The following is a 56156-nucleotide window of genomic DNA, read 5'->3' on the forward strand; positions in this document are numbered from 1 at the left end:
CAAGACGCAGCCCGGCAAGGGCGTCGCCTGGGCTTGGGATCAGCCGAAACGTCCCTCGGCCCAGCGCGCGGCGAAATAGCCGCCCGTCGCGGACGCGGCGGTCAGGACCGTGCCCCACATCAAGTCGATCAGCGTCAGTTTCGTCTGCCACACCGACAGGGTCGCCTGATTGGTCAGGTCATAGGTGGCGTAGGCCACGAAGCCCAGCACCGCCCCGTTCAGCGCGGCCCGCGTCCAGTTTCCGTCCTTCAGCGCCGGCGCGATGGCCAGAAACACCGTCCCGGCGATGGAGATCAGATAGAAGGTCACGGCCGCCTTCATGTCCGGCTTGTCGGCCATGATCGACCCGATGACCGGCTTGTAGAGCCGGTCGGTCATGGTGGTCAGCCAGACGAAGTCGATGGCGGCGAAAGTCAGGCCGGCCCCCAGATAGGCCGCGACATATTTGATCATGCTCGTGTCCTCAAACAGGTTTCAGTCGGTAATGGCTGACCGCCCAGGTCCGGCCCTCGTCGTTGCCGAACAGGCCCGCCGTCGCCAGATAGAACCGCCGCCAGCGCCGGGTCCAAAGCCGGGCCTCGTCGCCATAGGTCTCTCGCATCAACACCGCGACCCGGTCGGCGTTCCGGTCCATATTGGCCAGCCAGTTCTCGGCCGTCTTCGCATAATGGCCGCCGTTCCACGTCCAGTCCTGCTCGACCGCGAACAGGTCGGGAAACTGCCGGATCAGGCCATGGCTGGGCATGACGCCGCCAGTGAAGAAGTGCCGGGCGATGAAGTCGCCGCTGTCGGTGTGGTCGAACCGATAGGGGGCGTCGCGGTGGGTGAAGACGTGAATGAACATCCGCCCGTCAGGCTTCAGCCAGCCCTTCGCCCTGGTCAGCAGGGCGCGCCAATTGGCCATATGTTCGAACATCTCCACCGAGACGATGCGATCGAACCGCTGCTCGGTGTCGAAGGCGTTCATGTCCTGTGTGACGACCGTCAGGTTCGTCAGCCCCCGCGCCGCCGCCTGGGCCTCGATATGGCCGCGTTGGCCGTGGCTGTTCGACACCGCCGTGATCCGGGCGTTCGGATAGGTCTCGGCCATCCACAGCGACAGCGAACCCCAGCCGCAGCCCATCTCCAGGATCGTCTGCCCGTCCCCCAGATCGGCATTGGCGCAGGTTTCGGCCAGCGCCGCCTCTTCCGCCTGATCCAGCGTCTCGCGCCCGGTGGGATACAGGCAGCAGGAATATTTCAGCCGCCGGCCCAGACACAGCTGAAAGAACTTGGGCGGCAGTTCGTAATGCTGCTGGTTCGCCGCGTCCGTATGTTCGGCGATGGCGCGGCGGGCCATCTCTTGCGCGAACGCCGCCTCGTCGTGCGGCCTGTCGCGATCCAGCCGTTTGCGCGCCTCCGTCACCAGACTGTCGATGGCAGGACGGGTCACGAAATCGGGAAAGGGCGCGTCCTGAAGCTGGCGAATGGCGACATTGGTCAGGTTCATCGGCGCATCCTCGATCGCCTGAAACGGCGGGCTTCACAGCAATACGACCGCCCGCCGCCGACGGATGCCTGCCCCTTGAATCCCGGCCCTGGAATGCCGACATCGGGCGTCTGCGCCGCAGCCTTTTCAGACGAAGTGCACACATTGCACTCTCTTTTTGTCGACCGTGATCGAGAGCATTCAGACGATTCAGACTCTGTTTTTCGCGACGGCCGTCTGAAAATCTCCGCGTCGGATCGCCGCCCCGACTTGCCCCCCGCCCGCCCCCGCGTTAGGCGTGGTCAACAGCCGATATTCACCAGGCAATGAAAAAAGGGAGAGCGATGGGAAAGATCTACGCTGACGTCACGTCCGCGCTTGAGGGGCTGACCTTCGACGGCATGACGGTCATGTCCGGCGGCTTCGGCCTGTGCGGCATTCCCGAGAACCTGATCGCCGCCCTGCGCGACAGCGGCGTCAAGGGACTGACGGTCATCTCCAACAACGCCGGGGTCGACGGCTTCGGCCTGGGCCAACTGCTCGGCACCCGCCAGATCGCCAAGATGATCTCGTCCTATGTCGGCGAGAACAAAGAGTTCGAACGCCAGTATCTGGCAGGCGAGCTGGAGCTTGAGTTCAATCCGCAAGGCACCCTGGCCGAGCGCATCCGCGCGGGCGGCGCGGGCATCCCCGCCTTCTTCACCGCCACCGGCGTCGGCACCCTGGTCGCCGAGGGCAAGGAAGTCCGCAACTTCAACGGCCGCGACTATGTCATGGAGACGGGCCTGGTCGCCGACCTGTCCATCGTCAAGGCGTGGAAGGCCGACGAGCGCGGCAATCTGGTCTTCCGCAAGACCGCCCGTAACTTCAACCCGATGATGGCCACCGCCGGCAAGGTCACGGTCGTCGAGGTCGAGGAGATCGTCCCCGTCGGCTCCATCGACCCCGACCACATCCACACGCCGGGCGTCTATGTCGACCGCCTGGTCCAGACCGTGTCCGAGAAGCGCATCGAACAGCGCACCGTGCGTCAGAGGGAGCCGGGCTCAAGCAGCGAAGCGGTAGCCCAAGGGGGGAATGCATAATGGCTCGTACTCGCGAACAACTGGCCGAACGCGCCGCCAAGGAGCTTCAGGACGGCTTCTACGTCAACCTGGGCATCGGCATCCCGACCCTGGTGGCCAACTACATCCCCGACGGCATGACCGTGACCCTGCAGTCGGAAAACGGCATGCTGGGCATGGGCCCCTTCCCCTATGAGGGCGACGAGGACCCCGACCTGATCAACGCCGGCAAACAGACGATCACCGAGATCCCCGAGTCGTCCTATTTCAGCAGCGCCGACAGCTTCGCCATGATCCGGGGCGGCCACATCAACCTGTCGATCCTGGGCGCGATGGAGGTGGCCCAGAACGGCGACATCGCCAACTGGATGATCCCCGGCAAGCTGGTGAAGGGAATGGGCGGCGCCATGGACCTGGTCGCGGGCGTCAAGCGCGTAGTGGTGGTCATGGAACACGCCAACAAACACGGCCAGTCCAAGGTGCTGAAAACCTGCACCCTTCCCCTGACCGGCACGGGCGTCGTCAGCCGCATCATCACCGACCTCGCCACCTTCGACGTCAAGCCGGACGGCGCCGGCCTTGAACTGATCGAACTCGCCGACGGCGTCACCCTGGACGAGGTCGCCGCCAAGACTGAAGCCGCCTATACGGTGGCGGCGGGCTTGCAGGCCGCCTGACGCTCTACGACCTGCACGACGCGCCCGTCAGTTCTCCACATGAGGCGGGCACGTCGGCACGGCGTCAGTCGACGTCTGCAGGCCAGCGACCACGATCTGGATGACGGGCTCGTTCCAATGCTCGTAGCTCGTCATCCACGAAGGCACGGTGCAGACGGAGGTTTCAGCAGGTCCGCGCGCCTGTCCGCCCACATACGTCACGATGAAGCCGGAATACTTCAGCCCCTCGCCCTGGCTATTCTCGACCTTCAACAGCGATCCGACATCCTGACGCGCGTGCAGTCCGAACCTGATCGTTCCCGGCGCCGCCTCGTTCAGCGGGGCGCGCGAGCCTTCCGCAGGCGGCAGGACATCGCGAACCTCGATGCGGTCCACCTTGATCAGGTCATAGGTTCCATTTGCATTCCGACGCAGGGTCGCCCGTTCGCCGGCGGCGACGTTCAACGTGCCTTGAACAAAGCCGGAGCGTCGGCCCGAAAACTGCTGAGGGGTAGGCGGATACGCCGGCGGCGCGTCCTGCAGAAGAACCCCGGCCATCAATGCGGCTAAAAGCATAACGATCTCCAGTTGCGCGCCAGCTAGCCTTCATCCCCGCCGATCCGTCAAGGGTTGAAGACGCTGTCCTAGGATTAGCCTTGAACGTCCAGCCGGCGATAGGCGGCGCCGGCGAAGGCCATCGTCAGCGGCGCCTGAAGACCCGTCAGCACGACGGCGCAGATCACCCAGCCCGACGTCCCCGACAGCAGCCCCGCGCCCCACAGCAGCACCAGCCCAATCTTGGGCGCCGACGTCACGATCAGGCCGACCAACAGGGGCCCGAAGGCGCCGCGGGCGAGGGTCATGCTTTGCAGCGACACCATCTGACCGCGCCCTATCGTCGCCGGGGCGAACAGGGACAGCCGCACGCTGAAGGCTGCGACGGCGAACAGGGCGAAGGCCGTCACCAGCGCCAGAAGCGCCAGCTTCCAGACCGGCCCGACCGCGCCCCACTGGCGCAGTTCGATGGCCCGGGCGTTCAGCTCGGCCATGCCGAAGACGGCCAGCAGCACCAGGCCGACCACCGACAGGATCATGGCCAGAAAGACCGCGCACAACAGGCCCGCGCCCAGCAGCCGCAGCTCCGGCCGCCCGAACTGAAGCCCCGCCGGCCCCAGGCCCAGCCCGCGCGCCTGCGTCAGGTCGTCGGTGATCGCGATCCGCCCCAGCGCCCCGGCCAACGCCAGCGTCGCGATCAAGGCGAACGCCGCCCAGATCAGGCCGGTCGCGGCCGCCGCCAAGGGCTGCACGCTCCAGACCACGGCCGCCAGCAGGATCGCGCCCCAGGCCCCGCGCCACAGGCGAGGCAGGGCCGAACCCGCCGCCGACAGCGTCTCGCCCAGTCGCAAATTCCGCCGCCCGCTCAACACCCGCCCCCCGATTACCGGCGGCGGATATAGCAGGGGACCATGACACCGCGCCAGCCAATGGCTAGAAGGCCGCGATGACCGCTTCCCCTGTTTCCCCCTCCCCCATCCACGTCATCGGCGGCGGCCTGGCCGGCTCCGAAGCCGCCTGGCAGATCGCCCAGGCCGGCGTGCCCGTGATCCTGCACGAGATGCGCGGCGTCCCCGGCGTCAGGACCGACGCCCACCACACCGACGGTCTGGCCGAGTTGGTCTGCTCCAACTCCTTCCGGTCGGACGACTGGGAATACAATGCGGTGGGTCTGCTGCACGCCGAGATGCGGGCGCTGGATTCGATCATCATGGCCTGCGGCGACGCCCATCAGGTGCCGGCCGGCGGCGCCCTGGCCGTGGATCGCGAAGGCTTCTCCGCCGCCGTCACGGCCAAACTGGCGGCCCATCCGCTGGTCACGATCGTCCGCGAAGAGATCGCCGGCCTGCCGCCCGAGGAGTGGGACAATGTCATCGTCGCCACCGGTCCCCTGACCTCGCCCGCCCTGGCCGAGGCCATACTGAAGGCGACCGGCGAGGAGTCCCTGAGCTTCTTCGACGCCATCGCCCCCATCGTCCACGCGGACTCGATCGACTTCGACATCGCCTGGCGTCAGTCGCGCTATGACAAGGAAGGCCCCGGCGGAGACGCAGCCGCCTACGTCAACTGTCCGATGGACAAGGCCCAGTACGACACCTTCATCGACGCCCTGCTGAACGGGCCGAAAGCAGAGTTCAAGGACTGGGAGAACGTCCCCTATTTCGACGGCTGTCTGCCGATCGAGGTCATGGCCGAGCGGGGCCGCGAGACCCTGCGCCACGGCCCGATGAAGCCCGTCGGCCTGACCAATCCGCGCGATCCGGCGGTCAAGCCCCACGCCATCGTCCAGCTGCGTCAGGACAATGCCCTGGGCACCCTGTTCAACCTGGTCGGCTTCCAGACCAAGCTGAAGCATGGGGCGCAGGCCGAGACCTTCCGCATGATCCCGGGGCTTCAGAACGCTCAGTTCGCGCGTCTGGGGGGCCTGCACCGCAACACCTATCTGAACAGCCCCCAGCTTCTGGACAAGCAGTTGCGCCTCAAGGCCCTGCCGCGCCTGCGTTTCGCCGGTCAGGTGACGGGGGTCGAGGGCTATGTCGAAAGCGCCTCCATGGGCCTGCTGACCGGCCGCCTCGCCGCCGCGCAAGCGCTGGGCCGCGACCTGTCCACCCCGCCGCCCGAGACGGCCATCGGCGCCCTGGTCGAACACATCACCGGCGGCCATCTGGAAGGCGCCAAGTTCCAGCCGATGAACATCAACTACGGCCTGCTGCCACCGTTGGAAGCCCCCAAGGTCGATGAGGACGGCAAGCGCATCCACCCCAAGGAACGCGGCCGCGCCAAGAAGCGGCTGATGAGCATCCGCGCGATGAACAGCCTGAAGGCCTGGCGCGACGCGGGCTGACGATCCGGGCCGGGTCGCTCAGCGCAGCTTGGGCAGGCCCGGCCGGAAGCCCAGCGTCATCACGCCCAGCAGCACCACGCCGACGCCCATCAGAACCCAGGCCTGGGTCAGATCGGCCATGTGGTCGCGCAACAGGCCGGCGGCCAGCGGCGACAGGCTGGCGATGATGTAGCCCCCGCCCTGAACGAAGGCGAGCAGGTCGCCCGAGCGCGCGGGATCGTCGATCTGGTCCATCGCCAGGATCAGGCTGAGCGGGAAGATCGCCCCGATCCCCAGGCCGAGGACCATCACCACCGGAACCGCCAGGCTGACCGGCGCGATCACCAGTCCCGCCAGACCCAGCAGGGCCAGAATCAGGGCCGCCAGGATCGGTCCCCTACGATCCGGGAACCGGCCGATGGTCATCGACACCAGCAGACCGGCCATGACCTCGGCGCCGGTCATGCCGCTGAGTAGATAGCCGGCCATGGCCCTCGGCTCGCCCAGGTCGATGTAGAAGGGCGGCAACCAGGCCAGAACCAGCGTATAGGCCGACGTGCCCAGCCCCATGATCAGGATCAGCCGCCACGCCCGGCCCTGACGCCAGAACGGACGCTCCGGGTCCGTCGCCTCGACCACGGCGGCGCGGTTCGGCTCCTCCGCCGCCGGAGCGCGCGACGCCGCCAGCCAGATCAGGGCGGCGAGGAAGGCCGGAACGCTCCACAGCGCCAGCGTCCCCGCCCAGCCGACCGCATCGGCCAGACCCGCCGCCGTGGCCGCCGCGACGGCGGCGCCGCCCATGATGCCGGTGGTGTAGAGCGCCATGACCGTGCCGAACCGGGCGGGAAAGGCCCGTTTGATGACGACCGGCGCCAGCGCCTGAATCAAGGCGACGCCGACGCCGACCACCACCGCGCTGGCGATCAGCCCGGCCGTATCCGTCAGAAATGCCCGCGCCAGACAGGACCCGCCGATCAGCAGCGCCCCCAGCAGAACCCCGCGCCGCTCGCCCAGCCGCCGACGCAACGGCCGGATCGACAGGGCGCCCAGACCGATCATCAGGACCGGCAAGGTGGTCAGAAGGCTGGCGGCGGTGGAGCCCATGCCCGTCGCGCCCTCGATCAGGTCCAGCAGCGGCCCGACCGCCGCCATGGCCGGCCGCAAGTTCAGCGCCAGGGCGACGATGGCCGCCAGCAACAGCAGCGATGCGCCGCGCGTCGGCGCGACGTCGGATCGGGCGGTCATGGCGAGGACTCCGACTGAAAATCGCGCTAGTCTCTCGACTTCAAGTATCTCGATGTCAAGACAACCATGCCCGACAGAGCCTCTCGCGCCGCCGCCCAATGGGCCGTGCAACGCCCCGATCTGGATATGCTGCCGATGGAGGTTCTGGGCCGGCTGAACGAGGCGTCGCAACTGGTGATCCGCGAGCGTCAGACGCCGCTGTTCGCGCGCCATGGCTTGCAGCATGGCGAGTTCGATGTGCTGGCGACGCTGCGCCGGTCGGCGGCGCGCGAGGGTCTGACGCCGACGGCGCTGTTCGAGGCGACGATGATGTCGTCGGGCGGCATGACGGCGCGGATCGACCGGCTGGAAAAGGCGGGTCTGGTGGAGCGCCGTCCGCACCCCAGCGACCGCCGCGCGACGCTGGTCCGCCTGACGGACAAGGGTTTCGACCTGATCGATTCGATCATGCCCAGCCATCAGGACACCGCGCGCGCGGCGCTCGCCGGCCTGTCGCTTGAGGAGCAGAAGACGCTGAACGCCTTGCTGGCGCGTCTGATCGCCGGCCTGAACGGCTAAGGTCAGATGCGGCCGCGCAGCACGGCCCACAGCAGGCGCAGTCGCTTCAAAGGCTCCGGCCCATTCGGGTCGGTCAGGGCGGCATGGGCCACGGCGGGAAAGCCGACGGGCGGCAGGCGTTTCAGAGCGGCGTTGGCCTCAGCGCGCAGGGCCGCCGCCTCGGACGCCCGGCCGGTCTGCGTCAGCCCCCGGACACGACCCGCATCCGCGACGGCGGCGTCATGCCCCCTGCCCGCCAGCACCCGCGCCGCAACCTGCATCGGCCCGACGTAGAAGGCGTCGAGGTCGTGGGGTTCTTCGCGGACGCGGCCGATGTGCGCCTCGATCAAGGCGTCGAACGGCGCGCGCTCCAGCCCATGCCGGGCCACGAGGTCGGTCAGGGCCTCCAGAACCGGATGGCCCTTGCGGGGAAGGCCGGCGAACACCCCGTCCATCTGTTCCGCCCACCAGGTGTAGCGCATCTCGGCCAGCAGGGGCTGGGTGACGCGCGTCGGAATGGCCATCAGCTCGGCCTCGAAGGCGTAGAGCGCGATCAGATCGGCGCGCGCCTGCGTGTCCGACACAAGCCGGCTGGACAGCCAGCGGTCCAGGTCGGCGTCGCGGACCTGCCGATCCAGGGTCTCGGTTCGGGTCACGGTCAGGCCGCGCGCGACACCGCGAAATCGGCCAGGTCTTCCAGCGCCGCGCGCCAGTCGCCGGCGGGCAGGACCGACAGGGCGGCCTTGGCGGCGTCGGCGTATTCCCCGGCCAGATCAAGGGTCGCCCCGATGGCGCCGGAGCCGATCACCAGTTCGCGCGCGCGGGCGAAATCCTCGGGCGTGCGTTCGCCCTTGGTCACGGTGCGCTCCCAGAAGGCGTCCTCGCGCCCCTTGGTGCGGGTCACGGCCAGCAAGAGCGGCAGGGTGGCCTTGCCCTCGTTGAAGTCGTCGCCCGCATTCTTGCCCAGGGCCTCGGCCGTCGCGCCGTAATCCAGGGCGTCGTCGGCCAGCTGGAAGGCGATGCCCAGGGCCATGCCGTAATCGCGCAACGCCTTGACCGCCGCCGCGGAGGCCGCCGCCCCCACCGCGCCCGCCTCGGCGGCGGCGGCGAACAGTTCGGCGGTCTTGGCCGAGATGATCTGCAGATAGGTGGCCTGATCCAGGTTCAGGTCGTGGGCGCGGGTCAGTTGCAGCACCTCGCCCTCGGAAATGACCCGCGACGCCTCGGCCAGAATGCCCAGCGCCCGCATCGAATCGGTCTCGACCATCAGTTCGAAGGCGCGGGCGAACAGGAAGTCGCCGACCAGAACGCTGGTGGGGGCGCCCCAGATCAGGTGGGCCGCGACCTTGCCGCGACGCAGTTCGGACGCATCGACGATGTCATCGTGCAGCAAGGTGGCGGTGTGGATGAACTCGACCGCCGCAGCCAGCTTCTTGGGCGACGCGATGTCGTCGGCGGCGCCGGTCGCGCGGGCGGCGGCGACGGTCAACAGGGGCCGCAGGCGCTTGCCGCCGGCCGACACAAGATGTTCGGCCAGTTTGGGAATGATCGGCACATCGGACTGCATCCGATCCAGGATCAGGGCGTCCACGGCGGCCATGTCGCGCTCGGCCAGCCGGACAAGGGCGTTGACGTCTCCCTTGGGGCGGGGAGCGGCGGCGAGAGCGACTTCCAAGAGATACTCTTTCACTGGCGCGGCGAACCGCGTCGAAGGATTTGGCGGCCGGTTCGACTTGCCCCGGCGCACTGCGGCGCACAATGATGTTCACCCCCTTGAGGGTCAAGGAGATTGAGGCTTGAACGCGGTCGAAACGACGCCGCCGCAGATCGTGGAGAACGGCCTGTTGAACGGACGGGTGCGGTTGCGCCAGCCCGCGCGCGGCTATCGCGCCGGAATGGACGCCGCCCTGCTGGCCGCCGCCGTTCACGCCGCGCCGGGCCAGACGGTGATCGAGGCCGGGTGCGGCGCGGGGGCGGTCCTGATGCAGATCGCGGCGCGGCGGCTGGGCGTCCGGCTGATCGGGATCGAACGCGATCCGGCCATGGCGGCCCTGGCGGTCGAGAACGCGGCGCTGAACGGGGTGGAGGCGACGACCACGATCCATCGGGGCGACGTGGCGGCGGGCTTTCGGGCGCTGAAGACGGCGCCGGGCGACTGGGCCGTGTCCAATCCGCCCTTCTTCGACGATGCGGGCGCGCTGCGCGTGCCGGCCGAGGGCAAGCGCGGGGCCTGGATGGCCGACGACGGGTTGAAGGCCTGGACCGATTTCCTGCTGAAGGCGGTGAAGGAAGGTGGGCGGATCGTGGTGATTCACCGCGCGGACCGGCTGGCGGACCTGCTGGCCCTGCTGGGCGACAAGGCGGGCTCGTTCGCCATCCGCCCCGTTCAGCCGTTCGCCGACGAGCCGGCCAAGCGGGTGCTGGTTCAGGCGATCAAGACCGGCCGGGCGCCGCTGCGCCTGTTGCCGCCCCTGGTGCTGCACGACCGCGAGGGAGGCAAGCACAGCCCCCAGGCCGAGGCGATCCTGCGCGGCGAGGCGGCCCTGGAATGGTGAGCCGGGTGGTCATTCGCCGCCAGACGCCCTAAATGCCGCCCTTCCCTTCCTTTCCACAGACAGAAAGACCGCCCGCCGTGCCCGCCGACCATTTGCCCGACGACCTCAAGGATGGCCTGATCGCCGTCGGGGAGGCCGCCCGCGAGTTGCAGGCGCCGTGGTGGATTTTCGGCGGGGCGGCCATGGCCCTTTACGGCCTGGACGAGATTCATGTGCCCGACATCGACGTGATGTGCGCCCCGCGCGACGCCCGCGCCTTGCTGGCGGCGCTGGACGGTCATGTGGTGGCCGATCCGGGCGAGGGCCTGTTCCGATCCGCCGTCTTCGGCCGCGCGCCGGACCAGCCGATCCTGGTCGAGGTGATGGCCGGGCTGGAGGTTCGCGACGGGGCGGACTGGACGCCGGCCGCCTTCGCCTCTCGCCGGCAGGTCTTCGTGGAGGATACGCCGCTGTTCGTGCCCGACGTGCGGGAGCATATCGCCCTTTACCGCCTGTTCGGCCGCCCCAAGGATCTGGCGCGCGTCGAGCAGCTTGAACGACTGATCGCCTGAATGCCCTTCCCCTTCCAGATTTCCGCCACCGAGGGCCGCGCCCGCACCGGCGTCCTGAAGACCGCGCGCGGCGACATCCGCACCCCCGCCTTCATGCCCGTCGGCACCGCCGCCACGGTCAAGGCCATGACGGTGGATCAGGTCAAGGCGACGGGCGCCGACATCCTGCTGGGCAACACCTATCACCTGATGCTGCGCCCCGGCCCCGAGCGGATGGAGCGTCTGGGCGGGCTTCACAAGTTCATGGGCTGGGACAAGCCGATCCTGACCGACTCGGGCGGTTTTCAGGTCATGTCCCTGGCCGGGATTTCCAAGGTGAAGGAAGAGGCCGTCACCTTCTCCAGCCATATCGACGGCTCCAAACACGTCCTGACGCCCGAACGCTCCATCGAGATTCAGGCCGACCGCATCGGCGCCGACATCTCCATGCAGTTGGACCAGTGCGTCGCGTTTCCGGCGGAGAAGGACGCGGCCAGGAAGGCGATGGAGCTGTCGATCCGATGGGGCGCGCGGTCCAAGGCGCGCTTCGGCGAGCGCGAACACCAGGCCCTGTTCGGCATCCAGCAGGGCTCGACCTTCGAAGACCTGCGTCGCCAATCGTCGGAACAGCTTCAGGAGATCGGCTTCGACGGCTACGCCATCGGCGGTCTGGCCGTGGGCGAAGGCCATCAGGCCATGTGCGAGGTGCTGGACTATGCGCCCGAGTTTCTGCCCAGGGACCGTCCCCGCTACCTGATGGGCGTGGGCAAGCCGGTCGATCTGGTCGAGGCGGTGTGGCGCGGCGTCGACATGTTCGACTGCGTCCTGCCGACCCGGGCCGGTCGTCACGGCCAGGCCTGGACCTGGGACGGTCCGCTGAACCTGAAGAACGCCCGTTTCGCCGAGGATCAGGACCCGCTGGACCCGGCCATCGCGGGGCCATCGTCCCAATACTCAAAGGCCTATCTGCACCACCTGATCCGCGCCGACGAAATCCTGGGCAAGGTGCTGCTCAGCTGGCACAACATCGCCTTCTATCAGGCCCTGACGGCGGCCATGCGGGCGGCGATTTCGGAAGGTCAGTTCGAGGCGTTCCGCCGCGATTTCCACGCGCGGCATACGTCGAACGGATAGGCTCACCCTGTTAAACCGTCATCCTCTTGACCCGAGGATGACGAAAAAAAACGAAACCTAACGGTGCGGCCTGAACCAGCTGGGGGCCGCCGGCGGGGCGCAGTTCCGCTGCATTCCCATGCCCTTCAGAAAGGCGCGCCGCATCCGGCCGGACTGTATGGTGGACTGAACGTGTTTCGAGTGCTGATCGGCCCCGCTGAGACGACGAATCCAGCTGCGGCCGGGAATGAAGTCCGAGGCGGTGTTGCGAATGGCGTCCAGCGCGGCCCTGGCCGCCGCATCGGCCGCCCGCTCGCTCAGATAGGAGCCGTTCTGGTGCGGTGGCTCGTCGGTATCCGGCCCCAGCGCCTCGTCCAGACGCGCGACCTCGGCGCCGATGGTGGAGCATTGGTTCAGATTACGCAGGTCGTAGGGATTGGCCTCGGCCTGAAGCAGGACCGTCGGGATCATCTGACGGCGCAGATTGAAATCCTCCAGCGGCGCGGTGGCCGCCGCAGCGAACCCCGCCCCCACCTGCTCGGCCCCGCCCATGGCCGACCGCCCGGCGTTGCAGCCCACCAGACCGACGGAGGCCACGCCGCCGACCGCCACTATCGCATACACAACGGTTCTCATCCGGCCTCTTAGATCATGTTTGGCTATCGACGCCAAAGATCGACCGACCGTCACAGCGGCCAGAACAGCAGGATCAGCGGCGGCGCGACCAGCAGCACCAGAAGGCTCAAGGGCGCGCCCAGCCGGGGATAGTCGCCGAACCGATAGCCGCCCGGCCCCATGACCAGGGTGTTGCACTGGTGCCCGATGGGCGTCAGGAAATCGCAGGCCGCGCCCACCGCCACCGCCATCAGGAACGGATCGGCGTTGAATCCCAGTTGCTTGGCCAATGTGGCGCCGATCGGCGCGACGATCAGAACCGTGGCGGCGTTGTTCAGGAACGGCGTCACCGCCATCGAGGCCAGCAGGACCCCCGCAACCGCCACCAGCCCCGGCAGTCCGTTGAACACGTGACGCAGCAGGCCCGCGATCAGGTCCGAGCCGCCCGTCTGCTGGATCGCGTCCGACACCGGGATCAGGGCGGCGATCAGCACCAGCAGGGGTCCGTCCAGCGCGGCATAGGCCTCTCGCATCTTCAGCCCGCCCAAGGCGACGATCACAACCGCCGCGCCGAAGAAGGCCACCGCCACCGGCACGAGGCCTAACCCCACCAGGATCATGGCGACAGCGAGAACGGCGGCGGGCAGGAACCGCTTCTTGGTGCTGCCCAACCGGACCTCGCGCTCGGCCAGGGGCAACAGATCCAGCGCCTGCAGGGCGGTGGGCAGGCTCTGTTCCGCGCCCTGCAACAGGACGATGTCACCGTGCGCCAGTTTCGCAGTTCGCAGATGCTGGGTCAGTTCGTAGCCGCTGCGCGACACGCCCAGCAGATTGATCCCGTGCTTGCCATAGAGGTCGGACTGCCGAACCGACTGGCCTTGCAGCGGCGAGTTGCGGCCGATCACCGCCTCGACCACCGTGATCTCCTCGGCGGCGTTCTCCATGGTGATGGGGCGGTCTTCGCGGATCAGCTTCAGCTTGGAGCGGGCGATGAACTCTTGCAGCGCCTGCTGCTCGCCCTCCACCAGAAGGACGTCGCCGGGGCGCACCACCGCATTGCCGCGCGGGCTGGGTCGGCGCTTGCCCGCCCGGATCAGCGCCATGATCCGCACGTCCCCCTCGCCGCACGCCGCCAGGGCCGACACGGTCATGGCGCCCTGAACCCAATCCTCGGGCGCGATGACCTCGGTGGCGTAGGCGTTGGCGGCCAGGGCGGCGTTCATCTGGGTCGCGCCGCGTCGATCCTTGGGCAGGATGCGATAGCCGATGGCCAGGAAGACCAGCGCCATCGCCGTAATCGCCAGCCCGACGGGGGCGAAGTCATACATGCCGAAGGGCTGGCCCACGATCTGCTGGCGCACCTCGGCGACGATGATATTGGGCGCGGTGCCGACCAGAGTGACCATGCCGCCGGCCATGGCCCCGAACGCCATCGGCATCAGCAGCCGCGACGGCGCCGATCCGGTCCGCCGCGCGACCTGAAGCGCGACCGGCATCATGATCGCGAGAGCCCCAACATTCTTGGTCGCCATCGACAGGACGGTGACGGCGGTGGTCAGCACCGGCACCTGACTGCGCTCGGTCTTCAGCAAGGGCAGCACCCGGCGCATGGCCAGTTCCACCACGCCCGACCGGGCGAAGGCGGCCGAGACGATCAGGGCGCAGGCGATGATGACGGTGACGTCGTTCTTGAACCCGTCGAAGGCCGCCTCGGCCGGAATGACCCCCACCGCCAGACCGGCGACCAGGGCGACCACCGCCACCAGATCGAACCGGAATCGCCCCCAGACGAAAGCCCCGATGGTCAGGGCGATCAGCCCGAACGCCAGTCCCTGTTGTAATGTCACGCGCCGCCAGCCCCTTGATCTCGCAGGCTGAACGCCGTCCACGGACAAACGATGCAAGCGGGGCGGTAAATCGGCCTCACGAGTACGAAATCGCGCGCAACGAAGCTTTTCCGCCCTTATTTTTCAACGTCATGGCGCCATTGCCGATATGGCGCATTCAGGGGGAATGACGCCGTCCATCGCCTTTGTCGGAGCCGGGCCGACCACCCTCTACACCCTGGCCGCGCTGTTGGCCGAGGGGGTGGCGGACGCGCACATCACCGTATTCGAGCGGCGACCGACGGCGGGTATGGGGATGCCCTATAGTCCAGGTTGGAACGATCCCGCGATGCTGGCCAACATCGCCAGCATCGAGATTCCGCCTGTTCAGGAGACGCTGCTGCACTGGTTGGAACGCCAATCGTCCCGTGAACTGGAGGCCATGGGCGTGGCCGCGCATCAGGTGAGCGAACGCGCCTTCCTGCCGCGTCTGGTGCTGGGCCGCTATTTCGCCGATCAGTTTCAGGGTCTGGTGCGCCAAGCGAAAGCCGCGGGCGTCAGCATCGAGATCAGGACAGGCTGCCGTGTCATCGACGCCTGCAATCAGGCCGACGGCATCCGTCTGACGGTCGCGCCGCACCTGGGGTTCGTGACCGACGAAGTCTTCGACCATGTCGTGCTGGCGACCGGCCACCAGTGGCTTTCGGACCCGGAGGTTCGGAAGGGCCATTTCCTGTCGCCCTGGCCGGCATCCAAGCTTTCGCCCCTTCCGCCCTCTCAGGTCGGGATTCTCGGATCGTCCCTGACCGCCATCGACGCGGCCGTGGCCCTGGCGGTCGCGCATGGGGATTTCGTCGAGCAGAAGAACGGCGACGTCGCCTATATCCCCCGACGCGGCGCCGAGGGGTTCGGCGTGACCATGATGTCGAGGAAGGGTCTGTTGCCGGAGGCGGACTTCTACTTCCCCCTGCCGCACGCACCGCTGACCGTCTGCACGGAGGCGGCGGTCACCGACCTGATCGCGCGGGAAAATGACGACCTGCTGGACCAATGCTTCGATCTGTTTCGCCAGGAGTTGACGCTGGCCGATCCCGACTACGCCAAGTCGGTCGATCTGGCCGATGCAACGGTCGAATCGTTCGGTGAAACCTATTTCGCGGTGCGGGCGGCGACCGATCCCTTCGTCTGGGCGCGACGAAATCTGGACGAAGCCCGCCGGAACCACGAAAGCCGCTTCACCATCCCCTGGCGCGACGCCATCCTGCGGATGCACGAAGTGGTCGGCGCCATCGTCTCCTATCTGGACGACCAGCAGTTCGAGCGGTTCGAACGATGGCTGAAGCCCGTATTCGTGGACAACTACGGCGCCGTGCCCCACGCCTCCATCGCCCGCCTTCTGGCGCTGCACGAGGCAGGTCGGCTCCAGGTTCTGGCCTTGGGCGAGGACTATCGCGTGGATGCCCAGCCAGACGAAGGCTGCGGCGGCGCCATCTATCACAAGGGCTTGCGACTGCATTTCCCGGTCTTCATCGAGGCGCTGGGCCAACGCCCACTGTCCGCAGGGGACTTCCCCTTCCCGTCCCTGATCGCGCAGGGAATCATCAGGGATCAGGCGGCGGCCGGCGAGCCGACAGCCGTGCGCGGCGTCGCCCTGGACGACGCCTTCCGTCCGATCACCGACCAACTGCCGCCAGACCGCCTGTTCTGCCCCAGCCTGCCGTTCCTCATGGGCCAGCGCCCCTTCGCCCAGGGTGTCACAAGTTCGCACCAGATGGGCCAGATTGTCGGCGCATCCCTCGCCCGAGCCATAGGCGCCGCACCCGCAGTCGTGACGCCGTTGGCGATAGCCCAGGCCGCCTAGACGCAAATCGCGCTCGACAAATGAGAGGTCACACGCCTGCCGGACAGCAAAAAGCCCGCCGAAGCGGGCTTTAAATGGTACGTCCTCTCGGGCTCGAACCGAGGACCCTCTGATTAAAAGTCAGATGCTCTAACCAACTGAGCTAAGGACGCACCGCGCGACATCCGGGCTGGCCCGAACCGTCGAAGGGCGCCTTCTGTTGCAATCCGGCCTTCCGGTCAAGACCGGGTCTGCTACTCATGTCGAATGCAACCGCTTCATGGCCTCCGCATCATCGAATTCGACGGCCTGGGGCCTGTTACCTTCGCCGGCATGATGCTGGCGGACATGGGCGCGGAGGTCTTTCGGCTGACCCGCAGCGAATCGGCGGCGCCGGCCGTGTTCGATCAGGTGGGCGGATCGGTGCTGCATCGCGGACGCGCGGCCGTGCCCGTGGACCTGAAGAATCCCGCCGACCAGACGCGCATCCTGGCGCTGATCGACGGGGTCGATGCGGTGATCGAGGGATTTCGACCCGGCGTGATGGAACGGCTGGGGTTCGGACCTGAGGCGCTGCAGGCGCGAAACCCCGCCCTGGTGTTCGGGCGTGTCACCGGCTGGGGCCAGACGGGACCGCTGGCCCAGGCGGTGGGGCACGACCTGAACTACATCGGTCTGTCGGGCGTGCTGCACGCCATGGGCGAGGCGGATCGGCCGCCGACGCCGCCGCTGAACCTGATCGGCGACTATGGCGGCGGGGCGATGATGCTGGTGACAGGCGTGCTGGCGGCGCTGATCGAGGCCAAGGCGACGGGCCGGGGCCGCGTGGTGGATGCGGCCATGACCGACGGCTCGGCCCTGCTGGGCGGCCTGTTCCAGGCGTTGCGGGAACAGGGAATGTGGAGCGACCGACGGGGAGCCAATCTGCTGGACGGCGGCGCACCCTTTTATCGTTGCTACGCCTGTCGGGATGGCGGTTTCGTCGCCGTGGCGGCGCTGGAGCCGCGATTCTACGCCGCCCTGCTGGACGGGCTTCGGATTTCGCCGGAGACGGCGCCGCAGTATGACATGGACGGCTGGCCGGCATTGCACGCGCGTTTCGCCGACCTGTTCGCCCAGCGCGACCGTGACGACTGGGCCCGCCTTTTCGACGGGACGGAGGCCTGCGTCACCCCGGTCCTGAGCCTGATGGAGGCGCCGGATCATCCGCACAATCGCGCCAGGGGCGTGTTCGACCAGAGGCTGCCCGGCCCCGCGCCGCGTTTCGACGGCGCACGGAATACGCCGCGTCATAGTTCGGCCGTGGGTCTGGACGAGGCTGTCGCTCTGTGGACGGCGCGATCTTCGGATCAGCCGGGATGACCGGCGCGGCTTTCGGCGCTATGGGAACGGCAGGGCGCGACAAGCGTTGCAAGGGCGAAGACCCGGGGAATTCAATGAAACCTTCCAACCTATTGCTGGCCGCCGCCGCCCTGGCTGCGCTCGCGCTGTCGGCCTGCGACGACCGTCCGTCCCGCTCGGACGAAGAGCGTGAACCCGTCCAGATCGAGCAGGTGCCGCCGCCGGTCGAACAGCCGCCGGCCCCGGCGCCGGAAGTGCGCGATCCTGCGCCGACGCCGCCGCCGACCGACAGACTGCCGCCCGAGGAGCGGTCGTCGGAGCAGTCGGTCCAGCCAGAAAGCGAAACCCTGTTCTATTGAAGAACAGCGGTTCGACACGCCGCGCTTTGACGAAAGATCCAGTTTGACGTTCAGGCCTTCCCTGCTGGTCGCGACGCTCGCGGCCGTTTCGGGCATCGCGCACGCCGCCGCCGCCGATCCACGCGCCCAAGTGCGGGGCGACATGGATGCGGACCTGCGTCGCGCGCTGGAACGCGCCGTGGGCGATGTCGACGGTGCGCCCGAGAGCCGGTTCGAGGCCCGAAGGCGGGCGGAGGGCGCCGTCGCCTCGGCCACCGCCCTGTTGCGGTCGGAAGGCTATTATCAGCCCACGGTCGAGGATGTGGTCGAGGGCGACGACAATCCCGTGGCCATCGTGATGGTCCAGCCCGGCCGGCGCTTCCTGCTGACCGATCCGACGGTGAGCTGGACCCAGCGGGCGCCGGAAGCCGAGGCCCAGACCAAGGGACGCGACGCCATCGGGCTGAAGGCCGGGGAACCGGGTCGTGCGGTCGATGTGATCGCGGGCGAAGGGCGTCTGGTCGCGGCCCTGGTGCGCGACGGCTACGCCGACGCCAAGGCCGATCCGCGCCGGGTCGTGGTGGACCACGCCGCCTATACGGTGGCGCCGGAATACCGCATCAACTCGGGCGACCTGGTGCGCCTGGACGGGGTTCGCGTGATCAGCCAGGGCCGGACCAATCCCAACTGGGTGGCCGGGCTGGCGCCGTGGAAGGAAGGCGACCGCTACGATCCCGACCAGGTGGCCGAGTTGGAACGGCGTCTGCTGGACACCGGCGTCTATGACGGCATCGGCGTGGCGCTGTCGCCGGCGGACCAGACCACGGCCGACGGCCTGAGACCCGTCATCGTCAGCCTGCAGGACCGGCCGCGTCGCGTGCTGGAGGCCGGCGCCACCTGGTCGACCGCCGAAGGCGCAGGCGCGGACGTGATCCAGACCCGCTACAATCGGTTCGGCCGCGCCGACACCCTGAAACTTCAGGCCCGTCTGGCCAACATCAACAGCCGTATCGGCGCCGACCTGTCCCTGCCCCACTGGCGTCGGCCCGGCCGGACGCTGAAGCTGGGCGCCGCCGTGGTGAACGAAGACACCGACGCCTATACGCGGACTGCCGCAGTTCTGTACGCCGACCTTCAGCAGAGGATCGGCAAGACCTCCTATTTCAACTACGGCATCGGGCTGGACGCGGGACGCTACAGCGAGACACGCTACGACTACACCACCCTGCCCCCGCAGCGGGTGACGTTCGACCGCGACCTGGCCATCATCACCGCCCGGACCAGCGCCTATATCGACCATTCCAACGATCCGTTGAATCCGACCAAGGGCTGGCGCGTCAATCTGTCGGTCCAGCCGACGGTGGTGACGGGCAACAGCAACGTCCTGTTCCTGCGCACCGAGACGCAGGGCACCGCCTATGTGCCGGTCGCGGGCGACAAGACCATTCTGGCCGGCCGGGTGCGGATCGGCTCCATCGTCGGCGGCAGCGAGTTGAGCACGCCGTCCGACCGCCTGTTCTATTCCGGCGGCGGCGGGTCGGTGCGCGGCTATTCCTATCAGGGCGTCAATCCGCAGTTGCCGGACGGCACGCCGCGCGGGGGTGTCTCGCTGTTCGAAACCTCGCTGGAGGCGCGCCAGTCGATCGGTCAGAGCTTCCAGGCCGTGGCCTTTGTGGATGCCGGCTCCATCGGCTTCCAGGAGACGCCGAACCTGACCAATATGCGCTACGGCGCGGGGGTCGGCGTGCGTTACATGCTGCCGTTCGGCCCGATCCGCGCCGATGTCGCCATGCCGCTGAACAAGCGTGAAGGCGATTCCAACTTCCAGATCTACATCAGCATCGGGCAGGCGTTTTGACCGACACACCGCCCGAGACCGGCCCTGAAATCCAGCCCGACGCAGGACTGGAAGACGCCGCGCCCGCCAGAACGTCCCCCGCCAGACGAAAGCGCGGACTGGCCAGGCGCATCGCCCTGATCGCGGGCGTCGTGGTCGCAGGGCTTCTGGTGCTGATCGCGGCGACCCTGGTGGCGGGGCGGTACTACATCGCCTCGGACGGCGGGCGGCAGCTGGTGCTGGAGCGGATTCAGGACCTGAAGATCAGCCGCTACGGCCGGCTGAAAGTCTATGGGCTGAAGGGCGATCTGCTCAGCGATTTCAGCATCGACCGCATCACCCTGGCCGACAGTAAGGGCGTCTGGCTGGAGGCGAACAACCTCAGCATGGACTGGTCCTATCTGGCGCTGCTGAGCCGCAGTTTCCACGCCAACGACATCAAGGCCGAGACGATCCGTGTGCTGCGCCGCCCGGAGGTGGAGCCGCCGACCAACGAACCGTCCGGCCCGCAGCCGATCTCGGTGCGGATCGACAAATTCTCGGCTGACATCGAACTGATGGAGGGCTTCTCCAAGGAGTATGGCCGCTGGTCGCTGTCGGGCGACGCCAGCCTGCCGCGCAACGGGGCCAAGAGCGCGACGGTGAACGCCGACAGCCTGAACCGGCCGGGCGACTTCCTGCGACTGGCCGCCAGCTTCGGCGGCAAGCTGGAAGAGACGCGGCTGAACCTGCGCGCCAACGAGGCCCAGGGCGGGCCGCTGGCCGGGGCGCTGGGCTATTCGCCCGACCAGCCCTTCTCGGCGGTCGCGGTGCTGAACGCCGATGTGGTGAATGCGCGCGTCCAGACGGGCCGGTTCGTGCCCCTGATCGTTCAGGGGCATTTCGGCGACAAGGGATCGCGTGTGTCCGGCTTCGCCGACTTCAGCGGCTCGGACCTCCTGGCGCCCTTCGTGACCAAGATCGGGCGCACGGCGCGGTTCGGCTTCGCCATGGTCCCCACGCCGGACAAGGCCAGCCAGGGGGTGGCCTGGAAGCTGATTTCCGACAATGTCCAGTCCGAGGCGCGCGGCCTGATCCGCAATTCCGACCGCAGTTCGCCGGACGGTATCAAGCTGGAGATCCAGACCGGCTCGCTCAGCCGACTGGTCGGGTCCGACGTGGCCGGGCCGGCGGCCTATTCCGGCCTGTTCAAGGGCGACGCCCAGAACTGGGCGCTGAACGGACAGGTCACGCTGTTGAACGCCAATGTCGCCAGCTATCGCGCCACCCGCATCGCGGGGCCGCTGAACGTCCTGGTCAAGGACGGCCGGATGGATCTGGACGGCGACATTCGCGCCAACGGCGGATCGGGTGAAGGCATCATCGGCGGCCTCTTGGGCGGAGCGCCGCGCGTTCAGTTGAAGGCGGCGCGCATGAAGGACGGCGCCATCCTGCTGGAGAAGGTCGACCTGCTGGGACAGGGCCTGACGCTGAAAGGCTCGGGCTCGCGCAATCTGCTGGGCGGCATGAGCTTCCGCGGCGAGGCGCAGTTGACGGACGCCGCACGGGTGTCGCCCGGCGCGCGCGGCGCCTTCGGCGGGCCGATCCGGGCGTCCTCGGCGCGAACAGGTGCGCCATGGGTGCTGAACTTCGACGGTCGGGGACGGAACCTGATCGTCGGCATGGCGGAGCTGGACCGTCTGCTGGGCAAGACCCCGCGCCTGCAGTTGGCAGGACGGTTGAACGGCGGCCGGATCGAGGTCGAGCGCGGCGAACTGACCGGCGCGGCCGGGCGCGCGGGCGCCAAGGGCCTGATCGAGACAGCGGGCCGGCTTCGGCTGGCGCTGGACTGGAACGCGCGCGGACCGTTCGCGGCCGGGCCGGTCGAGATCGGCGGCGACATGACCGGACGCGGCGCCCTGACCGGCACCCTGTCCCAGCCGCGGGTCGACCTGACCGCCGGTTTCCAGCAGGTCACGGCCGGCGCCCTGACGCTGAACAACGCCGACATGACGCTGAGCTTCCGCAAGGGCGCCGATGCGTCGGACGGGCGGATCGCTGTGGTCAGCGGCTCGAACTATGGTCCGGCGCGGGCCTCGGGCAACTTCTTCCTGGGCGGCAAGCGCATTCGGTTGAGCGATCTGGACGTGGACGCCGGCGGCGTGACGGCCAAGGGCGCCATCGCCCTGTCGAACAACATCCCCTCCAGCGCCGACCTGACCTTCACGGCGCGGACCGGCGCCTTCCTGGCGTCGGGCGAGGCCAATGGCCGAGTGCGGTTGACCGACGGCGGCGGATCGGACAGCGCCATACTGGACGTCAACGGCCGCAACGTGCGGCTGGCGGGCCAGAGCTGGACCATCCGCACCCTTGACCTGGACGGGCGCGGCACGCTGACCAACCTGCCCTTCACCCTGGCGCTGGACGTGGGCGGATCGACCCCGGCCCAGTTCAACGGCACGGGCGTCTATTCGCGTCAGAACACGACGCACGGCCTGACGCTGCGCGGCGGCGGCCGGGTGCGCGAGGTGGCCTTCACCACCCGCAGCCCCGCTGCAATCACGATCAACGGCGCGAACCGGACGGCGCATCTGGACCTGGGCGTCGGCGGCGGTGTGCTGCTGGCGGACCTGAGGCAGGATGCGCGCACCGTGGCGGTGCAGGCCGACCTGACGCAGGTGGACCTGGGCTCCATCTCGCCCGAACTGCGCGGCAGCGTGACCGGTCAGGTGGCGATGCGCGGCGCGGGAAGCGACCTGTCGGGCACGGCCAATGTGGCGCTTCAGAACGTGCGCAGCATCGACGCCCCGCGCGGCCTGGCCGTGAATGGTCGGGTGGACGCGACCCTGGCCGGCGACCGACTGAGCATCAAGGCGACGGCGGTGGACGAGGGCGCGGTTCAGGCCTCCGCCGACGTGGTCCTGCCGGTCGAGGCCTCGGCCGCGCCGCTGCGGCTGGCCATCGCCCGGACGCGCGAGATGTCGGGGCGCGTCTCCATCAACGGTCAGATCCAGCCGATCTGGGACCTGTTCCTGGGCGGCGAACGCAGCCTGGCGGGTCAGGTGGCGGGTCAGGCGACCCTCGCCGGCACGCTGAACGCCCCGCGCCTGAACGGCCGATTCGATCTGAGCCAGGGCAATTATCGCGAGAAGGCGGTCGGTCTGGTTCTCAGCGACCTGACCCTGCGGACCCGGTTCGACGATACGGCCGCCCAGATCGAGACCTTTACCGCCAACGACGGCAAGGGCGGAACCGTGTCCGGCCAAGGCCGGGTGGGTCTGCGGCAGGGCTCCGGCTCCAACGCCCAGCTGATGCTGAACCGCTTCCGCGTCATCGACAACGACATCGCCGAGGCGCGGGCGTCCGGGCCGATCACCATCGTTCGCGGCGCGGACGGCAATATCCAGCTGGGCGGCCAGATCGTGGTCGACGAGGCCAAGATCGAGCCGGAACTGCCCGGATCGACCGGCATCGTCTCGATGGACGTGGTCGAGATCAATCGTCCCGGCGGCGATCCGGTGGAAAGCGAGCAGAAGGCGCGCGGCCCGCAGATCGGCATGGACATCAGCCTGCGATCCTCGGGCGGCAAGGTGCGGGTCAACGGTCGCGGCCTGAACGTCATCCTGGACGTCAACGCCCGGGTGCGCGGCACCATCGCCGAGCCGCAGTTGAACGGCACGGCCAATGTGGTGCGCGGCGACTATGAGTTCGCAGGCAAGCGGTTCGTGTTCGACGACACCGGCCGCGTCACCCTGTCCACCGATCCCAAACAGATCCGCCTGAACCTGTCGGCGACGCGCGAGGATGCGGCCCTGACCGCCACCATCAACGTCACCGGCACGGCGGCCGAGCCCAAGATCGCCCTGACCTCCACCCCCTCCCTGCCCCAGGACGAAATCCTGTCGCAGGTGCTGTTCGGGCGTTCGGCGTCGCAGTTGTCGGCCTTCGAGGCGGCGCAGCTGGCGGCGGGGGTCGCGGCCCTGGCGGGCGGCGGCGGGTTCGACGTGATCGGCAACCTGCGCGAACTGGCGGGTCTGGACCGGCTGTCGTTCGGCGGCGACGCCTCGGCGGTCACGGTCGCCGGCGGTCGCTACATCACCGACGACGTCTATCTGGAAGTCATCGGCGGCGGTCAGAACGGCGCGGCGGTCAAGGTGGAATGGCAGCCCCGGCGCAATGTCGCCATCGCCTCGCAGTTCGGCGGCCAGGGCCAGACCAGCCTGTCGATCCGCTGGCGCCACGAAAGCCGCGAGGCCGGCGACCGTCGCCCCAATCGCGGCGGCCGCAATCGTTAGACGGGCGCCTCCCCATTGTTCCACTCATCCCGGCGAAAGCCGGGACCCCGTTCTTTCGCATCGATGGCGTCTCGGATGACCAGCGAATTTTGATCGCACACAGTTGTCGCCCAAAGGTCTGGGTCCCGGCTTTCGCCGGGATGAGCGGAAGGGGGAGCCCCCCGCTAAAGAACCTCCAGCACCCGCTCCAACGGACGGCCGACCACGGCGCCTTTGTCGGTTTCGACGATGGGGCGTTCGATCAGGATCGGCTGGGCCAGGGCGGCGGCCAGCAGCGTCTCGTCATCGGCGCCGGCGTCCAGCAGAGCCTTGGCCTCGACCTCCTTGCGGCGCATCAGCCCCGCCATGCCGACGCCGGTTCGCGAGGCCAGTCGTTCGAGCGTCGCCCGATCCCATCCGGTCTTCAGATAGTCGATCACCGTCGGCTCGATCCCCCGATCTCTCAGCAGGGCCAAGGCGTTGCGTGAGGTCGAGCATTTCGGATTGTGATAAAGGGTCACAGCCATCAGGGTTCTCTCCGCAAACGGTGCAGCATCATCGCCCCCTGCAACGACGCCACATAGATGACGGCGGCGATCGCCGCCGCCGGCCAGGTCGTCAGGGTGATCCATAGCGGCAACTCCGGCGTCGGCATCGTGCCCAGCAGCCGCATCCCCATATTGGCCACCAGGCCATAGGCCGTCAGGGCCAGCATGACGATGGGAATGGCCCGCGTCATCATCCGCCACTGAACCGCTGCCAGAACGCCATAGAGCATGATGCTGAAGACCGCGCCGGACACGATGGCGAAAGGCCAGATGGCCTTCATCATCTCGTGCTGCATAGCGACCTGATCGGCGCTCAGCCCCATCCGGGCGTATTCGCCGCTCATTGCCGTCTCGAACCAGCCGGAAGTGAACATCCACCAGGTCGGGATCAAACCGACGACCAGGGCGATGGCCAGGCCGAACACCATGGACCGCGCCGCACGCTGCGCCTCGGCCATGCCGCGCGGCAGCGCCAAGGGATTCATGGCCCGCAGCCACAGGGCGATGATCGCACGATTCATGACAGGGCCTCTTGTTCGGTCGGAAACTAGCGATGATCGGCGCTGACTTACAGACCCGTCCTTCACCTTTGCCGCCGCTCCGTCTAGGGTCCGGCCGATGCGGATTCTGACCTCTGACCAGGCCGTCCTCGACCACGTCGCCGCGCGACGCGAGGCCGTCATCGGACGCACCATCGACTGGGCGAACATCAACTCCGGCAGCCGCAACGCCGCCGGTCTGAACGCCATGCTGGATGTGCTGGAGGCTGAAGCTCGCCGCCTACCCGCCGTGGTCGAGCGGTTGCCGACGCAGGGCTCGACCACCGTCGCCGACGACGGTTCGGTGCGGACCGAGGCCCATGCCGACGCCCTGAAGATCACCGCCCGCCCCGACGCGCCGATCCAGATCGTGCTGACCGGCCATTACGACACCGTCTTCCCCGCCGACAGCCGGTTCCAGACCGTGACGACCCGCGCGGACGACGCCCTGAACGGCCCCGGCGTGGCGGACATGAAGGGTGGGATCAGCGTGATGCTGGCGGCGCTGGAGGCATTCGAGACCCACCCCGACCGCCACGGCGTCGGCTGGACCGTGCTGCTCAGCCCCGACGAGGAAATCGGCTCGCCCGCCTCGGCGCCCCTGCTGGCGGAACTGGGCGCGCGGGGCCACATCGGCCTGACCTATGAACCGGCTCTGGCCGACGGCACGCTGGCCGGGGCAAGGAAGGGCAGCGGCAACTATCATCTGATCGTCACCGGCCGCGCCGCCCATGCGGGTCGCGCCTTTGACGAGGGGCGCAATGCGGTGGCGGGGGCCGCCCTCATCGCCGCCGCCCTGCATGGGCTGAACGGCCGGCGCGAAGGCGTCACCGTCAATGTCGCCAAAATCGCAGGCGGCGGCGCCCTGAACGTCGTCGCCGACAACGCCGTGGTCCGCTTCAACGTGCGTGTGCCGGACAAGGCCGCCGCCGACTGGATCGACGCCCAGGTCCGCAGCCTCGCCGCCACACCGCCATTCGAGGGACTGACGCTTGATCTGCACGGCGGCTTCACCCGCGCGCCCAAGCCGATGGACGCGGCCCAGACCGCCCTGTTCGAGGCGGTGAAGGAAGCGGGCGCCCTGCTGGGCCAGCCCATCGCCTGGAAGCCGTCGGGCGGGGTGTGCGAGGGCAATAATCTGCACGCCGCCGGCCTGCCCAACATCGACACCCTAGGCGTCCGAGGCGGCGACATCCATTCGGATCAGGAGTTCGCCTGGCCCGACAGCTTCGTTGAACGCGCCCAGCTCAGCGCCCTGATCCTGTGCAAGGTCGCCTCGGGCGAAATCGACGCGGCCAAACTGAAATCCCTGCGGATGGAAACCCTGTAGAATGCTTGTCGTCCGCCCCGCCGGTCCCGCCGACCTCGATCACCTGCTGGAGCTGGCCATCCTGTCCGGTCCCGGCTTCACCAGCCTGCCCGAAGACCCCGACATCCTGTCCGACCGGCTGGAGCTGAGCCAGGCCAGCTTCCGGGGCGAGGTCACGCCGCAGGAGGCCTGGTACACCTTGATGCTGGAGGACGGCGACACCGGCGACATCGACGGCATCGGCTCGGTCAAGGCGACGGTGGGCCTGAAACGCCCCTTCTTCTCGTTCCGCGTGGTGAACAACACCGCCTCCTCGCCCTCCATCGGGGTCAAGCTGGATCACCAGACCCTGGTGCTGGTCAACGAATGCACCGGCTGGACCGAGGTCGGTTCGCTGTTCCTGAAGGCCGACCGGCGCAAGGGCGGCGCGGGCCGTCTGCTCAGCCAGTCGCGATACATGCTGATCGGCGCCCAACCCGACCTGTTCGCCGAGAATGTGCTGGCCGAACTGCGCGGCGTCTTCACCCCCGACGGCGCCTGCCCCTTCTGGGATCATGTGGCGCACAAATTCTTCCCGATGGAGTTCGACGACGCCGACCGGATGACCGGATCGACCGATAAACAGTTCATCCTCGATCTGGCGCCGCGCCATCCGATCTATGTCGAACTGCTGCCCGAACCCGCCCGCGCCGTGATCGGCAAGGTCCATCCGCAGGGCGTGCCCGCCATGGCCCTGCTGGAGAGCGAGGGCTTCCGCACCAATGGGCTGGTGGACATCTTCGACGCCGGCCCGACCGTCTCGTGCGGGCGCGACAACATCCGCACGGTGCGCGATGCGCGCCTGCTGACTGTGGAGATCGCGGATCAGGTCGAGGCCGAACTGCCGGCCCTGATCTCAACCGACAGCGTCGCGAACTTCCGCGCCGTCCGCGCCAAGGCGGACATCCAAGGCGAGACCGTTCGCCTGACCGCCGAAACCGCCGCCGCGCTGAAGGTTCGCGCGGGGGATGCTGTGCGGGTGAAATCGTGACCCTCCCCTCTCCGCTCATCCCGGCGAAAGCCGGGACCCAGCGCTTTGGGCGGAGAATGTGTGAGATCGATATTCGGTGGTCGTCCGACACACCGACGATGCGAAAGAACTGGGTCCCGGCTTTCGCCGGGATGAGCGGATTGGAGTAGAGCCATGACCGTTTTCAAATCCACCGATCCCGCCACCGAGGCCGTGAACTGGGAAGGCGAAGCCGCCAGCCCGGACCAGGTTCAGGCCGCCGTGGAGGCCGCCCGCGCCGCCTTCCCCGACTGGGCCGACCGCCCGCGTCAGGACCGGATCGACGCCGTCAAACGCTATCAGTCCGTGCTGAAGGACCGCGCGCCCCAGATCGCCGAGGCCATCAGCCGCGAGACGGGCAAGCCCCTGTGGGAGACCAGGACCGAAGCCGCCGCCATGATCGGCAAGGTCGATATCTCGATCCGCGCCTATGACGAGCGCACGGGCGAGCGCAGCAACGACACGGCTTTCGGCCGCGCCACCCTGCGCCACCGCCCGCACGGCGTGGCGGCGGTGCTTGGCCCGTTCAACTTCCCCGGCCATCTGCCCAACGGCCATATCGTCCCGGCCCTGCTGGCGGGCGACACCGTCGTCTTCAAACCCTCGGAAGAGACGCCGCTGGTCGGTCAGGTGATGGCCGAAGCCTTCGCCGCCGCCGACCTGCCGACCGGCGTGGTCAATGTGGTCCAGGGCGGGCGCGAGACGGGCGCAGCCCTGCTGGACGCAGGCATCGACGCCCTGATGTTCACCGGATCGGGCGCGGCTGGCGCGCATTTCCGCAGGAAGTTCGCCGACGATCCGCACGTCATCCTGGCGCTGGAGCTGGGCGGCAACAATCCGCTGGTCGTCTGGGACGCCGCCGACGCCGAGGCGGTGGCGGGCATCGTGGTGCAGTCCGCCTTCGTCACCACCGGCCAGCGCTGCTCCTGCGCGCGTCGCCTGATCGTGCCGGAAGGGCCGCAGGGCGACGCCATCGTGGAGGCCGTCGCCGCCCTGTCCGACCGCCTGATCTTCGGCCCGTGGAACAGCGATCCCGAACCCTATGCCGGGCCGCTGATCTCGGCCTACGCCGCCCAGACCGCGCTTCAGGCCCTTCAGCAGCGCATCGACTTGGGGGCCAAGGTCATCAGCGCCTCCGGCCCGGTGGGCAATCTGCCCGGCGCCTTCGTTCGTCCGGCCATCATCGACGTGACCGGCCTGGACGTGCTGGACGAAGAGATGTTCGCCCCCTTCCTTCAGGTGATCCGCGTCCCGACGTTCGAGGCCGCCATCGCCGCCGCCAACGCCACGCGGTACGGTCTGTCCGCCGGTCTGGTCAGCGACAAGCCTAAGAATTGGGACCGCTTCATCCGCCGCATCCGCGCGGGCGTGGTCAACTTCAACCGCCCGACCACAGGCGCCGCCGGCGACATGCCCTTCGGCGGCCTGGGCGCCAGCGGCAACCACCGCCCCAGCGCCTATTACGCCGCAGACTACTGCGCCTATCCGGTCGCCAGTTTCGAGGCGGACGCGGTCGCCAATATCGAAGGCGAGATCAAGGGGTTGCGATGATCACGGCGGTCGAGGCCAACGCCGACGGTCTGATCGGGCCGACCCACTCCTACGCGGGCCTGTCGCCCGGCAATCTGGCGTCCAGCCTGAACAAGGGCGAGGCGTCCAACCCGCGCGCGGCAGTGCTGCAGGGTCTGGACAAGATGAAGGCGCTGGCGGACCTGGGCCTGCCCCAGTTCGTCCTGCCGCCGCATGAGCGGCCGAACATCCCGTTTCTGCGGTCGCTGGGGTTCGCCGGTTCGGACGCCCAGGTGCTGGAGAAGGCGTGGCGGACCGCGCCGTCCTTCGCCGCCGCCGCCTGTTCGGCCTCGCCCATGTGGGCCGCCAACGCCGCGACCGTGACGCCCAGCGCCGACGCCGCGGACGGCCGGGTGCATTTCACCCCCGCCAATCTGCACACCAATCTGCACCGCAGTCTGGAGCACCAACAGACGAAGCGGGCGCTGGACGCCCTGTTCCCCGACCCCGTCCGGTTCGCCGTTCACGACGCCCTGCCCGCCGTCGCGCATTTAGCCGACGAGGGCGCGGCCAATCACGTCCGGCTTTGCGCCGCGCATGGCGGTCGCGGGGTCAATCTGCTGGTCTGGGGCCGCGAAGCGTTCGAGCCGTGGGACGGCCCCTTCCCCGCTCGCCAGACGCGCGAGGCCTCAGAGGCCATCGTCCGCCGTCATGAGGCGGGCCGCCCGGTCCTGGCCCAGCAGTCGCGCGCGGCCATCGCGGGCGGAACCTTCCACAACGACGTGGTCTGCGTCGGGGCGCTGGACACCCTGTTCTTCCACGAGCTGGCGTTCGAGGACACGGATTCGACCAAGGCCGCCATCCGCCGCGCCGCCGACGGCCTGTTCGAACCGCAGTTCGTCGAGGTTTCGAACGCCGACCTGCCGCTGGCCGATGCGATCGGCAGCTATCTGTTCAACTCCATGCTGATCCAGGTTCCGGGCGAGGACCGCCTGACCCTGATCTGTCCCACCGAGACGCGCGACAATCCGCGCAGCCATGCGGTGGTCGAACGCATCGCCGCCTCCAACGGCCCCATCGGCACGGTGCGCTATGTCGATGTGCGCCAGTCAATGCGGAACGGCGGCGGCCCCGCCTGCCTGCGCCTGCGGGTCGTGCTGACCGAGGCGGAACTGGCGGCGACCAATCCGGCCATGCGCCTGACCGACGCCCTGCACGCGCGCCTGTCGGACTGGGCGAATCGCTGGTATCGCGAAGAACTGCGTCCGGCCGATCTGGCAGACCCCAAGCTGCTGGACGAAAGCCGGGGCGCGCTGGACGAACTGACGGCGATCCTGAAACTCGGCGCCGACTTCTATCCCTTCCAGAGAGGTTGACGCGCCGATGACCGCCGATGCGACCCCGAACGCGACCATGACCCCCGCCCGCCGCCTTCGGAACATCGTCGGCGGTTCGGCCGGCAATCTGGTGGAGTGGTTCGACTGGTACGCCTATGCGGCCTTCACCCTGTATTTCGCGCCCGTCTTCTTCCCGAGCGAAGACCCGACCGCCCAACTGCTGAGCGCCGCCGCCGTGTTCGCGGTGGGCTTCCTGATGCGGCCCATCGGCGCCTGGATCATGGGCATCTACGCCGACCGCAGGGGGAGGAAGGCCGGGCTGACCCTTTCGGTGACGCTGATGTGCGCCGGTTCGCTGATCATCGGCCTGACGCCCGGCTATGCGACCATCGGCCTTGCGGCGCCCGCCCTGCTGTTGTTCGCCCGCCTGCTTCAGGGTCTCAGCGTCGGCGGCGAATACGGGTCGAGCGCCACCTATCTGTCGGAAATGGCCGAGCCGCACCGGCGCGGCTTCTGGTCCAGCTTCCAGTACGTCACCCTGATCTCTGGCCAGCTGATCGCGCTCCTGCTGCTGATCGTATTGCAGAACACGCTCAGCGAGACGGCGCTGGCGAGCTGGGGCTGGCGCATTCCCTTCTTCGTCGGGGCCGCGCTGGCGGTCGTCGTCTTCTGGCTGCGTCGGCGGCTGGACGAGACGCACAGGGCCGAGGACGTCAGGGACAAGCCCAGGTCCAGCGCCGTCCAGCTGTTCGTCAAACACCCCAAGGAGGCCTTCATGGTGTTGGGCCTGACGGCGGGCGGCACCTTGGCCTTCTATACCTACACGACCTATCTCCAGAAGTTCCTGGTCAACACGACCGGCTTTCCCAAGAACACGGCGACCGAGATCAGCGCGGCGGCCCTGTTCATTTTCATGCTGCTGCAACCGGCCGTCGGGGCGCTGTCCGACCGGATCGGTCGGCGGCCGGTCATGGTCGCCTTCGGCGTGCTGGGCGTGATCTTCACCGTGCCGATCATGACGATGCTGTCGCGGGTCGAGAGCCCGCTGGCGGCCTTCGGGCTGGCCCTGGCCGGGCTGGTGATCGTGTCGGGCTATACGGCGATCAATGCGGTGGTGAAGGCCGAACTATTCCCCGCCCATATCCGCGCCCTGGGCGTCGCCCTGCCCTACGCCATCGCCAATGCGGTGTTCGGCGGCACGGCCGAATATGTCGCCCTATGGTTCAAGGGCGTCGGGATGGAAAGCGTCTTCTTCTGGTATGTGACCGGCATGATCGGGGTGTCGCTGATCACCTTCATCCGCATGCGCGACACGCAGCATAACAGCCTGATCACACATACTTAGCCACCTTGTCCGTCATCCCAGGGCTTGTCCCTGGGATCCATACGTCCAGTATATACCGCTAGCACCGGGTATATGGATCCTCGCCACAAGGGCGAGGATGACGAGGTTGGAATGGCCTCAGGCCGCGAACCGCCCTCCCTTGTCGGCATAGACCTGGGTGCCGCGCGTGAAGACCTGGTCGGTCGGCAGGACGGTTTCGATGGCAAGAGCGTCCTGCCCCTTCAAGGCGGCATAGACCGGGCCGAAATCCTTCAACGTCTCGTTCTTCAGGGCTTCCAGGCTGTCGATGACGAAGTAGACCTGCTGGAAGTCGTCGATGCGATAGAGGGTCCGCATCACCCGTTGCAGGTCGAAGCCCAGACGGTTCGGCGACGCATCGTCCAGCGCGAACACGCTCTCTGTGGCCGAGGACACGATGCCGGCGCCATAGATGCGAAGACCGTCCGCCTCCTGCATCAGGCCGAACTCGACCGTGTACCAGTACAGCCGCGCCAGGTTCGGCAGCATCCCCAGCGACGCCGCCCGCTGTCCGCCCTTGCCATAGGCCTCCATATAGGCGGCGAAGGCCGGGTCGGTCAGCATCGGCACATGGCCGAAGACGTCGTGGAAGATGTCCGGCTCCTGCAGATAGTCCAGTTGATCCGGCTTACGGATGAACTGGCCCGAGACGAAGCGGCGGTTGGCCAGATGGTCGAAAAAGACCTCGTCCGGCACCAGCCCCGGCACGCACACCACGGTCCAGCCGGTCAGGGCCTGAAGCTTGGGATTGATGACGTCGAAATCGGGGATGCCGCCCGCATTCAGGTCCAGCGCCTTCAGCCCGTTCAGAAAGGCCTCGCAGGCCCGACCCGGCAGGATCTTCATCTGGCGGGCGTAAAGCGTGTCCCAGGTCTGGTGCTCGACCTCGGTATAGGCGGCCCAGTTCTGGGGGATGGTCCAGTCGGCGGCCGCGCCCTCGGGCGGCTGTTCGAAGACGTGTTCGAAGTCGGACATGGTACGCTCCTGATCTTTTGCCCAGTCTATCGAGGACTTGCGCCGTCTTCCACCGTCCGCGCGTTCGCCTGTCCGATCGACGGGATTTGGAAATGCCGCGCGGGGCGGACAAGGCCACGCCGGTCTGTTCATCTTCCTGACAGAATGGCTTGGCGCGGATGATCTTCGCGCGCTAGGCTGACGGGGACGGGCGCCGCTTCGGACCGCCCACATCGGAATGACGACCCATGCCGGAGACCCCCGGCGCGCCTCGACGGCGCGACGAGCGGTCCCAGCCGTCCCGTCCGCGGGATGCGTCGGGTCGGGATGCGCCGCTGTATGGCGCGCTCGATCTGGGGACCAATAATTGTCGGCTGCTGATCGCGCGGCCTTCGCGCGACGGCTTTCGCGTGGTGGACAGTTTCAGCCGCATCGTGCGCCTGGGCGAGGGCCTGTCGCGCACCGGGCGGCTGGACCCGCAGGCCATGGACCGGGCCTATGACGCCCTGGCCCTGTGCGCCGAACGGATCGTCAGGAAGGGCGTGGAATCGGCGCGTCTGAGCGCGGTCGCCACCCAGGCCTGCCGTGCAGCCGAGAACGGCGCGGAATTCATCGACCGGGTGCGAAAAGGCACGGGCCTGCGCCTGCGTATCATCGACCCGGCCGAGGAAGCGCGGCTGGCGGTCGAGGGCTGCCTGAACCTGATCGATCCCCGGGCCGAGGGCGTGGTCATCATCGACGTGGGCGGCGGCTCGACCGAACTGTCGTGGCTGAAGCGCGACGATGCGGAATGGCGGACCACCGGCTGGATGTCCGCGCCGCTGGGCGTCGTCACCCTGGCCGAACGCCACCCGGAGCCGGAGAACGCAGGCGAACCCTGGTACCAGGCCATGGTCGCCGACATGGGCGCGGCCCTGGCGGACGGCGGCATTCAGGACGACGGAATGCTGGACCTGTTGCGACGCGACCGCGCGCACCTGATCGGCACCTCGGGCGCGATCACCAGCCTGGCGGGCATTCACCTGAAACTGCCGCGCTATAACCGCGACCGGGTCGATGGACTGTGGATGACGCGCGGCGAGTGCGAGGCGGCGGCTGATCGGCTGAAGGCGCTGGGGCCGCAAGGACGCGCGCGCGAGGCCTGCATCGGCCCTGACCGCGCCGATCTGGTGCTGGCCGGCGCCGCGATCCTGGAGGCCATTCAGCGCGCCTGGCCGTCCGAAAGGGTCCGCGTCGCCGACCGGGGCCTGCGCGAAGGTCTGTTGCTGCAGAGGATGCGCGAGGACCAGAAACCCCCGCGTCGCCGCCGTCGTCGGCGCGGACGCGGGCGGGGTTCGGCGAGCTGAGGCTTTACGCCCCCGGCGTCACCTGCACCGGCACATCGATGTCGCAGACCGAGAAGTCGGTGCCCTTGGCCTGACGCGCATGGTCAGCCAGGGCGCGGAAAGCGGCCGAGGTCGTGTTCATCATCTGCACCGTGGGGCGTTCGGCCTGGGGCAAGTCGACGGCCAGACGCACGCGGGTCATGCGATCCGGCTCGGTCACGATGCCGTCCGGGTTCGGACTGGCCTTCAGGGTGCGCACCACGTCCAGACCCGACACCACGCGGCCCCAGACGGTGTAGCGTTTTTCCAGAGCCGGATAGGCCTGACGCATCAGGAAGAACTGGCTGTTGGCGGTGTCGTTGCCCTCGTCACGCGCCATGCCGGCGACGCCGGGGCAATACAGCCCCCAGCCGTGGACCTTCTTGTCGCCGGTGCCGGACATCAGGGCGTCGGGCTGGGTCTGGACCGGCACAGAGCGGACGAAGCCGATCAGGGAGCCGGTCGGGGCGGCGACGGGCGTAAAGGCCATGTCCGGCCCGCGTCGGAAGGTGAACTCGCCCTTCAGATCGGGATACCAGCTCTGGCCCTCCCCGGTGCCCAGCGGATCGCCGGTCTGGGCCATGAACCAGTCGATCACCCGGTGCCAGGCCAGATTGTCGTAGAAACCGCGTGCCGCCAGAAGCTTGATCCGCTCGACATGGGCGGGCGCAAGCTCGGGCGCCAGTTCGACCAGTATGCGCCCCTTGGTCGTGTCGATGACCAGAAGATCGTTGGGCGAAATGGCGCGCCAATCGGTCGGGGCCGGCGGGGGCGGAGGCGGCGACGCCTCCTGCGCCAGAACCGGGCCGGACAGAAGGGCGGACAGGACCGCCGCCGCCAATGCGTTTCGAACCATGTCCCCTACCCCTCCTGATGTTGAATGCGGCCTCAGCCGCCGACGACCTCGGCCACCGGCTGGACGTCGCAGATGCTGAAGGCCGCGCCACGCGCGGTGCGGGTCGCGGCGATCCGGTCGGCGAAGGCCGCGCTTGAAGCGTTCAGCACGCGCACGGTCGGGCGCTGCCCCTCCGGCAGGGCCGAGGCCATGCGAACATGGGTCATGACGTCAGGGTCCGTCACCTTGCCGTCCTCGGCGTCCGAGCCCTTCTTGATCTTGTCCAGCACATCCATGCCCGACACCACGCGGCCGAAGGCGGTATAGACGCCGTCCAGCTGATCGCGCGCGCCCATCATCAGGAAGAACTGGCTGTTGGCGCTGTCGGGCGCCCCCGAACGGGCCATGCCCAGCACGCCGGGGCAGAACAGGCCGTGGGCGTCGACCTTGAAATCGGCCGTGACCATCATCTGGGCGTCGGGTTGGGTCTGGACCGGCAGATCGCCGACCAGACCGCGCAGACCGGCGCCCGCGTTCGGCACCGCGACGAAGCCGGCGTCGCGGCCGCGACGGAAGTTGAACTCGGCCTTCAGGTCGGGCAGTTCGCTGCCGCCCTCGCCCGTGCCCTTGGGGTCGCCGGTCTGGGCCATGAAGCCGGGAATGACGCGGTGGAATTTCAGCCCGTCGTAGAACCCCTGATTGGCCAGGGTGCGGATGCGTTCAGCGTGGTTGGGCGCCGCAACCGGAACCAGTTCGACCAGGATGCGGCCCTTGGCGGTGTCGATGACCAGAAGGTTCTCGGGCGCGATGGTGCGCCAGTCGGCGGCCGAGGCCGCGACAGGGGCGGCGGCCGGCGCGGCCGTCTGGGCCTGGACCGCGCTGGAGGCCAGAAGGGCGGCGAGGCCGGCCGCGATGATCGCCTTACGCATAGTCGTTCTCAAATCCCGTTCTTGACCTTGTCCCGCACGCGCTCGGCGATGGCGGGGCTGACGAAACTGTCGATCGCGCCGTCCAGACGGGCGATTTCCTTGACCAGGCGCGAGGCGATGGCCTGATGCCGTGGATCGGCCATCAGGAATACCGTCTCGATGTTCTGATTGAGGCGCTGGTTCATGGCCGTCATCTGGAATTCGTATTCGAAGTCGGCGACCGCGCGCAAACCCCGGATGATGACGTTGGCGTTCACTTCCTCGGCGAAATGCATCAGCAGGTTCGAAAAGGGCTCGACCACGATGTCGCCGGCCAGGCCCGCGACCTCGTCCTGCAGCATCTGGACGCGCTCGTCCGTGGTGAACAGCGGCCCCTTCTCGTCATTGCGCGCCACGCCGATGACTACGCGGTCCACCAGCTTCAGCGCACGCTTGATGATGTCGGTGTGCCCGTTCGTCACCGGGTCGAAGGTGCCCGGATAAAGTCCGATGCGCATGGCGTGTCTCCCCAGCCTGTCGCCTGCCGTTCGGCGTCGTTTAGCAGGTGCGAAATGAGCGGCCTAGACGCCTGACAGCTTCGTCATCGTCGCGGCGCCATGGCTTGCGGCGTTTGCGACGCCCAGGCGCGCTCCAGCCGGTCCAGAATTATCGGATCGGCAGAGAAGGCGACATCGCCGATGGCCGTAATGGGACAGGCGGGCGTGGCGCTGTTGCACAGAAAGGCGCCGTCGAAATCCGACAGATCGGCCAGAGCAACCGGGCGGCTTTCACACGCCAGACCAAAGTCGCTCAGCCCTCGCTGGATCAGGGCCTGGGTCACGCCCGCCAGCATCGGTCCCTCAGGCCAGATGATTCGTTCCCCCTGTATAAAGCCGATGTTCCAGAGCGAACCTTCCAGAATCCGTCCCTGCGCATCCACGAACAGCGCATCGTCGAAGCCGTCGGCGCGGGCGGCGCGGCGGGCGCGGATCAGCCCCATCGTCGCGACGTGTTTCAGATGCGGCGCCTCGCGCTCATAGATGATCGGCGTCACGCGGATCGAGGCGGCCAGAGGCGGCGGAGGCGGCGAAACCACCGTCATCACCCTGGGGCGACCGACGAAAGATGGCGCGCGATGGCCGATCTCGGGCGAAAACAGGCTGACCCTCAGCCAGCAGGCGTCGCGCCCCCCGACCGCCTGGGCCATCAGGCGACACAGTTCGCCCTCGCCGGGGCTGTCGCCGAACAGTTCGAGCGCCGCCTGCTCCAGTCGCGCCAGATGCAGGTCGAGACCCCGCACGCCTCCCTGCTCCACGCGAAACGAGGTGTAGGCGCCGTAGCTGACTAGCGCCTGATGGGCGAGATCGTCAGGCGTGGCGGGCTGGCCGTCGATCAGGATGTCCACTGGAGGCTCCATTCCGCTCATCCCGGCGAAGGCCGGGACCCAGTTCTGTCGCTCGGCAGTGCGTTGGACGACCTTGATGCGAAGCGATCAAAGGTACTCGCCCAAAGCACTGGGTCCCGGCCTTCGCCGGGATGAGCGGACACCCCTGACCTGATCAGCCCTCGCCCTCGTCGCCCGCGACTTCGGCGTCATCGCCGCCGCTTTCCGGCAGGCGTTCGACCGAGACGACCTTTTCGTCTTTGCCGGTGCGGAAGATGGTGACGCCCTGGCTGGAGCGGCCGACGATGCGGACCTGATCGATACGGGTGCGGATCATCTGACCGCCCGATGTGACCAGCAGCAGATCGTCGCTCTCCTCGACCGGGAAGGCCGCCGCAAGACGGGTGCCCGCGCGTCCGCCCAGACCGTGCGCCGTCAGCCCCTGACCGCCGCGACCCGTGCGGCGATATTCATAGGCCGAGGACCGCTTGCCGAAGCCGGTGTCCGTGACCGTCAGGATGAACTGCTCGGCCGCGCCCAGTTCCGCGATGCGTTCGACCGACAGCACCGCGTCGGCCGTCGCCTCGTCATCGGCCTCGACCGGAGCGGCGTCTTCCTCGCCCTCGGCGCCGGCCAGGGCCTTACGCATGGCGTTGGCGTGTTTGACATAGGCCGAGCGTTCTTCCGGCGTCGCGTCCACCCGGCCCAGGATGGCCATGGAGATGACCTCGTCGCCGTCCTGCAGGCGCACGCCCCGGACGCCGGTGGAATCCCGGCCCTTGAAGACCCGCACGTCGTCGGCCTTGAAGCGGATCGCCCGGCCCAGCGCCGTGGTCAGCAGCACGTCGTCGTCAGCGGTGCAAAGGCCGACGCCGACCATATGGTCGTCGCCTTCCAGCTTCATGGCGATCTTGCCCGCGCGGTTCACCGTGGCGAAATCCGACAGCTTGTTCCGGCGCACGTCGCCCGAACTGGTGGCGAACATGATGTCATAGTCGCCCCAGGTCGCCTCATCCTCGGGCAGGGGCAGCACGTTCATGATGCTGTCGCCTGGCTCGATCGGCAGCAGATTGACGAAGGCCTTGCCGCGCGACTGCGGATTGCCCAGCGGCAGACGCCAGGTCTTCAGCTTGTAGGCCTTGCCGTTGGTGGCGAAGAACAGGACCGGCGTGTGGGTCGAGGCGCTGAAGACGCTGGTGATGGCGTCCTCGTCCTTCATCGCCATGCCGCTGCGGCCCTTGCCGCCGCGATGCTGGGTCCGATAGGCGTTCAGCGCCACGCGCTTGACATAGCCGGTATGGGTGACGGTGACGACCATGTCCTCGCGCGGGATCAGGTCCTCGTCCTCCATCTCGCCGTCGCCTTCCCCGATCAGGGTGCGACGCGGGACGGCGAACCTGTCCTTCACCTCGATCAGGTCGTCGCGGATGATGGCCAGGACGTTCTTGCGGTCCGACAGGATCGTCAGGTGGCCCTGAATGGTATCGGCCAGGCTGCGCGCCTCGCCGAAGATGTCGTCGCGGCCCAGGCCCGTCAGACGCGACAGGGTCAGGGCCAGGATGGCGCGCGCCTGTTCGTCGGTCAGGCGGATCTTGTCGCCCTCGACGATGACCGAGCGCGGGTCGGCGATCAGCTCGACCAGCGCCATCATGTCCCCCACCGGCCAGGCCTTGGCCTGCAGACGCTCGCGCGCCTCGCTGGGATCGGCCGACGAGCGGATGATGTGGATCACCTCGTCGATGTTGGCGACGGCGACGGCCAGACCGACCAGCACGTGGCCGCGGTCGCGGGCCTTGGCCAGTTCGAACTTGACCCGGCGGACCACCACCTCCTCGCGGAAGTCCAGGAAGACCTCCAGCAGGGCGCGCAGGCCCATCTGCTCGGGCCGGCCGTGGTTCAGCGCCAGCATGTTGACGCCGAACGACGACTGCATGGCGGTGTAGCGCCACAGCTGGTTCAGGATCACATCGCCCGAGGCGTCGCGCTTCAGCTCGATGACGATCCGCATCCCCTGGCGGTCGGATTCGTCGCGGACGTCGGAAATGCCTTCCAGACGCTTTTCGCGAACCATTTCGGCGATCCGCTCGATCAGGGTCTGTTTGTTGACCTGATAGGGCAGTTCCGTGACGACGATGGCTTCGCGGTCCTTGCGGATTTCCTCGATGGAGGCGCGGCCGCGCACGACGACCGAGCCGCGACCGTCGCGCAGGGCGTTGCGCGGCGCCGTGCGGCCCATGATCTCGCCCCCGGTCGGGAAGTCGGGACCGGGCACGATGTCCAGAAGGGTGTCGTCCGAAATGTTCGGATCGTCCAGCAGGGCCAGGGCCGCGTCCACGACCTCGCCCAGATTATGCGGCGGGATGTTGGTCGCCATGCCGACGGCGATGCCGCCCGCGCCATTGACCAAGAGGTTCGGAATCCGGCTCGGCAGGACGACCGGCTCCAGCTCCTTCTCATCGTAGTTGGGCTGGAAATCGACGGTGTCCTTGTCGATGTCGGTCATCAGGGCGACGGCGGCGGGCGCCATCCGGGCCTCGGTGTAACGCATCGAGGCGGGCATATCGCCGTCGACCGAACCGAAGTTGCCCTGGCCGTCGACCAGCATCAGCCCCATCGAGAAGGGCTGCGCCATCCGCACCAGGGCCATATAGACCGAGGCGTCGCCGTGGGGGTGGAACCGGCCCAGCACGTCGCCGACCACGCGGGCGCACTTGGAATAGGCGCGCTCGGGCGTCATGTTCAGGTCGTGCATCGAATACAGGATGCGCCGGTGAACGGGTTTCAGGCCGTCGCGCGCGTCAGGCAGGGCGCGACTGACGATCACGCTCATGGCGTAGTCGAGGTACGAACGCTTCAGTTCGTCCTCGATCGTGATCGTGGAAATGTCGGAGCCGCCGCCTCCGCTATTAATCGGGGTCGCGGCGTTTTCGTAGCTGTCGTCGGTCAATGAAGCGTGGCTTTATGCGGCCGGAATCGGAACGTGATCCGTTGTGACGATTTCTAGCATTCAAGGGGCCCGGTGGCAAAGCGACGCCAACCGTGAAAGCCCGTCTCTGAAAGGACTTTTCATATGCGCGCCCATACGCTCGCCGCCGCCCTTCTGATCGCCTCGCCGCTGGCCCTGACCACGGCCTGCGCCGCGACCGGCAACGCCCCGCAAGCCATCGTCGAACGCGCCCCCGTCGGCGCCACGGGCCAGGCGATCCTGGTCAACGCCTCGGGCGCCAACATCGGCCGCGTCGATCTGCGCCAGGGGCCGACAGGCCTGCTGATCAAGGTGGAGGCCTCGGGCCTGACGCCGGGCTGGCACGGCATCCATATCCACGCCACGGGGGCCTGCGCCGCGCCCTTCACCTCGTCCGGCGCCCACATCAACCACGGCGAACCGAAACAGCCGCACGGCCTGTTGAACCCCGCCGGTCCCGACGACGGCGACCTGCCCAACATCTACGCCGGCGCGGACGGCAAGGTGAACGCCGAGCTGTTCACCACCCGCGCCCGCATTTCCTCGGAAGGCCCCGGCCAGTGGCTGTGGGACGCCGACGGTTCGGCCATCATCATCCACGCCAATCCCGACGACCACACGACCCAACCCATCGGCGGCGCCGGCGACCGCGTGGCCTGCGCGGCGCTCAGCGCCAGCTGATCGGTCAGCGCCCGCGTTCGGCCAGGAGGCGGTGGATCAGTTCGGTCTGCTCCTCCTGCCGGGCCGTCAGATGCTCGACCTTTTCCAGCAGGGCCATGATCTAGATCTCGGCCTTCAGATTGACCTGATAGTCATTGCCGGCGTCCAGCCGATCCTTGGCCGCCTGCCGGTTCTGGCTCATCATGATCACCGGCGCCTGCACCGCCGCCAGCATGGACAGCACCAGGTTCAGGAAGATGAACGGATAGGGATCGAACGCCTCCTTCCGCAGCAGGACGTTGGTGATCGTCCACAGCGCCAAAAAGACGCCGAACCCGATGATGAAGGGCCAGGAGCCGCCAAAGGCCGCCACCCGGTCCGCCAGCCGCTCGCCGAAGGTCTGGTGATCGGCGAAGGTCTCGTTGATGTCCTCCGAGATCGGGCGGCGGTCGGCCGCGCTGGCCACCACGCTGGCCTCCGGCTCGGGTAGTTCGCGCACGGCCTTGCCCAGCCAGCGGCGAGAGACATGATCGGCGTCGAGCGGGGTGCGGGTCACGGGCGGCTCCTTAGTCGGTTCGGATCAGATCAAGCCTTCGCCGCGCCCGCGCGCAAGCCCCGTTCGGCCAGGGCCACCAGCACCACCCCGCCCATGGCGATGGCCGAGCCGGTCAGAATCTGCGGCGTCAGCACGTCGCCCATCAGGCCCCAGCCGATGGCCATCGACACCACCGGCGTCGCCAACAAATAGGGCGTCACCCGCCCCGCCTCTCGCCGCTGCACCAGCCAGAACAGCAGGGTCGTCGCCAGAACCGACGACACCACCCCGGCCCAGATCAGCGACACCCAGACCATCGGCGGCGCCGCGCGCATAGCCTCGATCTGACCATGCTCAAACACCAGCGAGCCGAAGGCCATCACCGGCAGGGTGCCCGCCGCCAGCAGCCCCTGCATCTTCAGCGGCGGAATGGAGGTCGTCCTGCGCGCCACCACCGTCGCCACCGCCCAGGCCGCGCCCGCCGCAATCCCCACCAGAATGGCGCGCCAGTCCTGCAGCGCATGGGCGTCCAGCGTCATCCAGGCCACGCCGACGAAGGCGATTCCCATGCCGACCATCGCGCCCCGGCTCAACCGCTCGCCCAGGATCAGAAAGGCGAAGAGGGAGGTGAAGGGAATCCAGAGCTGATTGGCCACGGTCACGGGGCTGATGTCATGCGCCAGCCAATAGGCCGTATAGACCAGCCCATACTGGACCGGCCCGCCCACCAGCACGATGATCAGAAGGCTTTTCCAATCCGGGAACGGCGGCCGCACGAAGGCGAACAGACAGGCGCTGGCGATGCCGAACCGGATGGCGCCGACCAGCAGGGGGCTGAGGTGTTCCGTCGCCAGCTTGGCGCCCGCATTGTTCACACCCCAGACGACGATGATCGCCAGAATGGCGGCGATCTCCAGCCCGGTCAGGGCTTGAGGCTTGGCGGGCGCGGGCGGGACGGCGTCGGTCATGATCCTGCTATGTCATTCTCGCGGGCGAGCGTCGGCTCACATTGGATGACCCGAAGTTTCGTGTTCAGAAACCCGGCTTGACCACCATCAGCCAATAGATGGCCAATACCCCGGCGAAGGCGGGCCAGCCCAGGGCGAACCACCAGCGGAACAGCCGGTGATAGGCGGGCGGCAGCGGCGCCCCCTGCCCTGCCGCCTGTTCGGCCAGCTTCATCATCCGATACTGAATCCACACCACCGGCAGCCAGCACACACCGATCAGGACATAGAGGCCATAGGCGGCCAGCAGCCACGGACTGGTCAGGGGCCAGCCCTGCAGATGGATCAGGCCCAGACCGCTGATCGGCTGGACCACCACGGCGCTGGCGGTGAAGACGAAATCGGCCAGAACCACGATCCTGCCGACATCGGCCACCGTCTTCGCATCTCGGGTCGCGTGGGCACGCAGCATGAAGAAGGCGATGCCCGCACCCGTGCCGAACAGCACGGCCCCGGACAGGATGTGAACGATCTTCAGTACGAAATACAGGCTCATCGGCGGGCGTCCGTGGCGGCGACGAACAGGCACAGGGCCATCATCGGCAGAACCTTCAGCCACGGCCCCAGCGGGTCGATCCAGTAGTGCGGCAGGCTGAGCGTCCCGGCGATCAGATAGCCGACCGTGGCCAGACACATGAAGACGGCCACCCGCGCCGTCCACGGCCGCACGAACAGCATCAGCCCCAGCACCACGTCCAGCAAAGCGCCCCACCAGGCGATGGGGCCGGCCCAGCGGCCATAGCCGCCCTCATGCAGGATGGCGACCGCACGGCTCCAGCCTGGGCCGAAGCTGATCAGGCCGGTGATCAGCCAGAACAGACCCAGGGTCACGATGGCGACCGGCCGCACGAACCACAGCCGCGCGTGCCAGACGTCCTGGACCGACGCCGGGGTCTGGGCCAGAAAGTCCGTAAAACCGCGCGAACGCACGCCCAGCGCCTCGGCCCAGCCGCTATCCTGACCCGAGACGTCGTGATCCATCTGTTTGATGGCCGTGGTGCGGATCGGCGACGACCAGCCCAGCCGCCCCAACAGGTCGCCGACCGCCAGGGCCGGCGCGGCAAGGGCGCGCGGCACGCGCACGACCGGCGCAGGCTTCAGACCCAGCCAACCGCGATACAGCCGCACCGTCTCGGCCATGCTCACCGCCTCCGGCCCCGGCATGTCGAAGGACGCCTGCGACGGCGCGCCGGGCTTCACCGCCGCGACCACGGCGCCGCACAGGTCGCTGAGCGGAATGGGACGGAAAGTCTGGTCGCCGCCCACGACCGGGCTGAACAATGGAAAGGCCGCCAGGGCCCGGATCAGGCCCGTGCCGCCGAACGCCGCCCGATCCACCACCAGCGACGGCCGAAGGATCAGCCAGTCCAGGCTGCTGGCCTGAACCAGACGCTCAGTCTCGGCCTTGGTCCGCGCATAGTCGGTGCCCGCCGCATCGTCCGCCCCGACGGCGGAGATATGCACCAGTCGCCGCACGTCCGCCGCCCGACACGCCGCGATCAGGGCGCGGGGTCCATCGACGTGGGCGGCGCGGGTGCTGTCGCCCCCGCCGTCCTGCAAGACGCCGACGCAGTTCACCACCGCATCGACGCCGTCCAGCACCGGCCCCCACGCCTCGGCCGTCGTCAGTTTGGAAAAGTCGGCGGAAACCCAATCGAAAGCGGGCGCGCGGCGGGCCGGTTCGGCCATGCGGCGCGCGCCGGCCCGAACGGTCCAGCCATCGGACGCCAGGGCCGCCGCGACATGGGAGCCTATGAAGCCATTGGCGCCCAGCACCAGCACCCGTCCGGTCATCCCAACACCCTGTCGTTCAGATCGACGCCTTTCGGCGGCATGGCGCACCAGGTCGCGCCGGGGAAACGACGCCGACGACGCGCGACGATGTCATAGAGGGCGTCGCGAACGACGCGCGGCACGATCCGCCCCGCCGTCGCCAGCCGATAGGGCGCGGGCAGAAGGGCGGCGATGCCCAGCACGCCGTCCGAACGCTGGCGCGCCACGCCGTCCTGGATCAGCAGCATCGTATAGGGATCGTCGGGATCGACGCCGTAGTGGACCAGTAAGGCCCGCCCCAGCGGCGATTGCGTAGGCGCGAGGCGAATACGCCCGGCCCGGTCATGCTTCAGGATCTTGCGCGCCGAGCCGGAACACAGGGCGCAGTCGCCGTCGAACAGGACCAGGGGCCGGTCGTCCGGGAAGGCCGGCACGGCCGGGTCCTCACGATAGCTGTAAGGCCCCCGCCCCACCGACAAAGCCTCAGAACGGAATGTCGTCGTTCAGGTCGTAGCTTTCCTTGGGGCCGCTGGGCTTGTTGGCGCCGCCGGTGGAGAAGCCCGAGGAATAGTCGTCGTCGCCGCGACCACCGCCGCCGCCGCCGTAGCCGCCGCCCGACGAACCGCCTTCCGAACGGCCGCCCAGCATGGTCAGTTCACCCTTGAAGCGGCTGACCACGATCTCGGTCGAATACTTCTCGACACCCTGCTGATCGGTCCATTTGCGGGTCTGGAGCGCGCCCTCGATATAGACGGTCGAGCCCTTCTTCACATAGTTCTCGACCACCTTGACGATGTTGTCGTTGAAGATGACGACCCGGTGCCACTCGGTCTTTTCCTTGCGCTCGCCCGAGGACTTGTCGCGCCAGGTCTCGGACGTGGCGATGGACAGGTTGGCGATACGGTCGCCGTTGGGCATGGAGCGGATTTCGGGGTCGCGCCCCAGATTGCCGACCAGAATGACCTTGTTGACGCTGCCCGCCATGGAAACTTCCTTTTCTCGAAGGGCGGCGCGTTTCTCGCCCGCCCCGTAAGTCAGCCGGATGTCTTAGGGCCGAAGCGGATCACCGCCAGACGCATTCGACATCAGACCCGCCAAATCGGTGGATTAACGAAATGTTCCACCTTTGTTCACACCACGCAAGACCTACTTCGCGGCCGGCTCCGCCGCAATGGCGATCGGACGGCCGGTTGCGTCGCGCTGAATGGCGCCGGGAATGGCCAGGCGGCCGTCGCCGGTGCGGGCCATCGAGAAGAAACGGCTGCCGGTCAGGCTCTTGCCGATCTTGACCCCCTCGCGGTCGATGAAGATGAAACGGCCCTGATAGGCGCCCGCGATCTCCTGGTTCGATCCGCCCATACGCAGGAAGCGCAGACGCATTTCCTCCAGACGCGCGGCGCACTGTTCCAGTTGAGGCTGGTCGTCGGCGATCTTCTGCAGGCGCGGCGGCGCATTGTCCGGCGTGGCCACGAAATAGCAGGCGCCGGGCGCAAACTCATATTTCGGCTGGTTGGAGCAGGCGCCCAGGGCGGCCGCGCCGGCGACGATGGCGATGAGGGCGAAACGCATCAGTTCATCCCGGGAAATTGGCAGTTGCGATCCTGTTCCGCCAAGGTGCGGAAACGCGCGTTATCATTCGACTGTTCCACGCGGCGCGGCACCAGACGCAGAGTCACGTCGCCCCAGCGGCCGTACTGGGCGTCGCCCGGCCCGACGCAGGTTCCGGCGTAGAGCGCCTGAACACAGGCGTTCAGGCTCATGCCGCTGGACAGGGTGCGCCAGTCCGAGCCGGTGTGACGCAGGCACGGGCTGCCCGACGCCACCGGCGTCGACTTGGGCGCGGGCGTCTGTTCCACGCTGGCGGGCGGCGCGGTCTCGGCCATCTGGACCGCCGGCGCCTCGGGCGGCGGGGCGAAGGCGGCGGTCGGCGCGGCGGCCAGGGCGCCGGTCGAATCCAGCCCCACGTCCAGGGCGTCGGTGGCCAGGCCGTTGCGGCGCGCGCAGTCGGCCAGGGTCGCCATGCCCACGAACTGACCATCGACGAAGCAGCGCAGTTCGCGCGTCGGCTCCAGGCTGGGCGCCTCGGCCAGATTGACCACCAGCCCGCCCTTGGACGCCGGCGGCGCCTCGGTCGGCTTATCGCCGCCGCCGGTGAAGATCAGGGCCAGCACGACGGCGGCGACGATCACCACGCCGGCGCCGACCGCCAGGATGACGCGGTTGTCTTTCGGAAGGGCCATGAACGGGCTTTCACTGAAGGGAAGGCCAATAAGGCCAAGCGGGAGCCGGGCGTCAACCGCCTTGGACGCCCCCGCGCGGCGTCAGGCCAGCAGACGGTTCAGCGCGGCCTGGAAGTTGGCGGCCTGGGTCTGCTGATAGGCGGTGGAGGAGCCCGCGCTCGTCTGGGAATTGGTGGTCGGGGCGCTCTGCGGTCCCAATGATCGATAGGCCGAGCGCACCGCCGTCATGGCCTGGGCCAGGGCGTCGATCGCGGCTTTGACGTTGGTCGCGTCGTTCAGATTCAACGTGTTGGGCAGGTTCAGCCCATAGGTCTTGGCCGATTTGTCGCCGGTCTTGCCGACGAAGCCGGGCGAAAGACCCAACGCGGCCAATGCATCCTTGCCCAAGGCGCCGGCCGAGATGACGGCGCCCTCCTTGTTGTCGGCGGCGACGATCTGAAGCCGCTGAACCGGCGGCACGACGCGCGAATCGGTGACGACCGTCGCCTTCAACTGACGGTTGGACGCCGTCATGATCTTCTTGGCCAGGGTGTCCAGCGTATCCTTGGCCTCGATGGTCACATTGACGGCGCGTCCCCCGCCGGCCGGCGAAATGCTGAACTGATCGCCGACACGCGCGGACGTGGCCACGGTCAGCAGTTTGGAATCCGCCTGCATGATCTCGCCCTGCGGCAAACCCAGCCGGTCCAGAACGCTGGCGCCGCCCGAGACGATGCTCAAGCTGGTCGGCATGACCTGATCCCCCTCCCCGCGCCAGGTCTGATTGTATTCGACGACGCCCGTGGCCAGATCCAGCCGCGCCAGATAGGCCCGGGTCGGATCGGTCTTCGCGGCGCCGGCGTCGCGGTTCGTGCCGGTGATCCAGACCTTGCCGTCCTTGATCTTGACGTCGGCGGCGGTGTCGTTGCCCGTCCCGCCGAAATAGGTCAGGCGGTCGCTGACGGCGGCCTGCAGATCGGTCGACAGGGTGGCCACGAAGACATCGGTTCCGCCGGCGTGGGCGTTGGTTTTCGTGGCGACATCCAGAGCGGGATTGTCGGTCTGGCCCGTCAGCACGACCTTGCCGTTCTCGACCGAGATCCCGGCGATGGAGCCGCTGGCCAGACCCAGATCGCGCGTCGCGGCCAAGGTCGGCACGCCGGAGGCGTCCAGGGTGAAGCGGCGCACGATCGCGCGCCCGTTCTCGACCCCGGCGGTATAGACGTCGGACCCCGACACCGTCATGGCCTGGACCGAATCGTCGCCGTCGGTGCCGAACTGCAGCGTCGAGACATTCACCCCGACATCCGGGCCGTTGATCTTGATCGGCTTTTCCTGGAACGTCTGGAGATAGGAGTCCCAGCCGCCCAGGGCCGCCTGACCCGGCATGGCGGATTTGGAGCGTCCGGCGACATAGACCATGCCGTCCGCGCCGAAGCGGACCTCGGTCGCCTCGTCCGCCGCCTTGGCCCCGCGCCTCTGGGTCCACAGTTCCTTGCCGTCGTCGTCGAAGACGGTGACGAAACTGTCGGCCGTGTTGGCCGCATCGCCGCTCTTGCCCGGCTCCAGCGCTCCGGTGACGGACCCGGCGACCGCGACCCGGCCGTCCGAGTCCACGGCGATGGAGAAGCCGTTGGCGGTCGAGGCGGCGCCCAGCAGCTTGGTCTGCACCAGATTGCCGCCGGAATCGTATTTCAGCAGGGCCACGTCGCGGGCGCCCTTGATCGGCTGGTTTGCGGCGCCCTGGGTCAGGTCGGCGACCACCCAGATCGAGCCGTCGGGCGCCGGGGCGCTGGCGCGAGCGGCGGCGACCCCGGCGGGCAGGTCGGTCTGACCCGTGCGGCCCGCGACCCAGAACGGATCGTCGACGCCCTGCTGCGCCGCCGGAGCCGCGCCGCCGTCCGCCTGAAACTTCAGCAGTTGCGCCCCGCTCTTGGCGCCCGAGCCCTGGGTCACATAGACCGCATCGGATGTATCGACAGCCTGGAAGCCGACGGTCTCGCCCACCGCGCCGCGCACACGCAGCGCCCATTGGTCCGGCCCCGCCGGCAGGGTGATGGTCTTGGAGCCGCTTTTGACGACCTTGGGCTGGGCCTCGATCATCTGACGCTCGACGCGGGTGGCGACGCCGGCGCCTTGCAGCACGCCGTTGATGTGGGCGATTACATTGTCCATCGTCCGGGGCGTGGAGCCCATGTCGGACAGGTCGACGCCGATCGACTGTGTTCCGGCGCTGGTTCGGATGGTCACGGCGAACTTCACGTCGCCCTCGAACGCCTTGACGCTGTCGCTCAGCGAGCCGTCGTGGATCGGGATGGTGGTGTAGGTGGACTGCGCCTTTTCCAGCGCGAAGCCGGTCTTGACGGTCGATTTGGACACGCCCTGCACCATCCGCACGTCTTCGAAGCCGGCGGATTTCAGATAGTCGGACATCTCGACCATGCCCGCTTCGAACCGTTTGCCGACCTGGGCGGCTTCGGCGCTGCTCAGCCCCTTGGCGTTGGCGCGGTCGGCCAGGGCGCTGAGGGCGTTCAGACCCTGATAGAGGGCGAACAGCTTGCGATAGTCGGCCGAGGCGCCGGCCATATCCAGATCGACGTTGGCCTCGTTGATCAGGCGGCGTCCCGCCAAGGCGGCGCGCACCATGTCGCTGGCCTTGGGCGCCGAAGCGGCGGCGGTGGAGGCCCACGGCGCCGTCGGCTGCGTCTTCTTGGCTTTCACCGGCGCTGCGGACGCAGGGGCGGGCGACGACGACGCCCCCGTCGACGTCCCGAACAGACCCAGCAGATAGCTGTTGTTGATCATTCAGGCGGCTCCGCGTCGATCATGCCGCCCGGCCCGATAACGAACCCTTAAATCGCCGATCAGCCCTTGAAGAGCGACAGGATGATCTGCGGCGACTGGTTGGCGATGGACAGGGCCTGGACGCCGAGCTGCTGCTGGACCTGCAGGGCGGTCAGACGGGCGCTTTCCTTGGCCATGTCCGCATCCACCAGATTGCCGATGCCCGCCTCCAGCGCGTCGGACAGCTTGCCGACATAGGTGGTGTGGCGTTCGATCTGCTTGGACTGAGACCCCAGTTCGGCCAGGCGCGCGCTGCTGGTGGCGATCGCGGCGTTGACGGCCGTGAGGGCGGTCGAGGCGTTCGCGGCGCTGGTCAGGCTGGTCCCGGTCAGCGACAGACCCGCCACCGTCAGATTTTGCCGGTCCAGGGAAATGGTTTCCGACGCATCGGCGCTGGCCAAGAAGTTCAGCGCCGTGGTCGCCCCGCCATCCAGGATGTTCGAACCGTCGAAGGTGGCGTTTTCGGCGAACGACTGGATCGACTTCAGCAGCGACTGATATTCGTCGTCGTAGGAGGTCCGCATCGCCGTGGTGGCGCTGGGATCGGCGGCGGCGGTCGCCTTCTGCTTCAGCTCGACCAGGATGTCGGAAATCTGGGAACCGGCGGCCAGAGACACATCGGCGATGGAGGTCGCGCGGTTCAGGCTGGTGGTGACGGCTTCCAGCGAGCCGCGATCCGCGCGCTGCCCCTGGGCCACCGCCCAGACGGCGGCGTTGTCCTTGGCGCCCTGCACCTTCAGCCCCGTGTTCACCCGACTCTGCGTCGAAGCCAACTGATCGTTGGTTCTGTTCAGATTCTGCAGGGCGATCATCGCCGAGGTGTTGGTGTGGATGCTGGTGGTCATGGCTTCAAGCCCCGGACGTTCTGTTGCGCCCAGTATTAACCATGAGTCGTGAGCGGATGGTTAATACGCCGGAAACCATGATTGCGCCGTCCGGCGAGCCGGCGGCGTTAACGTTTCCAGACATCCCTCCCCGGTCGTCAGGCCGAGGTGTCGACCACCTTGCCCTGGCGATAGGTCGGATCGACGGCCAGCTTTTCGACGTCTTCACGCGGCAACTGGCGGATAACCTCCCCCGTCACCCGGTCCAGCACCTTGTAAACGTAGCGGTTCTTGCCGACCGCCTCGATGGTCAGGCGATACCGGCTGGCGTCGCTGTTGTCGTTGCGGGCATGGGTTTGTGCGACCGTTGCGGGCGCTGGCGCCGTGGCGCTCAAGGGTACGCTTGTTACTCTCGCGACATGGTTTGTCATGGCTCCCCACGCGGATGAATCCGCGCGCCTCTAGGGGGTAGGAGACGCTCGGACGGGGCGGCGAACCGCCCCGCCCGGTCGCCTTAGCGGAACAGGCCCAGCAGGATGGAGCTGGACGAGTTGGCGATCGACAGCGCCTGAACGCCAAGCTGCTGCTTGGTCTGCAGGGCCGTCAGACGGGCGCTTTCCTTGGCCAGGTCCGCATCGACCAGGTTGCCGATGCCGGCTTCCGTGGCGTCTTGCAGCTTGCCGACGAAGGTGATGTTGCGACCCACCGACTTGGACTGGGTGCCCAGGGTCGCCAGATCGGTGGTCATGGCCTTGATGGCCGCATCCACCTTGGTGCGGATGGCCGCAGCGGCCGTCGCGTCCGCCGGAGCGGTCGCGGCGGTGGTCACGTCCGTGATCGCCGTGGCGGCGGCCTTGTCGGTCGTGCCGAAGCCGATCGTGCTGGTCGAACCCGACGTGTTGGTGGTGACGGTCGTCGCCGTGGTGGTGTTCCACAGATTGACGCCGTCGAACGTCGCGCCCTTCAGCGCCGCGTCCACTTCCTTGCCCAGGGCATTGAAGTCCGCCAGATAGGCCGCCTGCGCGTCGCCCGTGGAAGAGCCGAGATTGACCGCCAGGGCCTTCATCTCTTCCAAAGTGGACGTCACGGTGTCGCCCGCGGCCAGGGCCACGTCGACGATGGATTGACCCCGCTGCAGCGAGTTCTTGACCGCATCCATGGCGCCCATGTTGGCGCGCTGGGTGGTGGCGATGGCGAAGATCGCGCCATTGTCCTTGGCCGAGGACACCTTCATGCCGGTGTTGATCCGGTTTTGGGTCGTCTGCAGCTGTTCGGCCGTCTTGTTCAGGTTTTGCAGCGCGATGGACGCGCCGTAGTTCGTATTGATGCTGTTAGCCATTTTGGCTGTCCTTCTTCACTTCGTGATGGCCGTCGCCGTTTTGGCGACGGGAGCGTTTTGCTCGGGGTTGCTCAGGTCGTCGGACGGGGCGGCGAACCGCCCCGTCCGGTCGCCTTAGCGGAACAGGCCCAGCAGGATGGAGCTGGACGAGTTGGCGATCGACAGCGCCTGAACGCCAAGCTGTTGCTTGGTCTGCAGGGCCGTCAGACGCGCGCTTTCCTTGGCCAGGTCCGCATCGACCAGGTTGCCGATGCCGGCCTCCGTGGCGTCTTGCAGCTTGTTGACGAAGGAGAGCTGACGACCGACCGACTTGGACTGGGTGCCCAGGGTGGCCAGGCTGGTCGCCACCGTCTTCAGCGCCGCGTCGACGTTCGTCGTCGTGGCGTTTGCAGCGGTGATGGCGCCGGTGTTGACGGCCGCCAGGGTCGCGTCCGTCGAGACGTTGGCCGCGAAGCCGACGCCATAGGTGCCGCCAGACGTATTGGTCGTCACATTGGTCACGCCTGCGGTCGCCCACAGGTTCACGCCGTCGAAGCTGGCGCCCGACAGGGCCGAGGCCACTTCCTTGCCCAGGGAGTTGTAGTCGGCCAGATAGGCCGTCTGGGCGTCGCCGGTCGAGGAGGCGATGTTGACCGCCAGGGCCTTCATCTCTTCCAGGGCCGAGGTCGCTGTGTCGCCGGCGGCCAGGGCCACGTCGACGATGGATTGACCGCGTTGCAGCGAGTTCTTGACCGCGTCCATGGCGCCCATGTTGGCGCGCTGGGTCGTGGCGATGGCGAAGATGGCGCCATTGTCCTTGGCCGAGGACACCTTCATCCCGGTGCTGATCCGGGTTTGGGTCGTCTGCAGCTGGGACGCCGTCTTGTTCAGGTTTTGCAGCGCAACGGCCGCGCCGTAGTTCGTGTTGATGCTGTTCGCCATTTTGGCTGTCCTTCTTCACTTCGTGATGGCCGCCGCCGTTTTGGCGACGGGAGCGTTTTGCTCAGGGTTGTGGCGACCGACCACGCCGGTCCCCGGTGACGAAGCCTTGGCGCGCCGCCGAAGCGATCACGCCTCCGGGCCTCAGCGGAATAGGCTCAACAGGACCGAGCTGGACGAGTTGGCGATCGACAACGCCTGCACGCCCAGTTGTTGCTTGGTCTGAAGCGCGGTCAGCTTGGCGCTTTCCTTGGCCAGGTCGGCGTCCACCAGATTGCCGATACCCGCCTCGGTCGCGTCCTGCAGCTTGCCGACGAAGGTCAGCTGACGGCCGACCGACTTGGACTGGGTGCCCAGGGTGGCCAGGCTGGTCGTCACGGTCTTGATCGCGGCGTCCACATTGCCGACGGTGGCGTTCGCGGCCGTGATAGAGCCGGTGTTGACGGCGGTCAGCGTCGCGTCGGCCGACGGTGCCGCGGCGAAGCCGATGGCGTAGGTTCCACCCGACGTATTGGTCGTCACGTTCGTCGTGCCGGCGGTCGTCCAGAGGTTGGCGCCGTCGAAGCTGGCGCCCGACAGGGCCGAGGCCACTTCCTTGCCCAGGGAGTTGTAGTCGGCCAGATAGGCCGTCTGGGCGTCGCCGGTCGAGGAGGCGATGTTGACCGCCAGGGCCTTCATCTCTTCCAGGGCCGAAGTCGCGGTGTCGCCGGCGGCGAGGGCCACATCGACGATGGATTGACCGCGTTGCAGCGAGTTCTTGACCGCGTCCATGGCGCCCATGTTGGCGCGCTGGGTCGTGGCGATGGCGAAGATGGCGCCGTTGTCCTTGGCCGTCGCGACCTTCATCCCGGTGCTGATCCGGTTCTGGGTCGTCTGCAGCTGGGACGCCGTCTTGTTCAGATTCTGCAGCGCGACGGCCGCGCCGTAGTTGGTGTTGATGCTGTTCGCCATTTTGGCTGGTCCTTGTTCACTTCGGTGACATCCGGCGCCGTTTTGTCGCCAGGAGCTTTTTGCTCGGTCGGTAAGAAGCAATTGCCGGGCCAGGATCGCCGGCCGACAAATCGCACAACTTACTGTTTTTACGGGTTAATCTTTGATTTACCGTCCTTTCTGGTCGGCAAGACTTGCCGAGCGAACCGCCTCACCCGGCAATTTCTGCCCAGAGACGACCGAGGGATGCCGTGCGGACGCCAGGCGCCCGCGTTTGACCGTGATGCCGGGCCGCCGCCTTAGTTGCGGAACAGGCTCAGCAGGATCTGGCTGGAGGAGTTGGCGATGGACAGCGCCTGGACGCCCAGTTGCTGCTTGGTCTGCAACGCGGTCAGCTTGGCGCTTTCCTTGGCCAGATCGGCGTCGACCAGATTGCCGATCCCGGCCTCGGTCGCGTCCTGCAGCTTGCCCACGAAGGTCAGCTGACGGCCCACCGACTTGGATTGGGTGCCCAGGGTCGCCAGGTTCGTGGTCACTTCCTTGATCGCCGCATCGACGATGGCGGTGGTGGCTCCAGCACGCGCCGCCGTGCCGGCGGAAACCGCCGTGATGGGCGCAGCGGCGGCCTTGTCGGTCGTGCCGAAGCCGATCTGATAGGTTCCGCCGCTGACGCTGGTGGTCACATTGGTCGCCGTGGTCGTGTTCCACAGATTGACGCCGTCGAAGCTGGCGCCCTTCAGCGCCTTGTCGATCTCGGAACCCAGAGAGTTGAAATCGTTCAGATAGGCGGTTTCCGAGTCGGAACCGGCGACGGACGACTGGATATTGACCGCCAGTTGCTTCATCTCTTCGAGAGCGGCGGTGACGGTGTCGCCGGCGGCCAGGGCCACGTCGACAATGGATTGGCCGCGTTGCAGCGAATTCTTGACCGCGTCCATGGCGCCCATATTGGCGCGCTGGGTCGTCGCGATGGCGTAGATAGCGCCGTTATCCTTGGCGGTGGCGACTTTCAGACCCGTGTTGACACGGTTCTGCGTGCGAGCCAGCTGATCGTTGGTCGCATTGAGGTTCTGCAGCGCGATGGCGGCGCCGTAGTTCGTATTGATGCTGTTAGCCATTTTGGCTTTCCTTTTTCACTTCGTGTGATGTCCGGCGCCATTTTAGCGCCAGGAGCCTTTTGCTCGGTCGGATCAGGAGCAAAGGCGGGGCCAGTTTTCCAACCGCCCGCCGACGCGCCGTTTCATTGTTTTTATTGATTTTATTTCACAAGCAGGCGCAACGACCCGGCAAGTCCGGCCGCTGGACGGCAGAAGTTGCCGAGTCGTTTTTGCAGGGCCGTCAGCGCCGAGCGCCTCGCCCCTTTCCTGGAGCATCCTGCATGGCCCGCTCGGCCAACAGGGTTTCGACAGCCAGACGCCGTGCGCCGTCGCAGGCGACGATCTGGGCGCCGCGCAGCACATAGGCCGCGTCCAGATCGCCCGCCGTCGGCTCAGCCGGCAACACGGCCAGGGCGCAGGGCCGCATCGCCGCCGCCGGCAGAACCAGTCGCGGCGGCGCAACCGTCGAGATCGGGGGCGAGCCGGCACAGCTGGCCATCATGATCGCGCAGGCGATCAGCGCGGCGGGGGTCCAAGGGTTGGTCGGCGTCATCGGCGCTCCTGGCCTGGACGACGGCGGCGGCGGTCGCCCGCTCGGCCCTCGTCGTCATCTGTTGATAGTGATCGACGCGCTGCGCCTGAACGGCCGCGCCCTGGGCCTCCAGCCGTCGCGCTTCCTCCTGCGCCGCCGCCTCAATCGAAGCCTGGCGGACCTCGGCTTGCGCGGCGGCCAGGCGTTTTTTCTGGAGATTCAGCGGGTCCCAGCGAAAACCCAGTCCGCCCAACAGGGCGACGGCGCACGCCAGGGCGGCGAGGCCCGCCGCCAGCCGGCCCAGCGGCGTCAGGGCGCGAAACACGGTCGCCGCGCTCATGGAAAGGCCTTTCGATCCAGTTCGAAATGCGGCCCGTCGCGCAGCGTCGTCCAGTCGCCGCCCCAGATCAGGGACGTGTTCAGGTCCGACGCCGCCGCCTTGAAGGCCTCGGCGATCCGGCCATAAAGGGGCCAGTCCCAGCGCACCTGCCCTTCGACCAGGGCGGCGACATCGACGGCATGGCCGGTCAGGTGACGCGACCGCAGCGTCCGGCTGGCCCCGGCCTTGACCAGAACCGCCTGACGCGCCGGCGTGCGCAGCCCCTCGGTGATCATGAAGTCCACCGAGGAACGCGCGATGGCCGCCTCGACCACGGCGACCAGGGCCGGATGCACGCCCTGCAGCCGGGCGCGCGAGCGGACGGACAGACGAAAGCTCACGGCCGCCCTCCCGGCATCCGCAGACGCGCACTGGCCGACAGGGCGATCAACTGCTGGGCGGTGGGCGCCACCAGATAGAGGACCAGGATCAGGGCCAGCAGGCCCATCAACCCGTCCGCCGTGCGCGGCAGCATCGTGGGCGGCATCCGCCCCACTACCTGCATCAACAGCACCCACAGCCCCGCGCTGACCGCAAAGGCGTAGAGGCGGCGAAACAGCCATCGCCCCTCGGCCAGCGGTTTCTGACTGCGCCTGTTCATCGTCCGTCCTCCTCGTCATAGGGCGCCGGGGCGCAGCGGCCGTCCCAGCCCGATTGCGCCCGCCATTCCGTGTCGGTGAGGCTGTCGGGCGCTTCCCACGCCTCGTCCTCCAGCACCTCGACCGGCTCGGCCGGATGTCTGCGCCGGCTCATCCGACGATCGTGATGCGAACCGCGCCCGCCGCGCCCGAACCGCCCGCGCCGCCTGCGGTCAGGCCCGCGCCGCCTCCGCCCCCGCCGGCCCCGAACCCGCCGCCGGAACCGCCCGGTGCGCCCGCACCTCCGGCCGAGGCCGTTCCACCCCCGCCGCCCCCGCCGACCAGCGACAGGGCCGGATCGG

Annotated in this window: 57 protein-coding genes and 1 tRNA gene; 19 read left to right on the forward strand and 39 right to left on the reverse strand. The window is 67.9% G+C overall.

Annotated elements, in window-relative coordinates:
- Positions 1–39 precede the first annotated feature (39 nt).
- Together SH203_RS03620 and SH203_RS03625 are read right to left on the reverse strand one after the other, a co-directional pair.
- A complete protein-coding gene (locus SH203_RS03620) occupies positions 40–453 on the reverse strand; it encodes a DUF2177 family protein (protein WP_087119460.1) in 414 nt (137 codons plus the stop codon).
- Between the two features lie 10 nt (positions 454–463).
- On the reverse strand, positions 464–1489 hold the full coding sequence (locus SH203_RS03625; RefSeq protein WP_087119461.1) for a cyclopropane-fatty-acyl-phospholipid synthase family protein: 1026 nt from the start codon (positions 1487–1489) through the stop codon (positions 464–466).
- Positions 1490–1812: 323 nt separating this feature from the next.
- Between SH203_RS03625 and SH203_RS03630 the strand changes: the two genes are divergently transcribed.
- Together SH203_RS03630 and SH203_RS03635 are read left to right on the forward strand one after the other, a co-directional pair.
- On the forward strand, positions 1813–2553 hold the full coding sequence (locus tag SH203_RS03630) for a CoA transferase subunit A (RefSeq protein WP_087119462.1): 741 nt from the start codon (positions 1813–1815) through the stop codon (positions 2551–2553).
- Positions 2553–3209: a 3-oxoacid CoA-transferase subunit B gene (locus SH203_RS03635; protein ID WP_087119463.1), complete on the forward strand. Its 657-nt coding sequence runs from the start codon at positions 2553–2555 to the stop codon at positions 3207–3209. Before SH203_RS03630 ends, SH203_RS03635 begins: the two co-directional genes overlap by 1 nt.
- 27 nt (positions 3210–3236) lie before the next feature.
- Here the strand turns inward: SH203_RS03635 and SH203_RS03640 are convergent, their stop codons facing one another.
- Positions 3237–3653, reverse strand: a complete 417-nt coding sequence (locus tag SH203_RS03640; protein ID WP_087119464.1) for a hypothetical protein — start codon at positions 3651–3653, stop codon at positions 3237–3239.
- Positions 3654–3838: 185 nt separating this feature from the next.
- Positions 3839–4594, reverse strand: a complete 756-nt coding sequence (locus SH203_RS03645) for a hypothetical protein (protein WP_234989363.1) — start codon at positions 4592–4594, stop codon at positions 3839–3841.
- 95 nt (positions 4595–4689) lie between these two features.
- Here SH203_RS03645 and trmFO point away from each other — a divergent pair, with 95 nt between their 5' ends.
- On the forward strand, positions 4690–6087 hold the full coding sequence (gene trmFO / locus SH203_RS03650) for a methylenetetrahydrofolate--tRNA-(uracil(54)-C(5))-methyltransferase (FADH(2)-oxidizing) TrmFO (RefSeq protein ID WP_087119466.1): 1398 nt from the start codon (positions 4690–4692) through the stop codon (positions 6085–6087).
- An 18-nt stretch (positions 6088–6105) separates the two neighbouring features.
- On the opposite strand, the gene SH203_RS03655 is transcribed toward trmFO, so the two are convergent.
- Positions 6106–7311 (reverse strand): MFS transporter, encoded by a 1206-nt coding sequence (locus SH203_RS03655; protein WP_200808779.1) that lies wholly within the window; start codon positions 7309–7311, stop codon positions 6106–6108.
- A 66-nt stretch (positions 7312–7377) separates the two neighbouring features.
- On the opposite strand from SH203_RS03655, the gene SH203_RS03660 reads away from it, so the two are divergent.
- Complete coding sequence (locus SH203_RS03660; protein WP_087119467.1) at positions 7378–7869, forward strand: MarR family winged helix-turn-helix transcriptional regulator; 492 nt, start codon at positions 7378–7380, stop codon at positions 7867–7869.
- 2 nt (positions 7870–7871) lie between these two features.
- On the opposite strand, the gene SH203_RS03665 is transcribed toward SH203_RS03660, so the two are convergent.
- Both SH203_RS03665 and SH203_RS03670 read right to left on the reverse strand, forming a co-directional pair.
- Positions 7872–8504 carry a squalene/phytoene synthase family protein gene (locus tag SH203_RS03665; protein ID WP_087119468.1) on the reverse strand — a complete coding sequence of 211 codons (633 nt, stop codon included), beginning with the start codon at positions 8502–8504 and terminating at the stop codon, positions 7872–7874.
- Between the two features lie 2 nt (positions 8505–8506).
- Positions 8507–9448, reverse strand: a complete 942-nt coding sequence (locus SH203_RS03670; protein WP_375600713.1) for a polyprenyl synthetase family protein — start codon at positions 9446–9448, stop codon at positions 8507–8509.
- A gap of 196 nt (positions 9449–9644) precedes the next feature.
- On the opposite strand from SH203_RS03670, the gene SH203_RS03675 reads away from it, so the two are divergent.
- The 3 genes from SH203_RS03675 (at position 9645) to tgt (ending at position 12067) form a co-directional block, all read left to right on the forward strand.
- On the forward strand, positions 9645–10403 hold the full coding sequence (locus SH203_RS03675; protein WP_087119470.1) for a tRNA1(Val) (adenine(37)-N6)-methyltransferase: 759 nt from the start codon (positions 9645–9647) through the stop codon (positions 10401–10403).
- A gap of 77 nt (positions 10404–10480) precedes the next feature.
- Positions 10481–10954 carry a nucleotidyltransferase domain-containing protein gene (locus SH203_RS03680; RefSeq protein WP_087119471.1) on the forward strand — a complete coding sequence of 158 codons (474 nt, stop codon included), beginning with the start codon at positions 10481–10483 and terminating at the stop codon, positions 10952–10954.
- Positions 10955–12067 carry a tRNA guanosine(34) transglycosylase Tgt gene (gene tgt, locus SH203_RS03685; protein WP_087119472.1) on the forward strand — a complete coding sequence of 371 codons (1113 nt, stop codon included), beginning with the start codon at positions 10955–10957 and terminating at the stop codon, positions 12065–12067.
- Positions 12068–12124: 57 nt separating this feature from the next.
- Here the strand turns inward: tgt and SH203_RS03690 are convergent, their stop codons facing one another.
- Together SH203_RS03690 and SH203_RS03695 are read right to left on the reverse strand one after the other, a co-directional pair.
- Entirely contained in the window at positions 12125–12682 is a 558-nt protein-coding gene (locus tag SH203_RS03690; protein ID WP_087119473.1) for a hypothetical protein, read from the reverse strand.
- Between the two features lie 50 nt (positions 12683–12732).
- Complete coding sequence (locus SH203_RS03695; RefSeq protein ID WP_087119474.1) at positions 12733–14508, reverse strand: SLC13 family permease; 1776 nt, start codon at positions 14506–14508, stop codon at positions 12733–12735.
- Positions 14509–14674: 166 nt separating this feature from the next.
- Here SH203_RS03695 and SH203_RS03700 point away from each other — a divergent pair, with 166 nt between their 5' ends.
- Complete coding sequence (locus SH203_RS03700) at positions 14675–16348, forward strand: FAD/NAD(P)-binding protein (protein ID WP_087119475.1); 1674 nt, start codon at positions 14675–14677, stop codon at positions 16346–16348.
- Between the two features lie 75 nt (positions 16349–16423).
- On the opposite strand, the gene SH203_RS03705 is transcribed toward SH203_RS03700, so the two are convergent.
- Positions 16424–16500 (reverse strand) — tRNA-Lys (locus tag SH203_RS03705).
- A gap of 94 nt (positions 16501–16594) precedes the next feature.
- Between SH203_RS03705 and SH203_RS03710 the strand changes: the two genes are divergently transcribed.
- From SH203_RS03710 to SH203_RS03725, 4 genes are all read left to right on the forward strand, one after another.
- Positions 16595–17689: a CaiB/BaiF CoA-transferase family protein gene (locus tag SH203_RS03710; RefSeq protein ID WP_087119476.1), complete on the forward strand. Its 1095-nt coding sequence runs from the start codon at positions 16595–16597 to the stop codon at positions 17687–17689.
- Positions 17690–17763: 74 nt separating this feature from the next.
- Positions 17764–18027: a hypothetical protein gene (locus tag SH203_RS03715; protein ID WP_087119477.1), complete on the forward strand. Its 264-nt coding sequence runs from the start codon at positions 17764–17766 to the stop codon at positions 18025–18027.
- Positions 18028–18070: 43 nt separating this feature from the next.
- On the forward strand, positions 18071–19864 hold the full coding sequence (locus tag SH203_RS03720; RefSeq protein WP_087119478.1) for an autotransporter assembly complex family protein: 1794 nt from the start codon (positions 18071–18073) through the stop codon (positions 19862–19864).
- Positions 19861–24117, forward strand: a complete 4257-nt coding sequence (locus tag SH203_RS03725) for a translocation/assembly module TamB domain-containing protein (protein ID WP_234989364.1) — start codon at positions 19861–19863, stop codon at positions 24115–24117. The genes SH203_RS03720 and SH203_RS03725 overlap by 4 nt, the downstream gene beginning before the upstream one ends.
- Positions 24118–24281: 164 nt before the next feature.
- Here the strand turns inward: SH203_RS03725 and arsC are convergent, their stop codons facing one another.
- Together arsC and SH203_RS03735 are read right to left on the reverse strand one after the other, a co-directional pair.
- Positions 24282–24623: an arsenate reductase (glutaredoxin) gene (arsC, locus tag SH203_RS03730; RefSeq protein ID WP_087119479.1), complete on the reverse strand. Its 342-nt coding sequence runs from the start codon at positions 24621–24623 to the stop codon at positions 24282–24284.
- Positions 24623–25165, reverse strand: a complete 543-nt coding sequence (locus tag SH203_RS03735; protein WP_087119480.1) for a hypothetical protein — start codon at positions 25163–25165, stop codon at positions 24623–24625. The genes arsC and SH203_RS03735 overlap by 1 nt, the downstream gene beginning before the upstream one ends.
- 97 nt (positions 25166–25262) lie before the next feature.
- Here SH203_RS03735 and SH203_RS03740 point away from each other — a divergent pair, with 97 nt between their 5' ends.
- The 5 genes from SH203_RS03740 to SH203_RS03760 all read left to right on the forward strand — a co-directional run bounded on the left by SH203_RS03740 (position 25263) and on the right by SH203_RS03760 (position 31731).
- A complete protein-coding gene (locus tag SH203_RS03740) occupies positions 25263–26513 on the forward strand; it encodes a hydrolase (RefSeq protein ID WP_087119481.1) in 1251 nt (416 codons plus the stop codon).
- 1 nt (position 26514) lies between these two features.
- Positions 26515–27522, forward strand: coding sequence for an arginine N-succinyltransferase (locus tag SH203_RS03745; RefSeq protein WP_087119482.1), 1008 nt, complete (start codon positions 26515–26517; stop codon positions 27520–27522).
- Positions 27523–27675: 153 nt separating this feature from the next.
- Positions 27676–29091 (forward strand): succinylglutamate-semialdehyde dehydrogenase, encoded by a 1416-nt coding sequence (gene astD / locus SH203_RS03750; protein WP_087119483.1) that lies wholly within the window; start codon positions 27676–27678, stop codon positions 29089–29091.
- The gene (astB, locus tag SH203_RS03755) at positions 29088–30425 is read left to right on the forward strand and encodes an N-succinylarginine dihydrolase (RefSeq protein WP_087119484.1); all 1338 of its coding nucleotides are present in this window, start codon (positions 29088–29090) and stop codon (positions 30423–30425) included. Before astD ends, astB begins: the two co-directional genes overlap by 4 nt.
- Before the next feature lie 7 nt (positions 30426–30432).
- Positions 30433–31731, forward strand: a complete 1299-nt coding sequence (locus tag SH203_RS03760) for an MFS transporter (protein WP_087119485.1) — start codon at positions 30433–30435, stop codon at positions 31729–31731.
- Positions 31732–31848: 117 nt separating this feature from the next.
- Here SH203_RS03760 and phhA read toward each other — a convergent pair whose 3' ends face one another.
- Entirely contained in the window at positions 31849–32724 is an 876-nt protein-coding gene (gene phhA, locus SH203_RS03765) for a phenylalanine 4-monooxygenase (RefSeq protein WP_087119486.1), read from the reverse strand.
- A 227-nt stretch (positions 32725–32951) separates the two neighbouring features.
- On the opposite strand from phhA, the gene SH203_RS03770 reads away from it, so the two are divergent.
- Positions 32952–34049 (forward strand): Ppx/GppA phosphatase family protein, encoded by a 1098-nt coding sequence (locus SH203_RS03770; RefSeq protein WP_087119487.1) that lies wholly within the window; start codon positions 32952–32954, stop codon positions 34047–34049.
- A 4-nt stretch (positions 34050–34053) separates the two neighbouring features.
- Here SH203_RS03770 and SH203_RS03775 read toward each other — a convergent pair whose 3' ends face one another.
- The 5 genes from SH203_RS03775 to gyrA all read right to left on the reverse strand — a co-directional run bounded on the left by SH203_RS03775 (position 34054) and on the right by gyrA (position 40141).
- The gene (locus SH203_RS03775; protein ID WP_087119488.1) at positions 34054–34923 is read right to left on the reverse strand and encodes a peptidylprolyl isomerase; all 870 of its coding nucleotides are present in this window, start codon (positions 34921–34923) and stop codon (positions 34054–34056) included.
- A gap of 32 nt (positions 34924–34955) precedes the next feature.
- Complete coding sequence (locus SH203_RS03780) at positions 34956–35831, reverse strand: peptidylprolyl isomerase (protein WP_087119489.1); 876 nt, start codon at positions 35829–35831, stop codon at positions 34956–34958.
- An 8-nt stretch (positions 35832–35839) separates the two neighbouring features.
- Positions 35840–36328 carry a pantetheine-phosphate adenylyltransferase gene (gene coaD / locus SH203_RS03785; RefSeq protein WP_087119490.1) on the reverse strand — a complete coding sequence of 163 codons (489 nt, stop codon included), beginning with the start codon at positions 36326–36328 and terminating at the stop codon, positions 35840–35842.
- 83 nt (positions 36329–36411) lie between these two features.
- Positions 36412–37227, reverse strand: coding sequence for an aminotransferase class IV (locus tag SH203_RS03790; protein ID WP_087119491.1), 816 nt, complete (start codon positions 37225–37227; stop codon positions 36412–36414).
- A gap of 142 nt (positions 37228–37369) precedes the next feature.
- Entirely contained in the window at positions 37370–40141 is a 2772-nt protein-coding gene (gyrA, locus tag SH203_RS03795; RefSeq protein ID WP_087119492.1) for a DNA gyrase subunit A, read from the reverse strand.
- Positions 40142–40264: 123 nt separating this feature from the next.
- Here gyrA and SH203_RS03800 point away from each other — a divergent pair, with 123 nt between their 5' ends.
- Positions 40265–40840, forward strand: coding sequence for a superoxide dismutase family protein (locus SH203_RS03800; RefSeq protein ID WP_087119493.1), 576 nt, complete (start codon positions 40265–40267; stop codon positions 40838–40840).
- 100 nt (positions 40841–40940) lie between these two features.
- On the opposite strand, the gene SH203_RS03805 is transcribed toward SH203_RS03800, so the two are convergent.
- The 21 genes from SH203_RS03805 to SH203_RS15470 all read right to left on the reverse strand — a co-directional run.
- Entirely contained in the window at positions 40941–41375 is a 435-nt protein-coding gene (locus SH203_RS03805) for a DUF1003 domain-containing protein (protein ID WP_234989365.1), read from the reverse strand.
- Between the two features lie 29 nt (positions 41376–41404).
- A complete protein-coding gene (locus tag SH203_RS03810) occupies positions 41405–42322 on the reverse strand; it encodes a DMT family transporter (RefSeq protein ID WP_087119494.1) in 918 nt (305 codons plus the stop codon).
- A 64-nt stretch (positions 42323–42386) separates the two neighbouring features.
- Positions 42387–42857, reverse strand: a complete 471-nt coding sequence (locus tag SH203_RS03815) for a DUF2269 domain-containing protein (RefSeq protein WP_087119495.1) — start codon at positions 42855–42857, stop codon at positions 42387–42389.
- Positions 42854–44155: an SDR family oxidoreductase gene (locus tag SH203_RS03820; RefSeq protein WP_087119496.1), complete on the reverse strand. Its 1302-nt coding sequence runs from the start codon at positions 44153–44155 to the stop codon at positions 42854–42856. The genes SH203_RS03815 and SH203_RS03820 overlap by 4 nt, the downstream gene beginning before the upstream one ends.
- Positions 44152–44568, reverse strand: a complete 417-nt coding sequence (locus SH203_RS03825; RefSeq protein WP_234989366.1) for a thiol-disulfide oxidoreductase DCC family protein — start codon at positions 44566–44568, stop codon at positions 44152–44154. Before SH203_RS03825 ends, SH203_RS03820 begins: the two co-directional genes overlap by 4 nt.
- A 49-nt stretch (positions 44569–44617) precedes the next feature.
- Positions 44618–45118: a single-stranded DNA-binding protein gene (gene ssb / locus SH203_RS03830; protein WP_087119497.1), complete on the reverse strand. Its 501-nt coding sequence runs from the start codon at positions 45116–45118 to the stop codon at positions 44618–44620.
- 162 nt (positions 45119–45280) lie between these two features.
- Positions 45281–45703 carry a hypothetical protein gene (locus SH203_RS03835; protein WP_087119498.1) on the reverse strand — a complete coding sequence of 141 codons (423 nt, stop codon included), beginning with the start codon at positions 45701–45703 and terminating at the stop codon, positions 45281–45283.
- The gene (locus tag SH203_RS03840) at positions 45703–46374 is read right to left on the reverse strand and encodes a hypothetical protein (protein WP_087119499.1); all 672 of its coding nucleotides are present in this window, start codon (positions 46372–46374) and stop codon (positions 45703–45705) included. Before SH203_RS03840 ends, SH203_RS03835 begins: the two co-directional genes overlap by 1 nt.
- A gap of 81 nt (positions 46375–46455) precedes the next feature.
- Positions 46456–49158, reverse strand: coding sequence for a transcriptional regulator (locus tag SH203_RS03845; RefSeq protein WP_087119500.1), 2703 nt, complete (start codon positions 49156–49158; stop codon positions 46456–46458).
- A 59-nt stretch (positions 49159–49217) separates the two neighbouring features.
- Positions 49218–50042, reverse strand: coding sequence for a flagellin (locus tag SH203_RS03850; RefSeq protein WP_087119501.1), 825 nt, complete (start codon positions 50040–50042; stop codon positions 49218–49220).
- 137 nt (positions 50043–50179) lie between these two features.
- Positions 50180–50416, reverse strand: a complete 237-nt coding sequence (locus SH203_RS03855; RefSeq protein WP_087119502.1) for a flagellar protein FlaG — start codon at positions 50414–50416, stop codon at positions 50180–50182.
- A gap of 119 nt (positions 50417–50535) precedes the next feature.
- Positions 50536–51360: a flagellin gene (locus tag SH203_RS03860; RefSeq protein ID WP_087119503.1), complete on the reverse strand. Its 825-nt coding sequence runs from the start codon at positions 51358–51360 to the stop codon at positions 50536–50538.
- 114 nt (positions 51361–51474) lie between these two features.
- A complete protein-coding gene (locus tag SH203_RS03865) occupies positions 51475–52281 on the reverse strand; it encodes a flagellin (RefSeq protein ID WP_087119504.1) in 807 nt (268 codons plus the stop codon).
- Positions 52282–52422: 141 nt separating this feature from the next.
- The gene (locus SH203_RS03870; RefSeq protein WP_087119505.1) at positions 52423–53229 is read right to left on the reverse strand and encodes a flagellin; all 807 of its coding nucleotides are present in this window, start codon (positions 53227–53229) and stop codon (positions 52423–52425) included.
- Positions 53230–53507: 278 nt separating this feature from the next.
- On the reverse strand, positions 53508–54326 hold the full coding sequence (locus SH203_RS03875; protein WP_087119506.1) for a flagellin: 819 nt from the start codon (positions 54324–54326) through the stop codon (positions 53508–53510).
- A gap of 220 nt (positions 54327–54546) precedes the next feature.
- A complete protein-coding gene (locus tag SH203_RS03880) occupies positions 54547–54732 on the reverse strand; it encodes a hypothetical protein (protein WP_087119507.1) in 186 nt (61 codons plus the stop codon).
- Positions 54698–55177 carry a hypothetical protein gene (locus SH203_RS03885; protein ID WP_087119508.1) on the reverse strand — a complete coding sequence of 160 codons (480 nt, stop codon included), beginning with the start codon at positions 55175–55177 and terminating at the stop codon, positions 54698–54700. The genes SH203_RS03880 and SH203_RS03885 overlap by 35 nt, the downstream gene beginning before the upstream one ends.
- Positions 55174–55557 (reverse strand): M15 family metallopeptidase, encoded by a 384-nt coding sequence (locus SH203_RS03890; RefSeq protein ID WP_087119509.1) that lies wholly within the window; start codon positions 55555–55557, stop codon positions 55174–55176. Before SH203_RS03890 ends, SH203_RS03885 begins: the two co-directional genes overlap by 4 nt.
- A complete protein-coding gene (locus SH203_RS03895) occupies positions 55554–55817 on the reverse strand; it encodes a hypothetical protein (protein ID WP_200808780.1) in 264 nt (87 codons plus the stop codon). The genes SH203_RS03890 and SH203_RS03895 overlap by 4 nt, the downstream gene beginning before the upstream one ends.
- Positions 55814–55969 (reverse strand): hypothetical protein, encoded by a 156-nt coding sequence (locus tag SH203_RS15465; protein WP_159457533.1) that lies wholly within the window; start codon positions 55967–55969, stop codon positions 55814–55816. The genes SH203_RS03895 and SH203_RS15465 overlap by 4 nt, the downstream gene beginning before the upstream one ends.
- On the reverse strand, positions 55966–56156 hold a 191-nt coding region (locus SH203_RS15470), incomplete at its 5' end, for a hypothetical protein (RefSeq protein ID WP_200808781.1). The genes SH203_RS15470 and SH203_RS15465, both read right to left, overlap by 4 nt.

The sequence above is a fragment of the Brevundimonas sp. SH203 genome (genome assembly GCF_002157625.1).
Lineage (GTDB): Bacteria > Pseudomonadota > Alphaproteobacteria > Caulobacterales > Caulobacteraceae > Brevundimonas.

Coding starts and splice junctions, on each gene's coding strand:
- SH203_RS03620 (WP_087119460.1), bottom strand. CDS start 453: ATGATCAAATATGTCGCGGCCTATCTGGGGGCCGGCCTGACTTTCGCC.
- SH203_RS03625 (WP_087119461.1), bottom strand. CDS start 1,489: ATGAACCTGACCAATGTCGCCATTCGCCAGCTTCAGGACGCGCCCTTT.
- SH203_RS03630 (WP_087119462.1), top strand. CDS start 1,813: ATGGGAAAGATCTACGCTGACGTCACGTCCGCGCTTGAGGGGCTGACC.
- SH203_RS03635 (WP_087119463.1), top strand. CDS start 2,553: ATGGCTCGTACTCGCGAACAACTGGCCGAACGCGCCGCCAAGGAGCTT.
- trmFO (WP_087119466.1), top strand. CDS start 4,690: ATGACCGCTTCCCCTGTTTCCCCCTCCCCCATCCACGTCATCGGCGGC.
- SH203_RS03655 (WP_200808779.1), bottom strand. CDS start 7,311: ATGACCGCCCGATCCGACGTCGCGCCGACGCGCGGCGCATCGCTGCTG.
- SH203_RS03660 (WP_087119467.1), top strand. CDS start 7,378: ATGCCCGACAGAGCCTCTCGCGCCGCCGCCCAATGGGCCGTGCAACGC.
- SH203_RS03670 (WP_375600713.1), bottom strand. CDS start 9,448: ATGGCCGCCGTGGACGCCCTGATCCTGGATCGGATGCAGTCCGATGTG.
- tgt (WP_087119472.1), top strand. CDS start 10,955: ATGCCCTTCCCCTTCCAGATTTCCGCCACCGAGGGCCGCGCCCGCACC.
- SH203_RS03690 (WP_087119473.1), bottom strand. CDS start 12,682: ATGAGAACCGTTGTGTATGCGATAGTGGCGGTCGGCGGCGTGGCCTCC.
- SH203_RS03700 (WP_087119475.1), top strand. CDS start 14,675: ATGACGCCGTCCATCGCCTTTGTCGGAGCCGGGCCGACCACCCTCTAC.
- SH203_RS03710 (WP_087119476.1), top strand. CDS start 16,595: ATGCAACCGCTTCATGGCCTCCGCATCATCGAATTCGACGGCCTGGGG.
- SH203_RS03715 (WP_087119477.1), top strand. CDS start 17,764: ATGAAACCTTCCAACCTATTGCTGGCCGCCGCCGCCCTGGCTGCGCTC.
- arsC (WP_087119479.1), bottom strand. CDS start 24,623: ATGGCTGTGACCCTTTATCACAATCCGAAATGCTCGACCTCACGCAAC.
- SH203_RS03735 (WP_087119480.1), bottom strand. CDS start 25,165: ATGAATCGTGCGATCATCGCCCTGTGGCTGCGGGCCATGAATCCCTTG.
- SH203_RS03740 (WP_087119481.1), top strand. CDS start 25,263: ATGCGGATTCTGACCTCTGACCAGGCCGTCCTCGACCACGTCGCCGCG.
- SH203_RS03745 (WP_087119482.1), top strand. CDS start 26,515: ATGCTTGTCGTCCGCCCCGCCGGTCCCGCCGACCTCGATCACCTGCTG.
- astD (WP_087119483.1), top strand. CDS start 27,676: ATGACCGTTTTCAAATCCACCGATCCCGCCACCGAGGCCGTGAACTGG.
- astB (WP_087119484.1), top strand. CDS start 29,088: ATGATCACGGCGGTCGAGGCCAACGCCGACGGTCTGATCGGGCCGACC.
- SH203_RS03760 (WP_087119485.1), top strand. CDS start 30,433: ATGACCGCCGATGCGACCCCGAACGCGACCATGACCCCCGCCCGCCGC.
- phhA (WP_087119486.1), bottom strand. CDS start 32,724: ATGTCCGACTTCGAACACGTCTTCGAACAGCCGCCCGAGGGCGCGGCC.
- SH203_RS03770 (WP_087119487.1), top strand. CDS start 32,952: ATGCCGGAGACCCCCGGCGCGCCTCGACGGCGCGACGAGCGGTCCCAG.
- SH203_RS03775 (WP_087119488.1), bottom strand. CDS start 34,923: ATGGTTCGAAACGCATTGGCGGCGGCGGTCCTGTCCGCCCTTCTGTCC.
- SH203_RS03780 (WP_087119489.1), bottom strand. CDS start 35,831: ATGCGTAAGGCGATCATCGCGGCCGGCCTCGCCGCCCTTCTGGCCTCC.
- coaD (WP_087119490.1), bottom strand. CDS start 36,328: ATGCGCATCGGACTTTATCCGGGCACCTTCGACCCGGTGACGAACGGG.
- SH203_RS03790 (WP_087119491.1), bottom strand. CDS start 37,227: ATGGAGCCTCCAGTGGACATCCTGATCGACGGCCAGCCCGCCACGCCT.
- SH203_RS03800 (WP_087119493.1), top strand. CDS start 40,265: ATGCGCGCCCATACGCTCGCCGCCGCCCTTCTGATCGCCTCGCCGCTG.
- SH203_RS03810 (WP_087119494.1), bottom strand. CDS start 42,322: ATGACCGACGCCGTCCCGCCCGCGCCCGCCAAGCCTCAAGCCCTGACC.
- SH203_RS03815 (WP_087119495.1), bottom strand. CDS start 42,857: ATGAGCCTGTATTTCGTACTGAAGATCGTTCACATCCTGTCCGGGGCC.
- SH203_RS03820 (WP_087119496.1), bottom strand. CDS start 44,155: ATGACCGGACGGGTGCTGGTGCTGGGCGCCAATGGCTTCATAGGCTCC.
- ssb (WP_087119497.1), bottom strand. CDS start 45,118: ATGGCGGGCAGCGTCAACAAGGTCATTCTGGTCGGCAATCTGGGGCGC.
- SH203_RS03835 (WP_087119498.1), bottom strand. CDS start 45,703: ATGCGTTTCGCCCTCATCGCCATCGTCGCCGGCGCGGCCGCCCTGGGC.
- SH203_RS03840 (WP_087119499.1), bottom strand. CDS start 46,374: ATGGCCCTTCCGAAAGACAACCGCGTCATCCTGGCGGTCGGCGCCGGC.
- SH203_RS03845 (WP_087119500.1), bottom strand. CDS start 49,158: ATGATCAACAACAGCTATCTGCTGGGTCTGTTCGGGACGTCGACGGGG.
- SH203_RS03850 (WP_087119501.1), bottom strand. CDS start 50,042: ATGACCACCAGCATCCACACCAACACCTCGGCGATGATCGCCCTGCAG.
- SH203_RS03860 (WP_087119503.1), bottom strand. CDS start 51,360: ATGGCTAACAGCATCAATACGAACTACGGCGCGTCCATCGCGCTGCAA.
- SH203_RS03865 (WP_087119504.1), bottom strand. CDS start 52,281: ATGGCGAACAGCATCAACACGAACTACGGCGCGGCCGTTGCGCTGCAA.
- SH203_RS03870 (WP_087119505.1), bottom strand. CDS start 53,229: ATGGCGAACAGCATCAACACCAACTACGGCGCGGCCGTCGCGCTGCAG.
- SH203_RS03875 (WP_087119506.1), bottom strand. CDS start 54,326: ATGGCTAACAGCATCAATACGAACTACGGCGCCGCCATCGCGCTGCAG.
- SH203_RS03880 (WP_087119507.1), bottom strand. CDS start 54,732: ATGCGGCCCTGCGCCCTGGCCGTGTTGCCGGCTGAGCCGACGGCGGGC.
- SH203_RS03885 (WP_087119508.1), bottom strand. CDS start 55,177: ATGAGCGCGGCGACCGTGTTTCGCGCCCTGACGCCGCTGGGCCGGCTG.
- SH203_RS03895 (WP_200808780.1), bottom strand. CDS start 55,817: ATGAACAGGCGCAGTCAGAAACCGCTGGCCGAGGGGCGATGGCTGTTT.
- SH203_RS15465 (WP_159457533.1), bottom strand. CDS start 55,969: ATGAGCCGGCGCAGACATCCGGCCGAGCCGGTCGAGGTGCTGGAGGAC.